At 63.5% G+C, this 54772-nt stretch carries 58 protein-coding genes (2 of these 58 running past the window's edge); 31 read left to right on the top strand and 27 right to left on the bottom strand.

Going from position 1 to position 54772, the window contains the following annotated elements; translation table 11 throughout:
• Together AC0GNR_RS02915 and AC0GNR_RS02910 are read right to left on the bottom strand one after the other, a co-directional pair.
• A protein-coding gene (locus tag AC0GNR_RS02915) for an SAM-dependent methyltransferase (protein WP_472899505.1) crosses the window boundary here: on the bottom strand, positions 1-225 show its beginning. It extends 576 nt beyond the left edge of the window; 225 of the gene's 801 nt are visible here — the first part of the coding sequence; the start codon lies at positions 223-225; its stop codon lies off the left edge, out of view.
• Positions 222-836, bottom strand: coding sequence for a Maf family nucleotide pyrophosphatase (locus AC0GNR_RS02910; RefSeq protein WP_472899504.1), 615 nt, complete (start codon positions 834-836; stop codon positions 222-224). Before AC0GNR_RS02910 ends, AC0GNR_RS02915 begins: the two co-directional genes overlap by 4 nt.
• 145 nt (positions 837-981) lie before the next feature.
• Between AC0GNR_RS02910 and AC0GNR_RS02905 the strand changes: the two genes are divergently transcribed.
• The 24 genes from AC0GNR_RS02905 (at position 982) to nagZ (ending at position 22448) form a co-directional block, all read left to right on the top strand.
• Entirely contained in the window at positions 982-1551 is a 570-nt protein-coding gene (locus AC0GNR_RS02905) for a YceD family protein (protein WP_472899503.1), read from the top strand.
• An 86-nt stretch (positions 1552-1637) separates the two neighbouring features.
• Entirely contained in the window at positions 1638-2021 is a 384-nt protein-coding gene (locus AC0GNR_RS02900) for a Rieske (2Fe-2S) protein (protein ID WP_472899502.1), read from the top strand.
• A gap of 12 nt (positions 2022-2033) precedes the next feature.
• The gene (locus AC0GNR_RS02895; RefSeq protein ID WP_472899501.1) at positions 2034-3005 is read left to right on the top strand and encodes a S49 family peptidase; all 972 of its coding nucleotides are present in this window, start codon (positions 2034-2036) and stop codon (positions 3003-3005) included.
• Between the two features lie 199 nt (positions 3006-3204).
• A complete protein-coding gene (gene rpmF, locus AC0GNR_RS02890) occupies positions 3205-3387 on the top strand; it encodes a 50S ribosomal protein L32 (protein WP_019575026.1) in 183 nt (60 codons plus the stop codon).
• 134 nt (positions 3388-3521) lie between these two features.
• Positions 3522-4583 carry a phosphate acyltransferase PlsX gene (plsX, locus tag AC0GNR_RS02885; protein WP_472899500.1) on the top strand — a complete coding sequence of 354 codons (1062 nt, stop codon included), beginning with the start codon at positions 3522-3524 and terminating at the stop codon, positions 4581-4583.
• Positions 4584-4601: 18 nt separating this feature from the next.
• Complete coding sequence (locus tag AC0GNR_RS02880; RefSeq protein ID WP_472899499.1) at positions 4602-5579, top strand: beta-ketoacyl-ACP synthase III; 978 nt, start codon at positions 4602-4604, stop codon at positions 5577-5579.
• Positions 5580-5638: 59 nt separating this feature from the next.
• Positions 5639-6589, top strand: a complete 951-nt coding sequence (gene fabD, locus AC0GNR_RS02875; RefSeq protein WP_472899498.1) for an ACP S-malonyltransferase — start codon at positions 5639-5641, stop codon at positions 6587-6589.
• 16 nt (positions 6590-6605) lie between these two features.
• On the top strand, positions 6606-7367 hold the full coding sequence (gene fabG, locus AC0GNR_RS02870; RefSeq protein ID WP_472899497.1) for a 3-oxoacyl-ACP reductase FabG: 762 nt from the start codon (positions 6606-6608) through the stop codon (positions 7365-7367).
• 120 nt (positions 7368-7487) lie between these two features.
• A complete protein-coding gene (gene acpP, locus AC0GNR_RS02865; RefSeq protein ID WP_304823557.1) occupies positions 7488-7727 on the top strand; it encodes an acyl carrier protein in 240 nt (79 codons plus the stop codon).
• Positions 7728-7820: 93 nt separating this feature from the next.
• Positions 7821-9065, top strand: coding sequence for a beta-ketoacyl-ACP synthase II (fabF, locus tag AC0GNR_RS02860; protein WP_472899496.1), 1245 nt, complete (start codon positions 7821-7823; stop codon positions 9063-9065).
• Positions 9066-9100: 35 nt separating this feature from the next.
• Complete coding sequence (locus AC0GNR_RS02855) at positions 9101-9598, top strand: hypothetical protein (protein WP_472899495.1); 498 nt, start codon at positions 9101-9103, stop codon at positions 9596-9598.
• Positions 9599-9679: 81 nt separating this feature from the next.
• Positions 9680-10321: an RNA polymerase sigma factor RpoE gene (gene rpoE, locus AC0GNR_RS02850; RefSeq protein ID WP_472899494.1), complete on the top strand. Its 642-nt coding sequence runs from the start codon at positions 9680-9682 to the stop codon at positions 10319-10321.
• 58 nt (positions 10322-10379) lie between these two features.
• Entirely contained in the window at positions 10380-11111 is a 732-nt protein-coding gene (locus AC0GNR_RS02845; protein ID WP_472899493.1) for a sigma-E factor negative regulatory protein, read from the top strand.
• A gap of 48 nt (positions 11112-11159) precedes the next feature.
• A complete protein-coding gene (locus AC0GNR_RS02840) occupies positions 11160-12197 on the top strand; it encodes a MucB/RseB C-terminal domain-containing protein (RefSeq protein WP_472899492.1) in 1038 nt (345 codons plus the stop codon).
• An 81-nt stretch (positions 12198-12278) separates the two neighbouring features.
• On the top strand, positions 12279-13781 hold the full coding sequence (locus AC0GNR_RS02835; protein ID WP_472899491.1) for a Do family serine endopeptidase: 1503 nt from the start codon (positions 12279-12281) through the stop codon (positions 13779-13781).
• A gap of 520 nt (positions 13782-14301) precedes the next feature.
• Positions 14302-16110 (top strand): translation elongation factor 4, encoded by a 1809-nt coding sequence (gene lepA / locus AC0GNR_RS02830; RefSeq protein WP_472899490.1) that lies wholly within the window; start codon positions 14302-14304, stop codon positions 16108-16110.
• Entirely contained in the window at positions 16110-17087 is a 978-nt protein-coding gene (gene lepB, locus AC0GNR_RS02825; RefSeq protein WP_472899489.1) for a signal peptidase I, read from the top strand. Before lepA ends, lepB begins: the two co-directional genes overlap by 1 nt.
• A gap of 38 nt (positions 17088-17125) precedes the next feature.
• Positions 17126-17473 carry a DUF4845 domain-containing protein gene (locus tag AC0GNR_RS02820; RefSeq protein ID WP_472899488.1) on the top strand — a complete coding sequence of 116 codons (348 nt, stop codon included), beginning with the start codon at positions 17126-17128 and terminating at the stop codon, positions 17471-17473.
• Positions 17474-17516: 43 nt separating this feature from the next.
• A complete protein-coding gene (gene rnc / locus AC0GNR_RS02815; RefSeq protein ID WP_472899487.1) occupies positions 17517-18197 on the top strand; it encodes a ribonuclease III in 681 nt (226 codons plus the stop codon).
• 89 nt (positions 18198-18286) lie between these two features.
• On the top strand, positions 18287-19345 hold the full coding sequence (gene era, locus AC0GNR_RS02810; RefSeq protein WP_472899486.1) for a GTPase Era: 1059 nt from the start codon (positions 18287-18289) through the stop codon (positions 19343-19345).
• On the top strand, positions 19345-20157 hold the full coding sequence (recO, locus tag AC0GNR_RS02805) for a DNA repair protein RecO (RefSeq protein WP_472899485.1): 813 nt from the start codon (positions 19345-19347) through the stop codon (positions 20155-20157). The genes era and recO overlap by 1 nt, the downstream gene beginning before the upstream one ends.
• Positions 20154-20924 (top strand): pyridoxine 5'-phosphate synthase, encoded by a 771-nt coding sequence (locus tag AC0GNR_RS02800; protein ID WP_472899484.1) that lies wholly within the window; start codon positions 20154-20156, stop codon positions 20922-20924. The genes recO and AC0GNR_RS02800 overlap by 4 nt, the downstream gene beginning before the upstream one ends.
• Positions 20925-20929: 5 nt before the next feature.
• Entirely contained in the window at positions 20930-21322 is a 393-nt protein-coding gene (gene acpS, locus AC0GNR_RS02795) for a holo-ACP synthase (protein WP_472899483.1), read from the top strand.
• Positions 21323-21356: 34 nt separating this feature from the next.
• Positions 21357-22448: a beta-N-acetylhexosaminidase gene (nagZ, locus tag AC0GNR_RS02790; RefSeq protein WP_472899482.1), complete on the top strand. Its 1092-nt coding sequence runs from the start codon at positions 21357-21359 to the stop codon at positions 22446-22448.
• Here nagZ and AC0GNR_RS02785 read toward each other — a convergent pair whose 3' ends face one another.
• The 19 genes from AC0GNR_RS02785 to AC0GNR_RS02695 form a co-directional block, all read right to left on the bottom strand.
• On the bottom strand, positions 22449-23105 hold the full coding sequence (locus AC0GNR_RS02785) for an LON peptidase substrate-binding domain-containing protein (RefSeq protein ID WP_472899624.1): 657 nt from the start codon (positions 23103-23105) through the stop codon (positions 22449-22451).
• Positions 23106-23125: 20 nt separating this feature from the next.
• Positions 23126-24004, bottom strand: coding sequence for an acetyl-CoA carboxylase, carboxyltransferase subunit beta (gene accD, locus AC0GNR_RS02780; protein ID WP_472899481.1), 879 nt, complete (start codon positions 24002-24004; stop codon positions 23126-23128).
• A gap of 162 nt (positions 24005-24166) precedes the next feature.
• On the bottom strand, positions 24167-24976 hold the full coding sequence (gene trpA, locus AC0GNR_RS02775) for a tryptophan synthase subunit alpha (RefSeq protein WP_472899480.1): 810 nt from the start codon (positions 24974-24976) through the stop codon (positions 24167-24169).
• Complete coding sequence (trpB, locus tag AC0GNR_RS02770; RefSeq protein WP_472899479.1) at positions 24973-26262, bottom strand: tryptophan synthase subunit beta; 1290 nt, start codon at positions 26260-26262, stop codon at positions 24973-24975. The genes trpA and trpB overlap by 4 nt, the downstream gene beginning before the upstream one ends.
• Before the next feature lie 47 nt (positions 26263-26309).
• The gene (locus AC0GNR_RS02765; protein ID WP_472899478.1) at positions 26310-27017 is read right to left on the bottom strand and encodes a phosphoribosylanthranilate isomerase; all 708 of its coding nucleotides are present in this window, start codon (positions 27015-27017) and stop codon (positions 26310-26312) included.
• Positions 27014-27796 carry a tRNA pseudouridine(38-40) synthase TruA gene (gene truA, locus AC0GNR_RS02760; RefSeq protein WP_472899623.1) on the bottom strand — a complete coding sequence of 261 codons (783 nt, stop codon included), beginning with the start codon at positions 27794-27796 and terminating at the stop codon, positions 27014-27016. The genes AC0GNR_RS02765 and truA overlap by 4 nt, the downstream gene beginning before the upstream one ends.
• A gap of 75 nt (positions 27797-27871) precedes the next feature.
• Positions 27872-30529 carry a FimV/HubP family polar landmark protein gene (locus AC0GNR_RS02755; RefSeq protein ID WP_472899477.1) on the bottom strand — a complete coding sequence of 886 codons (2658 nt, stop codon included), beginning with the start codon at positions 30527-30529 and terminating at the stop codon, positions 27872-27874.
• 286 nt (positions 30530-30815) lie between these two features.
• Positions 30816-31946, bottom strand: a complete 1131-nt coding sequence (gene asd / locus AC0GNR_RS02750) for an aspartate-semialdehyde dehydrogenase (protein WP_472899476.1) — start codon at positions 31944-31946, stop codon at positions 30816-30818.
• 83 nt (positions 31947-32029) lie between these two features.
• Positions 32030-33118 carry a 3-isopropylmalate dehydrogenase gene (gene leuB, locus AC0GNR_RS02745; RefSeq protein ID WP_439114434.1) on the bottom strand — a complete coding sequence of 363 codons (1089 nt, stop codon included), beginning with the start codon at positions 33116-33118 and terminating at the stop codon, positions 32030-32032.
• Positions 33119-33151: 33 nt separating this feature from the next.
• Positions 33152-33802, bottom strand: a complete 651-nt coding sequence (leuD, locus tag AC0GNR_RS02740) for a 3-isopropylmalate dehydratase small subunit (protein WP_472899475.1) — start codon at positions 33800-33802, stop codon at positions 33152-33154.
• Positions 33803-33934 (bottom strand): entericidin A/B family lipoprotein, encoded by a 132-nt coding sequence (locus AC0GNR_RS02735; protein WP_472899474.1) that lies wholly within the window; start codon positions 33932-33934, stop codon positions 33803-33805.
• Positions 33935-33945: 11 nt separating this feature from the next.
• Positions 33946-35367, bottom strand: a complete 1422-nt coding sequence (gene leuC / locus AC0GNR_RS02730; RefSeq protein WP_472899473.1) for a 3-isopropylmalate dehydratase large subunit — start codon at positions 35365-35367, stop codon at positions 33946-33948.
• A 125-nt stretch (positions 35368-35492) separates the two neighbouring features.
• Complete coding sequence (locus AC0GNR_RS02725; RefSeq protein ID WP_472899472.1) at positions 35493-36803, bottom strand: citrate synthase; 1311 nt, start codon at positions 36801-36803, stop codon at positions 35493-35495.
• Between the two features lie 22 nt (positions 36804-36825).
• Positions 36826-37134 carry an FAD assembly factor SdhE gene (locus tag AC0GNR_RS02720; protein WP_472899471.1) on the bottom strand — a complete coding sequence of 103 codons (309 nt, stop codon included), beginning with the start codon at positions 37132-37134 and terminating at the stop codon, positions 36826-36828.
• A gap of 19 nt (positions 37135-37153) precedes the next feature.
• On the bottom strand, positions 37154-37858 hold the full coding sequence (locus AC0GNR_RS02715) for a succinate dehydrogenase iron-sulfur subunit (protein ID WP_322304660.1): 705 nt from the start codon (positions 37856-37858) through the stop codon (positions 37154-37156).
• 39 nt (positions 37859-37897) lie between these two features.
• The gene (gene sdhA / locus AC0GNR_RS02710) at positions 37898-39703 is read right to left on the bottom strand and encodes a succinate dehydrogenase flavoprotein subunit (protein ID WP_472899470.1); all 1806 of its coding nucleotides are present in this window, start codon (positions 39701-39703) and stop codon (positions 37898-37900) included.
• Positions 39704-39707: 4 nt separating this feature from the next.
• The gene (gene sdhD / locus AC0GNR_RS02705; protein ID WP_472899469.1) at positions 39708-40073 is read right to left on the bottom strand and encodes a succinate dehydrogenase, hydrophobic membrane anchor protein; all 366 of its coding nucleotides are present in this window, start codon (positions 40071-40073) and stop codon (positions 39708-39710) included.
• A gap of 22 nt (positions 40074-40095) precedes the next feature.
• Complete coding sequence (gene sdhC / locus AC0GNR_RS02700) at positions 40096-40527, bottom strand: succinate dehydrogenase, cytochrome b556 subunit (protein WP_472899468.1); 432 nt, start codon at positions 40525-40527, stop codon at positions 40096-40098.
• Positions 40528-40687: 160 nt separating this feature from the next.
• The gene (locus AC0GNR_RS02695; protein ID WP_472899467.1) at positions 40688-41518 is read right to left on the bottom strand and encodes a GntR family transcriptional regulator; all 831 of its coding nucleotides are present in this window, start codon (positions 41516-41518) and stop codon (positions 40688-40690) included.
• Between the two features lie 213 nt (positions 41519-41731).
• On the opposite strand from AC0GNR_RS02695, the gene AC0GNR_RS02690 reads away from it, so the two are divergent.
• The 3 genes from AC0GNR_RS02690 (at position 41732) to acnB (ending at position 46425) form a co-directional block, all read left to right on the top strand.
• Positions 41732-42718 (top strand): malate dehydrogenase, encoded by a 987-nt coding sequence (locus AC0GNR_RS02690; RefSeq protein ID WP_472899466.1) that lies wholly within the window; start codon positions 41732-41734, stop codon positions 42716-42718.
• An 18-nt stretch (positions 42719-42736) separates the two neighbouring features.
• Complete coding sequence (locus AC0GNR_RS02685) at positions 42737-43750, top strand: HpcH/HpaI aldolase/citrate lyase family protein (RefSeq protein ID WP_472899465.1); 1014 nt, start codon at positions 42737-42739, stop codon at positions 43748-43750.
• Positions 43751-43821: 71 nt separating this feature from the next.
• Positions 43822-46425, top strand: coding sequence for a bifunctional aconitate hydratase 2/2-methylisocitrate dehydratase (gene acnB, locus AC0GNR_RS02680; RefSeq protein ID WP_472899464.1), 2604 nt, complete (start codon positions 43822-43824; stop codon positions 46423-46425).
• A 52-nt stretch (positions 46426-46477) separates the two neighbouring features.
• On the opposite strand, the gene AC0GNR_RS02675 is transcribed toward acnB, so the two are convergent.
• A complete protein-coding gene (locus AC0GNR_RS02675) occupies positions 46478-47338 on the bottom strand; it encodes a Rossmann-like domain-containing protein (RefSeq protein ID WP_472899463.1) in 861 nt (286 codons plus the stop codon).
• Positions 47339-47368: 30 nt separating this feature from the next.
• Positions 47369-48589 carry a hypothetical protein gene (locus AC0GNR_RS02670; RefSeq protein ID WP_472899462.1) on the bottom strand — a complete coding sequence of 407 codons (1221 nt, stop codon included), beginning with the start codon at positions 48587-48589 and terminating at the stop codon, positions 47369-47371.
• A 148-nt stretch (positions 48590-48737) separates the two neighbouring features.
• Between AC0GNR_RS02670 and AC0GNR_RS02665 the strand changes: the two genes are divergently transcribed.
• Positions 48738-49397, top strand: coding sequence for a DUF2238 domain-containing protein (locus AC0GNR_RS02665; protein ID WP_472899461.1), 660 nt, complete (start codon positions 48738-48740; stop codon positions 49395-49397).
• Positions 49398-49418: 21 nt separating this feature from the next.
• Here the strand turns inward: AC0GNR_RS02665 and AC0GNR_RS02660 are convergent, their stop codons facing one another.
• Entirely contained in the window at positions 49419-50669 is a 1251-nt protein-coding gene (locus AC0GNR_RS02660) for a methyltransferase (protein ID WP_472899460.1), read from the bottom strand.
• A gap of 178 nt (positions 50670-50847) precedes the next feature.
• Here AC0GNR_RS02660 and AC0GNR_RS02655 point away from each other — a divergent pair, with 178 nt between their 5' ends.
• Positions 50848-51597 carry a tRNA-uridine aminocarboxypropyltransferase gene (locus AC0GNR_RS02655; protein ID WP_472899459.1) on the top strand — a complete coding sequence of 250 codons (750 nt, stop codon included), beginning with the start codon at positions 50848-50850 and terminating at the stop codon, positions 51595-51597.
• A gap of 18 nt (positions 51598-51615) precedes the next feature.
• Here the strand turns inward: AC0GNR_RS02655 and AC0GNR_RS02650 are convergent, their stop codons facing one another.
• On the bottom strand, positions 51616-52062 hold the full coding sequence (locus AC0GNR_RS02650) for an SRPBCC family protein (RefSeq protein ID WP_472899458.1): 447 nt from the start codon (positions 52060-52062) through the stop codon (positions 51616-51618).
• 69 nt (positions 52063-52131) lie between these two features.
• On the bottom strand, positions 52132-52776 hold the full coding sequence (locus AC0GNR_RS02645; protein WP_472899457.1) for a hypothetical protein: 645 nt from the start codon (positions 52774-52776) through the stop codon (positions 52132-52134).
• Positions 52777-53004: 228 nt separating this feature from the next.
• Between AC0GNR_RS02645 and AC0GNR_RS02640 the strand changes: the two genes are divergently transcribed.
• Together AC0GNR_RS02640 and AC0GNR_RS02635 are read left to right on the top strand one after the other, a co-directional pair.
• Positions 53005-53940: a M14 family metallopeptidase gene (locus AC0GNR_RS02640; RefSeq protein ID WP_472899456.1), complete on the top strand. Its 936-nt coding sequence runs from the start codon at positions 53005-53007 to the stop codon at positions 53938-53940.
• Between the two features lie 27 nt (positions 53941-53967).
• The gene (locus tag AC0GNR_RS02635) at positions 53968-54690 is read left to right on the top strand and encodes an SOS response-associated peptidase (RefSeq protein ID WP_472899455.1); all 723 of its coding nucleotides are present in this window, start codon (positions 53968-53970) and stop codon (positions 54688-54690) included.
• A gap of 42 nt (positions 54691-54732) precedes the next feature.
• Here AC0GNR_RS02635 and AC0GNR_RS02630 read toward each other — a convergent pair whose 3' ends face one another.
• Positions 54733-54772 carry the end of a bile acid:sodium symporter family protein gene (locus AC0GNR_RS02630; RefSeq protein WP_472899454.1) on the bottom strand. It continues 872 nt past the right edge of the window, so only the last 40 of its 912 coding nucleotides appear in the window; its start codon lies off the right edge, out of view; its stop codon occupies positions 54733-54735.

Genomic DNA, 54772 nt, shown 5'->3' with positions numbered 1-54772 from the left:
GGCTTGCAAGGGCGCGGCCAGGCCGTGGGTGGCTTCCACCCGTTTTAAAAACGCGCGGGTGCTCTTGGCGTTTTCGGTGATCCAGTGGGTGAGCCGGCTGGCGGCGCCCAGGGTTTCGGCCGGCAGCCACTGGCCGGGAGCGGCGGCGGTTTCTTGGCTGACGCCAAAGTCCAGCGGGGTGGGCACGAGGTAGAGCGTGCCGCTCTGGGCGGTGCCGGCGTTCACAGCAGTTGCACGCCAGCGGCGCGGATCATGCGGCAGGTGCGAATGAGCGGCAGGCCCACCAGGGCGGTGGGGTCGTCGTTGTCAATGCGCTCCAGCAGCGCAATGCCCAGGCCTTCGCTTTTGGCGCTGCCCGCGCAGTCGTAAGGCTGCTCGGCGCGCAGGTGGTTTTCAATTTCAGCGTCGCTCAGGTCTCTGAACACCACGCGCACAGCGGCTATTTCGCTTTGCTCAAAACCGGTTTCCAGGCACACCACCGCCAGGGCGGTTTGAAAAATGACGGTTTGCCCGCGCATGCGCTGCAACTGGGCCACGGCGCGCTCGTGGGTGCCGGGCTTGCCCAGGGGTTCGCCGTGCAGGTCGGCCACCTGGTCGCTGCCAATCACCACCGCGTGCGGGTGGCGCTGGGCCACGTCGCGCGCTTTGGCCAGGGCCAGGCGCAGGGCCAGGGTGGCGGGGTTTTCGCCGGGCTGGGGGGTTTCGTCCACCTGCGGGCTGGCCACGTCAAACGGCATAGCCAGACGGGCGAGCAGTTCGCGCCGGTAGCGCGAGGTGGAGCCCAAGATGAGCGGGCGGGAAAGGGCGGGCGGGGTGGTGGGGCTGTGGGCGGGCATTCCGGTATTCTCCCCGCATTCTTTTACACACGGACTTGCGCAAAAGCGCCATGGCGTTTTTGCAAAGCCTTGCCGTACGGCTTGTAGTGCCCGCGGCTTTGCGCCCAGCCCTGACGGTTTTGCCCAAGTCCGATACACTTTTTCAATGAACCCGAACCCCAAAATGGCATGGAATGCCGACCGCCTGGACATACGGGCTTTTGCCCTGGCTGGCGCCAGCCTGCAGGCCGACGAGCCGCTGACCCGCTTTGCGCGGCTGCTGGAAGAAGCCCACCTGGACGACGACGCCCAGCCGGCCGCGCTGCAAGTGCACTGGCAGGCGCACGGCGAAATGCGCCCCAGCGCCAAAGGTGGCGCGCCCGCCGTGTGGCTGCACCTGGAGGCCCATGCGGCCGTGCCGCTGACGTGCCAGCGTTGCCTGGGCCCGGCCGACACGCCGCTGCTGGTGGACCGCTGGTTTCGTTTTGTGGCCGACGAAGCGGCGGCCGAAGCCGAAGACGACGACTGCGAAGAAGACCTGCTGGCGCTGGAGCCGCGCCCCAACCTGCACGAGCTGCTGGAAGACGAGTTGTTGATGGAGCTGCCGCTGGTGCCCATGCACGACGAGTGCCCGGTGCCCGTGGTGATGCACGCCGCCGACCCGGGGGTGGGCGCTGAAGGTGGCGAGCCTGAGCGCCGCAACCCGTTTGCCGAGCTGGCGCGTTTGAAAAAATAAGCGGTGATCGGTCTGGCCCGCCGTTGCGGCTTCGCCTTCTCCAGCTTGCGGCGTTTGTAGTCAAACAGTTCAGGTACCAAGCGCTCATGAAGCCAGCAACGCCCGCCGAACCCAGCCACCCCCTGTGCAACAGCCGCGACCTGGCCGATGGTGGCCGGGCGGTTTCTTTTGATGTGGTGTACGCCGGCCAGACCTGCCGCGCTTTTGCCGTGCGCTACCGCGGGCAGCCCCACGCCTACCTGAACCGCTGCAGCCATGTGGCGATGGAACTGGACTGGCAGCCCGACCGGTTTTTTGACGACACCGGCCGCTGGCTTTTGTGTGCCACCCACGGCGCCACCTACGAGCCCGACACCGGCGCCTGTGCAGGCGGGCCCTGCCGTGGCGGGCTGGTCAAAATTGAGCTGCTGGAGCACGGCGGCGTGGTGCACTGGCAGTCACAATACAACCTCAAACTTGTGGAATTCTGAGAGCCCATCAACATGAACGACGACAACGTGGGCTTGCCCGCCAACGCCAGCAACACCCCAGGCTGGGAGCGCGCCACCCTGGAAAAGCTGGTGTTCGCCACCATCAAGGAACAGCAGGCAGCGCGGCGCTGGAAAACGTTCATGCGGTTGGTCTGGCTGTGTATTTTTGGCGCCATCGCCTGGTTCATTTACAGCGCAGACAACGTCAGTTCGTCCGTCAGCACCCCCCACACCGCCGTGATCGAAATTCGCGGCGAAATTGCTTCGGGCGCAGAAGCCAGTGCCAGCAACGTGGTGAGTTCATTGATTGCCGCCTTTGAAGACAGCGGTGCCCAGGCTATCGTGCTGCTGATCGACTCCCCAGGCGGCAGCCCCGTGCAGGCCGGCATCATCAACGACGAAATCACCCGGCTCAAGGCGCTGCACAACAAAAAAGTGTATGCCGTGGTGGAAGAAACCTGTGCATCGGCTGCTTATTACATAGCCGCCGCCGCAGACGACATTTACGTGGACAAAGCCAGCCTGGTCGGCAGCATCGGCGTGCTGATGGACGGGTTTGGCTTTACCGGCCTGATGGAAAAGCTCGGCATTGAGCGCCGGCTGATGACCGCCGGCGAAAACAAAGCCATGCTCGACCCCTTCAGCCCCCAGGACGAAGAGCAGCGGGTTTATATCCAGACCATGCTCGGTGAAATTCACAACCAGTTCATCACCGTGGTGAAACAAGGCCGCGGGGACCGCTTGAAAGAAACCCCTGAGACCTTCACCGGCCTGGTGTGGAGCGGCCAGCAAGCCGTGACCCTGGGCCTGGCCGACGGCCTGGGCAGCCTTGACTTTGTGGCCCGCGAAATCGTGAAAGCGGAAACCATTGTGGATTACACCCAGCGCGAAAACCTGGGCCTGCGCCTGGCCAAGCGCTTCGGCGCCAGCGTAGGCGAGGGCGTGTTTTTGGCCGCCAAGGCCGCCGGTGTGCAGCTGAAGTAAGTTCTATTTTTGCTTGACCGCTGGCTTCGGGCTATAATGCTTGGCTTTGCGCTTGTACCCATTTGCACGGTGTGCGGTCGGGTCGGGCGCTTGATGGTTGCTACAGTTGGTTGATTGGGCGTTTTGGCATTTTGGCCACCCATGCATCCACCTTGTTTAGGCCACCCCGTTTCACCCCAACCGATTTCAGGAGCCCACCATGGCCGTTCAGCAAAACAAAAAGTCCCCATCGAAGCGCGGCATGCACCGTTCGCACAACGCGCTGAACGTGCCGGGCATCGCTGTGGAACCCACCACCGGCGAAATCCACCTGCGTCACCACATCAGCCCCAACGGTTTCTACCGTGGCCGCCAGGTGCTGAAAAACAAGTCAGAAGCCTAAGTGACGGGCTGCCACAGGCCTCGCCGCGGTGTCGCGCTCGGGGTTTGTAGCTCTATCCAGGCACAGGCCCGCATGATCCATGCGGGCTTTTTTCATTCTTGTGGTGCCCTGAGCGCCTGCACCGGGATGTTGTCATGATCACCATCGCTGTGGATTGCATGGGGGGAGACGTTGGCCCGTCGGTGACGTTGCCAGCCTGTGCGGCCTTTTTGACCAGTCACCCCAAAGCCCAGTTGTTGCTGGTGGGCCAGCCCGCGACTTTTGCGGCCTGGCCTCAGGTGCTCAACAACGTGCGTTGCTCGGTGGTGCCCGCGACCGAGGTCGTCACCATGGACGACCCGGTGGAGGTGGCGCTGCGCCGCAAAAAAGACTCGTCCATGCGGGTGGCCATCACCCAGGTGAAAGACGGCACGGCGCACGCCATGGTCTCGGCCGGCAACACCGGTGCGCTCATGGCGATTGCGCGCTATGTGCTGAAAACGCTGGACGGCATTGACCGCCCCGCCATTGCCACTCAGTTGCCCAACGCCCGCGGCGGTGCCACCACGGTGCTCGACCTGGGCGCCAACGTGGATTGCACGGCCGAACACCTGTTGCAGTTTGCGGTGATGGGCTCGGCGCTGGTGGCCGCTGCGACCGGGCGCAAAGAACCTACGGTGGGGTTGCTCAATGTGGGTGAAGAGGTCATCAAGGGCAGCGAAGTCATCAAGCAAGCGGGTGTTTTGCTGCGAAATGCAGCCAACACCGGCGATTTGAACTTTTTTGGCAACATCGAAGGTGACGATGTTTTTAAAGGTACGACCGACATCGTGGTGTGCGATGGCTTTGTGGGCAATGTGGCCCTGAAAGCCAGCGAGGGCTTGGCCACCATGATCAGCGGCTTCATTCGCGAAGAGTTTTCGCGCAACATTTTTACAAAAATGGCTGCGATTGTGGCCTATCCGGTGCTATCTGCCTTTAAAAAACGGGTTGACCACCGGCGTTACAACGGTGCAGCCTTGCTGGGGCTGCGTGGGCTGGTGTTCAAGAGCCACGGCTCGGCCGACGCGTTTGCATTTGAGCAGGCACTGTGCCGGGCTTATGATGCGGCCCACAACAACTTGCTGGACAACGTGCGGCAACGCATCGCCCATGCAGCCCCGCTGATTGCCGGGAGCGCAGCACCCAGTGAGTTCAAAAGCATTCCGACCATTTAATACAAGCCAGCCCTTCGCATGACACGCTACGCTCGCATAACCGGCACCGGCAGCAGCCTGCCCCCTCAGCGCCTGACCAATGCCGACATGGTGAACACGTTGGCCCAGCGCGGTGTGGAGACCAGCGACGAGTGGATCGTGGAGCGCACCGGCATCAAGGCGCGGCATTTTGCGGCCGATGGCGTGTTTGCCAGCGACCTGGCCGCCGAAGCCTGCCGCCAGGCGATGGCTGCGGCCGGTGTGGAGCCAGCAGACATTGACCTGATCATTGTGGCCACGTCCACGCCCGACATGGTGTTCCCGTCGACCGCCGCGATACTGCAGCACAAGCTGGGCATGGCCGGTTGCCCGGTGTTTGACGTGCAGGCGGTGTGCAGCGGTTTCATTTACGCGCTGACCGTGGCCAGCTCGCTGATCCAGACCGGCACCGCCACCAAGGCGCTGGTGGTGGGGGCTGAGGTGTTCAGTCGCATTCTGGACTTCACCGACCGCACCACCTGCGTGTTGTTTGGTGACGGCGCTGGTGCGGTGGTGCTGGAGGCCAGCGACACGCCGGGCATTTTGGCCACCGACATCCACGCCGACGGCAAGCACAGCGGTATTTTGTGCGTGCCCGGCCATGTGTCGGGTGGCAACGTGCTGGGCGACCCGCTGCTAAAAATGGACGGCCAGGCGGTGTTCAAGCTGGCGGTGGGCGTGCTGGAAGACACCGCGCGTGCAGCGCTGGCCAAGGCGGGCAAAACCGCGGCCGACATCGACTGGCTGATTCCCCACCAGGCCAATATCCGCATCATGCAAAGCACGGCCAAAAAGCTGAAGCTGCCCATGGACAAGGTGGTGGTGACAGTGGACCAGCACGGCAACACCTCGGCGGCCTCCATTCCGCTGGCGCTCGACCACGCGGTGCGCGCCGGGCAGGTGAAAAAAGGCGACACGCTCATGCTCGAAGGCGTGGGTGGCGGCTTCACCTGGGGCGCTGTGCTGCTGGACTTTTAAGTCCGGTGGGCCGGCTTTTTCAGCGCACGTGTTTCTGTCCATCAAAATTTCAGAACTTCATGAAGAATTTTGCTTTTGTCTTTCCCGGTCAGGGTTCGCAGTCGGTCGGCATGCTCGACGCCTGGGGCGACCACCCCGCGGTGCTGGAAACCTTGAAAGAAGCCTCTGATGCGCTGGGCGAAGACGTGGCCAAGCTGATCAAAGAGGGCCCCAAAGAAGCGCTGGCCCTGACCACCAACACCCAGCCAGTGATGCTGGTGGCGGGCGTGGCCGCCTGGCGGGTTTGGCGGTCCGAAGGCGGCGCGCTGCCAGCCGTGGTGGCGGGGCATTCGCTGGGTGAGTATTCGGCGCTGGTGGCTTCTGGCGTGCTCACGCTGGCGCAAGCGGCGCCTTTGGTGCGCTTTCGTGCCGCGGCCATGCAAGAAGCCGTGCCGGTGGGCACGGGCGCCATGGCCGCCATCTTGGGCATGGACGCGGCGCGTGTGATCGCCGGCTGCGCTGAAGCGCAGGCCACGTTTGGTGCTGGCAGTGCCGAGGTGGTGGAGGCCGTGAACTTCAACGATCCCGCCCAAACCGTGATTGCCGGCAGCAAGGCCGCGGTTGAAAAAGCCTGCGAAATGCTCAAGGCCAGCGGTGCCAAGCGCGCGTTGCCGCTGCCCGTATCGGCGCCGTTTCATTCCAGCCTGATGAAGCCAGCCGCTGAAAAGCTGAAAGAAAAGCTGGCCAATACCGTGTTGGCCGCGCCCCAGATTCCGGTGGTGAACAACATCGACGTGGCGGTGCAGACCGATGCGGACGCCATTCGTGACGCGCTGGTGCGCCAGGCGTTTGGTCCGGTGCGCTGGGTGGAGTGTGTGGCTGCCATCAAGGCGCGCGGCGTGACCACGCTGGTCGAATGCGGCCCGGGCAAGGTGCTGGCTGGCATGGTGAAACGCATCGACGCTGAGCTGACCGGCGCAGCCCTTTACGACCCGGCCACGCTGGCTGAAGCGAAGGCCTTGCTGGCCTGACCCACGGAGGACACACATGTCTGAAATCAAATTTGCAGGCCAGGTGGCCTTGGTGACTGGCGCTTCGCGCGGCATTGGCGCGGCCATCTCCCACGAACTGGTGGCGCGCGGCCTGACCGTGATTGGCACGGCCACCAGCGACGAAGGCGCCGCCAAAATTGGCGCGGTGTTGGCGGCGGTGCCCGGTGCGGCTGCGGGCTGCCGTGGCGCCCGGCTGGACGTGAACGACGCCCAGGCGGCCGAGGCGCTGATTGACGAGATTGTGAAAGCCCACGGTGGTTTGCAGGTGCTGGTGAACAACGCCGGCATTACCCGCGACATGCTGGCCATGCGCCTGAAAGACGACGACTGGGACGCCGTGCTCGACACCAACCTGAAAGCGGTGTTTCGCATGAGCCGCGCCGTGATCCGACCCATGATGAAGCAGCGCTACGGCCGCATCATCAGCATCACCAGCGTGGTGGGTGCGTCGGGCAACGCGGGCCAGGCCAACTACGCAGCCGCCAAAGCGGGCGTGGCGGGCATGACGCGGGCACTGGCCCGCGAGCTGGGTAGCCGCAACATCACCGTCAACTGCGTGGCGCCAGGTTTCATTGAAACCGACATGACCGCAGCGCTGCCCGAAGAGCAGCAAAAAGCGTTGCTGGGCCAGATTCCGCTGGGGCACCTGGGCAAGCCTGCCGACATTGCCCATGCGGTGGCCTATTTGGCCAGTCCGCAGGCTGCCTACGTGACGGGGCAAGAACTGCACGTCAACGGCGGCATGTTCATGGCCTGATCAGGCACTGCCACTTCTCGATTTCCAACGCCGCAAAAGCCGTCCGGCGGGCCGTCTAGAGATGCCTCTCTAGGCCGGCTAAAATGACGGTCTGTATTTCAACCACCCTCAGAGGGACTTATGAGCGATATCGAAGCACGTGTTAAGAAAATCATTGCCGAACAACTCGGCGTGGAAGAGGGTCAGGTCACCAGCGAAAAGGCTTTTGTGGCCGATCTGGGCGCCGACTCGCTGGACACGGTTGAACTGGTGATGGCCCTGGAAGACGAATTCGGTATCGAGATCCCGGACGAAGACGCAGAAAAGATCACCACCGTTCAAAACGCCATCGACTACGCGATGGCCCACCAGAAGGCTTAAGCCATCCATGAGCCAACGCATGGTCGCCCCGAGGGGTTTGTTTCCCTTGGGGTGTCTGTGCATTACACGCTGTAAAGAGCGTGGGGGACATCAATGAGCCGACGTCGCGTTGTCGTGACCGGTCTGGGCTGTGTCAGTCCCGTGGGTAACACGGTGTCTGAAGCCTGGGCCAATATTCTTGCCGGCAAGTCCGGCATTGACCTCATCACCCGGTTTGACGCGTCAAATTTCTCCTGCAAGATCGCAGGCGAGGTGAAGGGGTTTGATCTTGAGTCGTACATCACCGCCAAAGAAGCGCGGGCGATGGACTCATTCATTCACTACGGTATCGCCGCAGCCCACCAGGCTGTGGTGGACTCGGGCTTGCCTGTGGGCGATGCCCTGGACGAAGAAACAGCCAACCGCATCGGTTGCATCATCGGTTCGGGCATCGGCGGGTTGCCCATGATCGAAGAAACGCACGCCGAGTATGTGAGCCGCGGCCCGCGCCGCATTTCGCCATTCTTCGTGCCCGCTTCCATCATCAACATGATCGCGGGCCATGTGTCGATGCGGTTTGGCTTCAAGGGGCCCAACCTCGCGGTCGTCACGGCGTGCACCACCGGCCTGCATTGCATTGGCGAGGCTGCGCGCAAGATCGAGTACGGCGACGCCGACGTGATCGTGGCGGGCGGCTCCGAAGCCACCGTGTCGCCTCTGGGTGTGGGTGGCTTTGCGGCCATGCGCGCTTTGTCGACCCGCAACGACGACCCCACCACAGCTTCGCGGCCTTGGGACAAAGACCGCGACGGCTTTGTGTTGGGTGAGGGCGCTGGTGTGATGGTGCTGGAAGAGTACGAGCACGCCAAAGCCCGTGGTGCCAAAATTTATGCCGAGCTTTCGGGTTACGGCATGAGCGCCGACGCAGGCCATATGACGGCGCCCAGCATGGACGGCCCCCGCCGCGCCATGGTGAACGCCTTGCGCAACGCCGGCTTGAACGCCGACCAGGTGGATTACCTGAATGCGCATGGCACGTCCACGCCGCTGGGCGACGTGAACGAAACCCATGCCATCAAGGCCGCTTTGGGTGACCACGCTCAGAAGACCGTGGTGAACTCCACCAAGTCGATGACGGGTCATTTGCTGGGTGGCGCTGGCGGCATCGAGAGCGTGTTTACGGTGCTCGCGGTGCACCACCAAAAGAGCCCGCCGACCATCAACATCTTCAACCAGGACCCGGAATGCGACCTGGACTACTGCGCCAACACCGCGCGGGACATGAAGATTGACGTGGCGATGAAAAACAACTTCGGATTTGGCGGCACGAACGGCACACTGGTTTTCCGGCGCGTCTGACCTGCTCCTGAACAACGCTATTTTCAAAACAGCGCATGCGCAACGCCCCATCGGTGGTCTACCCGGTGGGGCGTTGTGCTTTTTACGCGGGTCTGCTGTGCGTGCTCGCCGGCCTGGGCCTGTTGGTGCTGCTGCGCTGGTGGTGGCCTTGGCTGGACGCAGCGGCCGAAGTGCCTTGGCTGAGCCATGTGGCCGGCGGGCTGGGGGCCGTGCTTTGGCTGGGTTGGGCCGGCTTTGCCTGGCGCAGCTGGTTGCACTCGCCTGTTGGGCAGCTGCAATGGGATGCCCTGGGGCCGCCGGTGAGCAGTGGGCTGCCCAACGGGCCAGCACGCCCCGGGGTGTGGCGCTGGCAACGCGATACCCTGGCCGATGGCGCACCGCTGCAGAAGGTGGAGCGCGTGCTCGACCTGCAAGACCGCATGTTGCTGCGGGTGCGCAATCCCGACGGGGCGCACCGCTGGCTTTGGGTAGAGCGCTCCAGCGATCCCGCCCGCTGGAACGACCTGCGCCGGGCGCTGGTGCGGGTGGCTTGAGGCATTCGGCATGAGCCGAAAAAAGCCCAGGGTGGCGCCTCAGCCATTGACATGGGTCCTGTGGGTTATATTTCCGCGCGCATGACAACTGAAGACCACACCGCCCCGCCGCCGCCCGACAGTGATGTCATGTTGGTTCAAAGAACCCTGGCTGGGGAGTCGCGCGCGTTCGACATGCTGGTCATCAAGTACCAGCGCCGGGTGGAGCGCCTCATTGGCCGGATGGTGCGCGACAGCGACCTGGTGCAGGACATTGCGCAGGAAACCTTCATTCGGGCATACCGGGCTCTGGCCCAGTTTCGGGGCGACGCGCAGTTTTATACCTGGCTGTACCGCATAGCGGTCAACACGGCCAAAAAGCAGCTTATGGAGCTCAAGCGCGACCCCCTGGTTTTTCAGTCGCAAATGAAATCTGCGGACGATGATGAAACTTCCTCGTCCGAACGCGAACTAAATTCCAACGTGGCCGACACCGAGACGCCCGAGGCGGTGTTGGCCAGCAAGGAAATTGCCCAGGCCGTGAATGCGGCCATGGACGCGTTGCCCGAAGAGCTGCGCATGGCGATCACCTTGCGGGAAATGGAGGGCTTGAGCTACGAAGAGATTGCTCAGGCGCTCGATTGCCCCATTGGCACGGTGCGGTCCCGGATTTTCCGGGCACGTGAAGCGATCTCCAGTCGCATCAAGCCGATGCTGGAACGCCAGACGGGAAAACGGTGGTAGTGCCTCGTGGTTCCACGAGCGTGCCCGTCATCGCAGTATCAGATATTTGGAAGTCAACATGAACGCCGCCAACACACACACCGACCTGCAGACAGACGCCTGGGCGGGTACATCTGCACCGGACCTGTCGCACGCCACTTTGCCAGGGCTTGAGCCGGCGAGCGCCTGGTCTGCCTTGGTGGACGGCGAGTTGTCAGATGCCGAGCTTGACCGTTTGCTGGCCGATACAGGGCCAGGCGCTGAGACCCTTGAAGCCTGGCACAGCTACCAGGTGATTGGTGATGTGCTGCGTGCTTCGGCACCCGCGGTGGCGGCCCAAACCCCGCAAGACTTTTTGGCCGGCCTGCATGCGCGGCTGCACGCCGAGAAGCCTTTGGTTCAGCCGTTGCCTGTGCAGCCCACCTTGCCCATGGCACCACCCAATGTGCTGGGCCATGTGCGTGCGCCAGCCGCCAACGACGCGGTGTTTCGCTGGAAAATGGTCGCCGGGCTGGCCTCGCTGGCCGCCGTGATGGCGGTCAGCTGGACGCTGCTGGGCTCTGCGCCGTCGGGTGCGGGTGGTGCTGGTGCGGGCGCTCAGTTGGCCTTGATGGATTCAACCCCGGGGACCATCGCACCGCGGTTGCCGGAAACCACGGCGGTGGTGGTCAACACCCCGCAAGGCGCGGTGATCCGGGATACCCAGCTCGAAGCCCTGATGGCTGAGCACCGCCAGCACGGCGGCATGTCTGCCCTGCAAATGCCTGCAGGTTTCCTGCGCAACGCCACCTACGACGCGACCGGACGCTGAACCGCCATGACGCTTGCCTTGCCTTTGCGTGTTGCTTTGATCGGACCTATGAACGCCTTGGCCCGCTGGCTGCCTGTGACGAAGCCGCAACCGTGGCGCACGGCTGCGCTGGTCGCACTGACGGCCAGCTTCTGGGCGCCGCTGCAGGCGCAAACCACTGCACCCGCCGCCAGCGAGCCGCGCAGTGTGAACGAGTGGCTGATGCGCATGCACGAAGCCTCGCGCCAGCGCGCTTACATGGGTACCTTGGTGGTGTCCGCGGGTTCGTCCATGTCGGCTTCCCGCATCTGGCATGTGTGCGATGGTGAGCAACAAATGGAACGCGTGGACACCCTCACGGGCGCGCCCCGAACCACCATCCGTCGCAACAACGAGGTGATCACGTTCGTGCCCGAAACGAAAAAAGCGTTCGTCGAGAAACGCGAGTCGTTGGGTTTGTTTCCCGAGCTGCTTCGTACGCCGAGCAACGTGATACCCGATTTTTATGCTGTGAGCGAAGCGGGTACCGAGCGTGTGGCGGGTTACCTGGCCGATGTGGTCGAGATTCAGCCCAAAGACGCTCTGCGCTTTGGCTTTCGCATCTGGTCCGAGAAAAAAACCGGCTTGGTGGTGAAGCTGCAAACGCTGGGCGAGCAGGGTGTGGTGCTTGAACAGGTGGCGTTCTCGGAACTGCAGTTGGACGCGCCTGTGAGCATGGGCAAGCTCACGCGCCTGATGAACGACACCAAGGGTTATGACGTGCAGCGACCCGTGCTAAAAAAGACCACCGCCGAGGCAGAGGGCTGGCGCTTGAAAGAGCCAGTGCCCGGTTTTCTGCCCATGAGTTGCCACACCCGCGAGTTGGGCGAGCTGGCTGCAGGTGGTGCCTCTGCACCGATGCAGTGGGTGTTTTCTGACGGGCTGGCCTCGGTGTCACTGTTCGTTGAGCCCTACGACGCGCAGCGCCATGGCAAGGAGAAGGCGGCAGTGTCAGGCGCCACGCATTCCCTGACCCGCCGTGTGGGCGCTTATTGGTTGACCGCCCTCGGTGAGGTGCCCACGGGCACACTGCGGCGTTTTGCCTACGCACTGGAACGAACGCGCTGAGCCCTGCCGGCCGCACTTGTTTCTTTTCGCGGCGGGCCCATCTCCCTATTTTTGTGTTGTCGCCCTTTTTGAAGGATCACCATGACGCTTCGCCATCTTGCCCGTAAGCCTGTTCTTGCCGTTGCGGCAGCAGCGGTGTTGGCCGCTGGCGGCACCGCCGCGCTGTTGTTGCCCCAGACCTTGTCTGCACAAACCCCGGTTGTGCCGGTCGCACCCAGTGTGCGTGGGTTGCCCGACTTCACCGACCTGGTGGATCTGGTGGGGCCTTCGGTGGTCAACATCCGTACTCTGGAGCGTGCCACTGCGCGGGCCGAACCCGGCTCAGGAGCCGACGAGCAGATGCTGGAATTTTTTCGGCGCTTTGGTATTCCGGTGCCACCCGGTGTGACGCCACGAGGCCCGCGCCCTGACCGGGGTCCGTCTGAGGAGGCTCAGCCGCGTGGCGTGGGTTCTGGTTTCATCCTCAGCGCCGACGGGCTGATCATGACCAACGCCCATGTGGTGGAAGGGGCTGACGAACTGATCGTGACCCTGCCTGACAAGCGCGAATTCAAAGCCACCGTGGTGGGTGCTGACAAGCGCACCGACGTGGCTGTGGTGAAGATTGACGCCACCGGACTGAGCGCTGTGAAGATTGGGGATGTGAACCGCCTGCGCGTGGGCGAATGGGTGATGGCCATTGGCTCGCCGTTCGGTCTGGAAAACACCGTGACCGCCGGCATCGTGAGCGCCAAGAAGCGCGACACCGGTGACTTTCTCCCGTTCATCCAGACCGATGTGGCGATCAACCCCGGTAACTCGGGCGGGCCTTTGATCAACATGCGCGGCGAAGTGGTGGGCATCAACAGCCAGATTTACTCGCGTTCTGGCGGTTTTCAGGGCATTTCGTTCGCCATTCCGATCGACGAGGCGGTGCGCGTGTCGGATCAGATCCGCACCTCAGGCCGCGTCACGCGGGGGCGCATCGGTGTGCAGATTGACCAGGTCAGCAAAGAGGTGGCCGAGTCGATCGGGCTGGGTCAGCCTAAAGGCGCGCTGGTGCGGGGCGTCGAGCCCAACTCGCCGGCGGCCAAGGCGGGCGTGGAGCCGGGCGACATCATTCTGAAATTCGACGGCAAAGAGATTGACAAGTCGGTGGACCTGCCGCGCCTGGTGGGCAACACCAAGCCTGGCAACAAAAGCTCTATGACGGTGTTTCGCCGGGGCAGCCAGCGCGAGTTGTCTGTGACCGTGGCCGAGCTGGAACCGGAACAGCCGCAAGTTCGCGCTGCTGCTCCAGAAGCACCCAAGCCCCAGGCAGCAGGCGCAGCCAAGGCACTGGGCCTGACGCTGGCCGACCTCAATGCGGCGCAGAAGAAGGAACTGGGCCTCAAAGGCGGCGTGCGGGTTGTGGCTACTGAAGGTCCCGCGGCGCGGGCCGGTCTTCGCGAGGGCGATGTGATTGTGGCCATCGCTAATGCCGACACTTCCGACGTCAAGGAGCTGGAAGCCGCCTTGACCAAGCTGGACAAAACCCGCCCGGTCAATGTGCTCTTTCGCCGTGGCGAGTGGGCGCAATATGCGGTGATCCGTCCCGGACGCTGAGGCGGTTGCACGTCTGCGGGGTATCTTAATAACCCCCCGTTTCTTCAGGAATGGGTGGTTCATTGCTGCGTTGGTGTTCGCGCCACAGTCAAGTTTCTACCCACTTTGGCGAACCCATAGTCCTCTGCGTTAGTGGACGCTAACATTGGTGGCGATGCTGTTGTCCGAATTCTATAAAATCAGGCCGGTACGGGCTGCATTGGTAGCCTGCGTTGGCTGTTTTGTTCACGATGTGGAAAGCGAGCGCTGTAGGTAGCGGTCTTCCACAAACGGCCCACAGCTTGTTCATCTTTCCTGTGAATGTGTTGTGGATAAGTTTCGTGTTGCTGCGCTGCAACAATCGGGTTCTCGGGTGTCGGGGGTGTGCATTCCAGGCTTTTTGCCTACAATGAAACCCCAACTATCGCAGTTGCCCTTGATTGTTGGTTATGGGCGCGTCAACAGCTGACGCGCCCTTTTTTATGGCCTCCCAGCACCCGATGGTGCGGGGAGGTTTTTCTGTGTTTGAGCTGGTTTCTTGATGAATCACATCCGCAATTTTTCGATCATCGCGCACATCGATCATGGCAAGTCCACCTTGGCCGATCGCATCATTTCACTCTGCGGCGGGCTGTCAGACCGTGAGATGAGCGAGCAGGTGCTCGACTCCATGGACATCGAGAAAGAGCGGGGCATCACCATCAAGGCACAGACCGCTGCGCTCAAATACAAGGCCCGCGATGGCCAGGTTTACAACCTGAACCTGATCGACACCCCCGGTCACGTGGACTTCTCTTACGAGGTGAGCCGTTCGCTGTCGGCCTGCGAAGGCGCGCTGCTGGTGGTGGACGCCAGCCAAGGCGTGGAGGCACAGACCGTGGCCAACTGCTACACCGCGCTCGACCTTGGTGTGGAGGTGGTGCCGGTGCTCAACAAGATGGATCTGCCCAACGCGGATCCAGACAATGCGAAGGCCGAGATCGAAGATGTCATCGGCATTGACGCGACCGATGCGATTCCGTGTTCAGCCAAGAGCGGCATGGGCGTGGAAGACATTCTGGAAGCTGTGGTGGCCCGCATTCCGGCGCCCAAAGGCAACCCCGATGCACCGTTGCGCGCCATGATCGTGGACAGCTGGTACGACGCCTACGTGGGCGTGGTGATGCTGGTGCGTGTGGTCGACGGGCGCCTGCTCAAGGGCGAGCGCTTCAAGATGATGGCCACGAACACGGTCTACAACGCGGACAACCTGGGTGTGTTCACGCCAGGCAATGAGCCACGCGACTCGTTGAATGCGGGTGAGGTGGGCTACATCATCGCGGGCATCAAGGAACTGCAGGCGGCCAAGGTGGGTGACACCATCACGCTGGAAAAAAAGCTGCCCAACAACCTCGGCCCCGCCACTGAGGCGCTGCCCGGCTTCAAGGAAGTGCAGCCGCAGGTGTTTGCCGGGCTGTACCCCACCGAAGCCAACCAGTACGACGGCTTGCGCGATGCGCTGGAGAAACTCAAGCTCAACGACGCCGCGCTGATGTACGAACCCGAAGTGTCGCAAGCACTGGGTTTTGGGTTCCGCTGCGGTTTCCTGGGCTTGCTGCACATGGAGATCGTGCAGGAACGTCTGGAGCGCGAGTTTGATCAGGACCTCATCACGACCGCGCCCAGCGTGGTTTACCAGGTGGTCAAACCCGACGGCGAAGTGGTCATGGTGGAGAACCCGTCCAAGATGCCGGACCAAGGCCGCATGGAAGAGATCCGTGAGCCCATCGTGACCGTGCATCTGTACATGCCGCAGGAATATGTGGGTGCCGTCATGACGCTGGCCAACCAGAAGCGCGGCATGCAGCTCAACATGTCGTACCACGGCAAGCAGGTGATGCTCACCTACGACATGCCGCTGGGCGAGATCGTGCTGGACTTCTTCGACAAGCTCAAGTCGGTCAGCCGTGGCTATGCGTCCATGGACTACGAGTTCAAGGAATACCGCCCAGCCGATGTGGTGAAGGTCGACATTCTGCTCAACGGCGAAAAGGTGGACGCTTTATCGATCATCGTGCACCGTTCGCAGTCGCAATACCGTGGGCGTGCGGTCGTGGCCAAGATGCGCGAGATCATCAGCCGGCAGATGTTTGACGTGGCGATTCAGGCGGCCATTGGTGGCAATGTGATCGCGCGTGAAACCATCAAGGCGCTGCGCAAAAACGTGCTGGCAAAATGCTACGGCGGCGACATCAGCCGCAAGCGCAAGCTCCTTGAGAAACAAAAAGCAGGCAAGAAACGCATGAAACAAATCGGTTCAGTGGAAGTGCCCCAGGAAGCCTTTCTGGCCATTTTGCAGGTGCAAGACTGATGCAGGCGGTGATGAGCACGATCACGGCAGTGGTGCTGGCGGCCATCGCAGGCTACGCGGGTGCCTGGTACATGGGCGTGGTGGAGAGCAGCTTTGCGGTGTTGCTGATGCTCGCCACCGTGGTGACGGGCATTTATTGGTTTCTGGAAAAACTGGTGTTTTGGCCCCAGCGCAAACGCGCCGCCCAAACGCTGCTGGACGAGCACAACACGCGCAAGGCGGCGTTGCTCAAACAGGGTTTCAGCAACATCGAAGGTGATGTGGAGCCCGCACGCCAAAAGCTGCTGATGCAGCCCTGGTGGCTGGACTGGACTGCGGGCCTGTTCCCGGTGATCTTGGCGGTGTTTGTGCTGCGCTCGTTCATGTTCGAGCCGTTCAAGATTCCGTCGGGCTCCATGATCCCGACCCTGCGCGTGGGCGACCTGATTTTGGTCAACAAATACCACTACGGCATTCGCCTGCCGGTGTTTCACACGAAACTGGTGGCCAACAACGATCCGCAACGCGGTGACGTGATGGTGTTCCGTTACCCGCCGCAACCGAGCCTGGACTACATCAAGCGCGTCATTGGCGTGCCGGGTGACGAAGTGGCTTACTTGAACAAGGAGCTCTCGGTCAACGGCAAACCCGTGCCCCGCGCTGCGCAGCCCGAGTTCTTTGATGGCGATTCCATGCGCTACGCGCGCCAATTCCGCGAAACGCTGGACGCCCGAAGCTACAACACGCTCAACGACGACGATCGTCCGGCGTTCATTCCCGGCACCACCGATTTTCCGAACAAGGACGCGTGCCGCTACACCGTCGAGGGCGTGGTGTGCAAGGTGCCTGAAGGCCACTATTTCATGATGGGCGACAATCGGGACAACTCGCTGGACTCGCGGTACTGGGGCTTTGTGCCCGAAGCCAATATCGTTGGCAAGGCTTTTTTTGTCTGGATGAATTTTGGTGATCTGGGGCGCATTGGCTCGTTCGAATGAACCGCTGTTGTACCCCGTCTTTCTGGAGCGAATAAAACATGAAACTGAAACAGCAACAACGCGGCCTGACCTTCATGGGCTTGCTCATTGTGGGTATCTTGCTGGCATTCACGGGCGTGATCGTGGCGCAGGTGGTTCCCACCTACATCGAGTACACCGCTGTGCAAAAAGCCGTGCAAAAAGCCTCCGCTGGCACCACGGTCACCGAGGTGCGCAGCATTTTTGACAAAGCAGCCCAGATCGACGACATCAACACCATTTCGGGCAAAGACCTGGAAGTGGGCAAAGAGGGCGACCGCGTGGTGGTTTCGTTTGCCTACAGCCGTGAAATTCACCTGGCTGGTCCGGCTTACCTCACCATGAAATACGAAGGCCGCTCCAAGTGATGGGCAAGCGCGCTTGCGTGTGCCTGCACGGAGACCAGTTGCCTTGAATCCGGAATTGCTGACGCTGCAACAGCGTTTGAAACACAGTTTTGCCAATCCGCGTCTGCTTGAACGGGCCGTCACGCACCGCAGTTTCACCTCGGACCACAACGAGCGCTTGGAGTTTCTGGGGGATTCGGTGCTCAACCTGGCCGTTTCAGGCTTGCTGTTTGAGAAATTGAGCCAGTTGCCTGAGGGCGATTTGTCGCGTGTGCGGGCCAACCTGGTGAAGCAAGAAACGCTGTTCCAGATCGCCAGCACGCTGGGCCTGGCCAACTGCTTGCGCCTGGGTGACGGCGAGAAGCGCTCGGGTGGCCACAAGCGGCCATCCATATTGGCGGATGCGCTTGAAGCGATCATCGGTGCCGTGTATCTGGATGCCGGCTTTGAGGTGGCTGCCGCGCTGGTGCACCGTTTGTACAGCGGCGTCGAACTCAACGCGCAGATGAGCGCCATGGGCAAAGACCCCAAAACCGAATTGCAGGAGTGGCTGCAGGGGCGCAAAATGAAGCTGCCGGTGTACCGGGTGGTGGCCACGTTGGGTGAAGCGCACAAGCAAACTTTCGATGTCGAGTGCACGATCTCTGAAACCGGCCGCAGCGAGCGAGGCATCGGCGCCTCGCGCCGTGCCGGTGAACAGGCCGCAGCCGCCGCGATGTTGCAGCACCTGATGGCAGGCGCTTAGTTAGCACCGCCCAATAGGCGCACGGTCGGTGCGCCAACGTCAACGCCAAGTTTTTTTATTTACTCGCCCCGTCCCGCACACAAGAACCCATGTCCCGAAAACCTGCTTCCCCGAACCCCGCTTCTTCGCCCGCTGCTCCTGTGGCCAATCCCGAGCTGGATGCCATGCTGGCGCGGGCGCTGCGCAAGGCAGACGTCGCTGCGCCAGCGGACATGGAACCCGACGCCCAAACGGACGAAGTGCCCGAGGTGGAAGTGATTGATCCGGCGGCGCAGCACTGTGGCTATGTGGCCATTGTGGGCAAGCCCAACGTGGGCAAGTCCACGCTTCTGAACGCCCTGGTGGGGCAAAAGGTCAGCATCACGTCGCGCAAGGCGCAAACCACGCGCCACCGCATCACCGGATACCGCACGGTGGGGCCCAACCAGTTTGTGTTTGTGGACACCCCAGGCTTTCAGACCCGCCACGGCAACGCCCTGAATCGGGCTTTGAACAAAACGGTGTTGGGCGCCGTGGCCGATGTGGACCTGATCTTGTTTGTGGTGGAGGCCGGCAACTTCAACCTGGCCGACGCCAAGGTGCTCGACCTGCTGCCGCGCAACATCCCGGTGGTGCTGCTGGCGAACAAGTTTGACCTGGTGCACCGCCGCGGCGATTTGGCGCCCTGGTTGCGTTCCATGCAGGAGCGCCACCCGTTTGCCGAATTTGTGCCGATGACGGCCAAGAACGCCCGGGACATTCAGCGTCTGTTTGGCATTTGTGCGCCTTACCTGCCACAGCAACCGTGGATGCACGACCCCGAAGAGCTCACCGACCGCAGCGAGCGCTTCATGGCCAGCGAAATGGTGCGCGAAAAGCTGTTTCGCCTGACCGGTGACGAACTGCCCTACACCTCGACCGTCATCATCGACAAGTTCGAGCAAGAAGGCCAACTCAAGCGCATCGCAGCCACCATCGTGGTGGAGCGTGAGGGCCACAAAGGCATGGTCATTGGTGACAAGGGCGAAAAACTCAAGCGCATCGGCACCGAAGCCCGCCAGGAGCTGGAGAAACTTTGGGACTGCAAGGTGTTTCTGGAGCTTTGGGTAAAGGTGCGTTCGGGTTGGGCGGACGACGATGCACGTGTGCGCTCGTTTGGTTATGAGTGATGGCCACGCGCCGGTTTTCTGACGAGCCTGCGTTTGTCCTGCACCGCTACGACTGGAGCGAGTCGAGCCTGATTCTGGAGGTTTTCACACGCAACCAGGGTCGCACTGCGCTGGTGGCCAAGGGTGTGAAGCGGCCCACGTCGCAGTTTCGCCCGGTGCTCTTGCCGCTGCAGCCGCTGCAGCTCAGTTGGGGCGGCGACGCTGAAGTGCGCACCCTCAAGGCAGCCCAATGGCAGGGCGGGCATGTGATGCCCACCGGCGAAGCCTTGTTGTCGGGTAGCTACCTGAACGAATTGCTCATGCGCCTGCTGGCGCGAGACGACGCGCACCCGGCCTTGTTTGAGCATTACCGGTTTGCCGTGCAATTGCTGGCAGAGCGCGCTGACGCGCAACAGCTGATTTTGCGCACCTTTGAATTGCTGCTGCTGCGCGACGTGGGCTTGCTGCCCGACCTGGCCCGCGAGGGCGGCACCCTGGCTCAACTGGACCCGCAGGGCCTGTATGTGCTGGTGCCCGAGCATGGCCTGCGCCGGGCCCATGGCGACGACAGCCACCCGATCACCGGTGCGCAGTGCCTGGACCTGCAAACCGCGCTGGACGACCCGGCGCCGTTCATGAGCACGCTGCGCGCCTGCGCGCCCAGCCTGCAAGCCCTGCGGCCGCAACTGCGCCACCTGCTGCACTACCATAGCGGTGTGCGGGTGTTCAAAACCCGCCAGTTGATGCTGGATGTGCAGGCCATGTCCCGGCCGCGTTACCCAGACGTATCGCCAGCACCACCCGCCACCGCAACCCAACCCACCACACCATGACCGCGGTTTCCGACCCCCACACCCTGCACACGGCGCTGTCCGTCAACCTCAACAAGGTGGCGCTGGTGCGCAACACGCGCCACCTGGGCATTCCATCTGTGACGCGCGCGGCCACGCTGTGCCTGCAGGCCGGTGCAGCGGGCATCACAGTGCACCCGCGTCCGGATGAGCGCCACATTCGTGGCCACGACGTGTATGAGCTGGCCGAGTTGCTCAAGGCCTGGCCCGACCGCGAATACAACATTGAAGGCAACCCTTTTCACAACCTCATGGGGTTTGTGGCCGCCGTGCGGCCCCACCAGGTGACCTTTGTGCCCGATTCCGAAGGCCAGTTCACCAGCGACCATGGCTGGAACTTCCCCGCCGATGCCGACCGTTTGCGCCCCTTGATTGCACAAGCCCAGGCCCTGGGTGCGCGGGTGAGCTTGTTCATGGACGCGGACCCCGACGCCATGGCGGCTGCCAAGGCGGTGGGTGCCGACAGGGTGGAGCTTTACACCGAGCCTTACGCGGCGTCCTGGAGCACCCCCCAACGCGCTGAACAACTGAAGCGTTTTCGCGCGGCGGCCCAGGCTGCGCTGGACGCTGGACTGGGCGTCAACGCGGGTCACGACCTGAACCGCGACAACCTCAAAGCGTTTCTGCGCACGGTGCCCGGTGTGCGCGAGGTGTCTATTGGCCACGCGCTGATTGCCGATGCGCTGGAGATGGGCTACGGCGCCACCGTGGCCGCTTACAAGCACTGCATCGCCGACGCCTTCGCCTGAACCGCATGATCTACGGCATTGGCACCGACATTTGTGACATCCGCCGCATCGAAGCCACCTGGCAGCGCCAGGGCGAGCGCTTTGTGCGCAAGGTGCTGACCGATTCCGAGTTCGCCGTCTGGCAAACCCGCAGTGCCCGCTGGCCGCAGCGGGGCTTGCGCTACCTGGCCACCCGGTTTTCTGCCAAGGAAGCCTTCTCCAAAGCCATTGGCCTGGGCATGCGCATGCCGATGACGTGGCGGCGCTGCGAAATCGTCAACCAGCCCAGCGGCCAGCCCGTGGTTGTGTTGCACGGTGAGTTGAAAACCTGGTTTGAAGCCCAAGGCTTGCGCGCCCATGTGACCGTGACCGACGAGACCGACTACGCCGCCAGCTTCGTGGTGGTCGAGCGCGGTTGACGGACTTTCTCCCCCTGCGAAACTTTCATTGACCATGCACCCACACGCACCCCTCATCATCGACGTGGCTGGCCACAGCCTCACAACCCCTGAACGCCAGCGCCTGGCGCACCCGCTGGTGGGGGGCGTGATTTTGTTTGGCCGCAACTGGAAAGACCGTGCCCAGCTGACCCGGCTGTGTCGTCAGATCAAGGCGGTGCGGCCCGACCTGCTGATCGCGGTGGACCACGAAGGTGGACGCGTGCAGCGGTTTCGCACCGATGGTTTCACCCATCTGCCACCCATGGCCGCATTGGGTGCGCTCTGGATGGCGCCTGAACGCAAGGGCGACGTGGCGGGTGCGTCTGCACTGCGCGCCACCAACGCGGCCGTCGCCACGGGCTTTGTGCTGGGTGCTGAGCTGCGTGCCTGTGGCGTTGACTTGAGCTTTGCCCCGGTGCTGGACCTGGACTACGGTGAAAGCTCGGTCATTGGCGACCGTTCCCTGGGGCGCGACCCGCGCATGGTGACGCTGTTGGCGCAGGCCCTGATGCTGGGTTTGCAGCAAAGCGCCATGGCCAACTGCGGAAAACACTTTCCCGGGCACGGCTTCGTGCGCGCCGACTCCCACCTGGCGATACCGGTGGACAAGCGCAGTCTGAAGGCCATCTTGGCCGAGGATGCCGCGCCCTATGGCTGGTTGTCCGCCAGCCTGCAGGCGGTGATGCCGGCCCATGTGATTTACCCGAAAGTAGACAGCCGACCCGCAGGCTTTTCACCGCGCTGGCTGCAAGAGGTGCTGCGTCATCAGCTGGGCTTCACGGGCGCCATCTTCAGCGACGACCTGAGCATGGAAGCCGCCCGCCAGATGGACGGGCGAGACCTGAGCTTTGCCGAGGCCGCACTGGCCGCGCTGGGCGCAGGTGGTGACATGGTGGTCCTGTGCAACCAGTCGGTGGTGGACGGCGGTGCGCCGATAGACGCCGCGATCAACGACTTGTCGCGCGCGGTGATTCAGGGCCAGTGGCAACCCAACCCCGCGAGCGAAGAGCGCCGCCTGGCGCTGTTGCCGCGCGGCGCAGCCATGGATTGGGATGCCCTGATGGTCAGCGAACGCTACATGCAGGCGCTCGCACTGTTGCCCTGATCAGCGCTCCACACCCATCCGGTCGAGCAGGTCGGAGATGAGTTCCAGCCGCACCAGCGGGTTGTCCAGCGTCATCAAGCGGTGTTTGAGTTCGGCCGGTGCGGGCAGCAGCTCGGCCCAGCGGTTGGCCACCCAGCCGCAGTCGTCCCATTGGTAGGGCGGCTGCAGAGGCAGCTCGTTCATGGCCTCGGGTTCGCGCTCCAGCAGGTTGTTCAACAAGCGTTGCAGCGCATCACGTGTGCTGGCCAGGTCAGCAGGCACCGGTACCACGGGCTCTGCCTCGTCCAGCTGCACATCGCCCACCCACAGGCCGTGGGGTAACTGCTGGCTGGCCGTGACGTGAAAGCGCTGCAGTCCCCGGCAATGGATCATCAGCAGCCCGGGCTGCGGCCGTTCCAGCCGCTCAATGTGGGCGAGGGTACCCACCGGATAAAAAACTTCTTTTGCAAAGGCATCGCCGCTGGGCGGCGCGTTGGGGTCGATACGCCGCACCTCGCTGCCTTCGCGCAGACACACCACGCCAAACGGCGCGCCTGCCTTGTGGCAGCGGCTGATCATGTCCAGGTAGCGCACCTCGAAGATGCGCAGTGGCATCCAGCCGCCCGGGAACAACACCGTTTGCAGCGGAAACAGCGGCAGCTGTGACAGCGTGAGCATCCCGGCGTCGGATTCGGAGGTCAATCGCTGACCACCGCGTCGGCGCTCTGGCGCTGCAGCATGGCCAGGGTGTTGGCCACGGTGGAGCGCAGTTCGCGCCGGTCGCAAATGAAGTCCACCGCGCCCTTGGTTTGCAGAAATTCAGCGCGCTGAAAGCCCTCGGGCAGCTTCACACGCACGGTGTTTTCAATCACACGCGGGCCGGCAAAACCGATCAGCGCCTTGGGCTCGGCGATCACCACGTCGCCCACGAAAGCGAAACCGGCCGACACGCCGCCCATGGTCGGGTCGGTCAGCACGCTGATGTAGGGCAGGCCTTTTTTGGCCAGGCGCGTGAGTGCCGCGTTGGTCTTGGCCATTTGCATCAGCGACAGCAAGCCTTCTTGCATGCGTGCGCCGCCGGTGGCGGTGAAGCACAGAAAGGGCACTTTCTGGGCGATGGCTTCTTCGACACCGCGCACAAAGCGCTCGCCGACCACCGAGCCCATGGAGCCGCCCATGAAGTCAAATTCAAAGCAGGCCACCACCAGGCTGATGCCCTGCACAGCGCCACCCATGACGACCAGCGCATCGGTCTCGCCGGTGTTTTCCAGCGCCTCTTTCAAGCGCTCGGGGTACTTGCGGCTGTCCTTGAACTTCAGCGCATCCACCGGCAGCACTTCCTGACCGAGTTCGTAGCGGCCTTCGGCGTCCATGAAGGCGTTGAGGCGCGCACGGGCACCGATGCGGTGGTGGTGGCTGCAATGTGGACACACGTTCTGGTTTTTCTCCAGATCGTTTTTGTACAGCACGGCTTCGCAGCTGGGGCATTTGATCCACAAGCCTTCGGGCACGCTGCGGCGCTCGGTCGGGTCGGTGTGCGTGATCTTGGGTGGCAGCAGTTTTTCTAGCCAGGACATGGTGTGTTCTCCAAATATGAACGCGCTTGCAGCGCTTGGCGCAGCCCCATGAAGGGTTGGCCAGCAGCAGCCCGGCAAAGCCGGTGCCGCAAGGGCTGAGCCCGTTTCGGCGCGGCGCGGTGTGCGTCTTTTGCTTGTCTGGGCGAATTAAAACACGGTCGGTCAGGCGTCCAAAGCCTTGCGGATGCCGCGCAGGAAATTGGACGCCACGGCCACCACCTTTTCGTGCGGCTCGTTTTCGATCAGCTGGATGATCTTGCTGCCAATCACCACGGCGTCGGCGCTGCGGCCGATGGCGCGGGCGGTTTCGGCATCCCGAATGCCAAAACCCACGCCCACCGGCACATTCACATGGGCACGGATGCGCGGCAGCATGGCTTCCACCTGGCCCACGTCCAGCGTGCCCGCGCCCGTCACGCCCTTGAGCGACACGTAGTACACATAGCCGCTGGCCACGCGCGCCACCTGCGCCATGCGCTCGTCGGTGGACGTGGGGGCCAGCAAGAAGATCAGGTCCATGTTGTTCGCGCGCAGCGCGGCGGCGAAGGCTTCGCATTCTTCCGGCGGGTAGTCCACGATCAGCATGCCGTCCACGCCCGAGGCACTGGCGTCGCGCACAAAGCTGCCCTCGCCGTGCTTCTGGTCGTAGCGTTCCACGGGGTTGGCGTAACCCATCAGCACCACCGGCGTGGTGTTGTTCCGTTCGCGGAAGGTTTTCACCATGGCCAGCACCTGCACCAGGCCAATGCCCAGAGCCAGGGCGCGGTCGCCAGCTTTTTGTATCACCGGGCCATCGGCCGACGGGTCGGAAAACGGTACGCCGAGTTCGATCACATCGGCACCGGCTTCCACCATGCCGTGCATCAGGTCGGGGGTGATGTTGGCAAAAGGGAAACCTGCGGTGACGAACGGAATCAGGGCCTTGCGGTTCTGGGCTTTCAGCGCGCCCAGCGCTTGATCAATGCGGCTCATTTGGCGAATGCGATAGGAGAGGTTTCGGTACCGCCCTTGACCGACTGGCCACGGCAGCTGGGACGGCAATAGAAGTCGGCCTTGGACAGGTCGGCCACGGTGCCAATGTCCTTGTCGCCCCGGCCCGAGAGGTTGACCAGAATCGACTGGTCAGCGCGCATGGTTTTGGCCAGCTTCATGGCGTAGGCCACGGCATGGCTCGATTCGAGCGCCGGGATGATGCCTTCGGTGCGGCACAGGTAGTGGAAGGCTTCCAGCGCCTCGGTGTCGGTGATGCCCACGTATTCGGCACGGCCGATGTCTTTCAGGAACGCGTGTTCGGGACCCACACCAGGGTAGTCCAGACCGGCGCTCACGCTGTGCGTTTCGGTGACCTGGCCGTTGTCGTCCTGCAGCACATAGGTGCGGTTGCCATGCAGCACGCCAGGGCTGCCTTTTTGCAGCGAGGCCGAGTGCTTGCCGCTTTCCATGCCTTCACCGGCGGCTTCCACGCCGATCAGGCGCGTGGCCGCGTGGTTGATGTAGGGGTAGAAAATGCCCATGGCATTACTGCCGCCGCCCACGCAGGCCACCACGGCGTCGGGTTGCTCGCTGGTGCAGCCGGCGGCTTTGAGCATCTCGGGCATCTGCACCAGGCACTCTTCACCGATCACGCTTTGAAAGTCGCGCACCATCATCGGGTAGGGGTGCGGGCCGGCCACGGTGCCGATGATGTAGAAGGTGTTGTCCACGTTGGCCACCCAGTCGCGCATGGCTTCGTTGAGCGCGTCTTTCAGGGTGCGGCTGCCGCTCTCTACGGGCACCACGGTGGCGCCCAGCAGTTTCATGCGGTACACGTTGGGGCTCTGGCGCTTCACGTCTTCGCTGCCCATGTAAACCACGCATTCCAGGCCGTAGCGGGCACAAATGGTGGCGGTGGCCACGCCGTGCTGGCCGGCGCCGGTTTCGGCAATGATGCGCGGCTTGCCCATGCGCTTGGCGAGCATGGCCTGGCCGATGGTGTTGTTGATCTTGTGCGCGCCGGTGTGGTTGAGGTCTTCGCGCTTCAAGAAAATTTGCGCACCGCCTTGCTCACGGCTCATGCGCGCCGCATGGTACACGGGCGAAGGACGGCCGACGAAATGGGCCAGCTCGCTTTGGAATTCGGCCAGAAACTCGGGGTCGTTCTGGTACTTGGCGTAGGCCGCCTTGAGCTCGTTGATGGCGTGCGTGAGCGTTTCGCTCACAAAACTGCCACCGTAGATGCCGAAATGGCCGCGCGCGTCGGGTTGCTGGTAGGTTTGCATGGGGTGTCTCGGGTCAGAGTGCCCGGCCAGGCCCCAGGGTAGTGGGCTCAGGCGGGGCGGCGGTGAATGGCTGCGTCGGCCGTTCGGACGGCAGCCACAAAGGCTTGCATCTTGTCCGGGTCCTTGACGCCTTTGCTGGCCTCAACCCCGGAACTCACGTCAACGGCCCAGGGCCGTACGCGGTTGATGCCATCGATCACGTTTGCAGGCGTGAGTCCACCAGACAAAACGAGGCGAGAGCTGGCGTTTAGAAGCGGATGTGACCAATTGAAAGCTGTCCAGTCGAAGGATTGACCGCCGCCGCCATACCCCTCGACATGTGCGTCGAGCAGCACGGCCTGTGAGGCTGCGAAGTCTTGCGCGTATTTTAGAAGATCAAAGCCCGCACCTGCGGCGCCTGCGGGAATACGGGCGGCGCGGATGTAAGGGCGTCCGGCTGCGGCGCAGTCGGCGGGCGTTTCGTCGCCATGAAACTGCACCAAGGCGTTGGGTACGGCCTCCAGCCCCAGGCGGATGTGCTCGGGGCTGGCGTTCACGAACAGCAGCACCGGTGTGACAAACGGCGGCAGGCGCCGGGCCAGCTCGCCCGCCCGCTCGGGCGTGACGTGGCGCGCGCTTTTGGCATAGAGCACAAAGCCCACGGCATCGGCTCCGGCGTGTGCGGCGGCGTCCACGTCGGTCTCGCGGGTGAGGCCACAAATTTTGATGCGTGTGTGGTGCACGGGGTTGGCGGTGTGCAGGGGTGTCGAGGTCATCCGGGTAACCAGTCGAAAGCGGCGGTTTGGGTGGGGATGCCCAGCGACTCGTCGTACAGCGGACCCAGGAAGTACAGGCCGTCGGGCGAAAACGTGGGTGCTGCGGCATCGCGGCTGCGGGCGTGTAGCACCTCGGTCATCCAGCTTGCCGGGTGGTTGCCGTTCCCGATGGCGATCAGGCAGCCCATGATGTTGCGGATCATGTGGTGCAGAAACGCTGACGCTTCAAATTCAAAGCGCCAGTAGGCGCCGCGGCGGGTGATGCTGATGCGCCGAAGTTGCTTCACAGGCGAGTGGGCTTGGCACTGGGCTGCGCGAAAGGATGAAAAGTCGTGCTCACCCAACAAGGCTTGGGCGGCTTCCTGCATGGGCTCCAGCGCCATGGGGCGAAACACCCAGCCCACCCGGCCGGCGTCGACGCTGGGGCGCACCGGTGATTCGAGCAGCACATAGGCATAGCGGCGGGCCACGGCGTTGGCGCGTGCGTGAAAATGGGGGGGCACCTGGCGGGCCCAGTGCACGGCAATGTCGTGCGGCAAAAAACGGTTGGTGCCGCGCATCCAGGCATGGTCTGGGCGGGTCACCGGGCTGTCAAAGTGGACCACCTGCATCAGCCCATGCACACCCGCATCGGTGCGGCCAGCGCACAGGGTTCTGATGGGGCCATGCGCGATGAACTGCGTCAGGGCGCGTTCCAGTTCGTCCTGCACCGTGCGCCCGCTGAGCTGGCTCTGCCAGCCATCGTAGGCACTGCCGTTGTAGCTCACGCCCAGCGCCATGCGCGCGGTGGCCACTTCCTGGGCGCTGTCGCGCGCTGATGCTTGCAAGAGACTTGTCCGCTCGGGCTCGCTGCTTCAGCTGAGATCGGCCAGGAACGTGCGGGCCTTGGTCTTGAGCGCGCCTGTGGCTTCGGCCAAGACTTCTTCAGCCAGTGAGCGAGCGCCTTCCAAGTCGCCAATGGCACGAAACTCTTCGGCCAGCGACAGCTTGGTGTCCAGCGGGTTCTCTTCGGTCAATTGGTCGCCTGGCTCGTCATCGGCCTCGCCGCCGCGGTGTTCCAGGTCCAGACTGATGTCGTTCAGGTCGAAGGACAACAGCTCGGCTTCTGCCGGACTTGCTTCAGCGGTCAGCGGCAATGGCTGGGGCTCATCGGCATCTTCGGCGGGGAGGTCAAACGCTTGTGGTTCGTCCAGGGCGAAGTCAGGTAAGACCTCACTGTCGTCAAACGTGGGATTGGACTCGACTGCAAGGCTTGGCGCGTCGCTGGTCTCGGCCTTGTCTCCCGCATTCAGCGCGGCGGGCTCGGAAGGGAAGTCCAGGTCGAAGTCCATCGACATGGAGGGCGGACCCGATTTGCTGTCGGCCGCGCTGGTGAGGGCGTCGGTGCTGTTGAGGTCGTCCATGCCTGACATGGCTGCGTCGCTGGGTGCCTGCAGGCTGGCTGGCATGGACGGTTCGTCCATGTTGAAGTCCAGGTCCAGATCCAGGTCGGTGTTGTCCACACCGGTGCCTGGGCCACTGTTTTGGGCCAGCGTGCTGCTGCCAAAGGGCATCGTGTTCATGGCGCCACCGGCCATAGCACCCGCCACAGCGCCAGCTTTGGCTGGCGGCGCGCCACCGGGCTGGTACAGCGCGTTGGTGGCATCGAGTTCCCGGCCCAACTCGCAGGCCTGTTCCCATTCCAAGCCCTGGCCCTGGGTCAGCCCATAAGCCTCCGTGGCCACGACTTCAAAGGCCTTTGCATCGCGCCGCTTGGCATAAATTTCGAGCAGCTTGTTGTGGATGGCCACCCGCTGTGGCGTGCTGCGCATGGCTTCTTTGAGAATCTCCTCGGCCTGCAGGTCACGGCCATAGGCCAGGTACACGTCGGCTTCTGCCACCGGGTCCACGTCGCCGGCCGCGTCGAGCTGGCTGGGGGAATAGACCATGGACGAGCCCGAGGCGCTGGCCTCGGCTGTGTCGATACGCTGACCACCGCTGGACCCAAAGAAAGAATCGGGCTGCAGTCGACTTTCCAGGAATGAGCTGTCAACGCCATTACCTTTTTTGCGCTGACGGAACCGGTAAAACGCAAAGCCGCCCAACAAAGCCAGCAGGCCACCCGCAGCGGGCAACACCAAGGGGTTGTCACGCAGCCCATCGATCAGGGAGGGCTCGTCGGGCAGCGGTGCCGGCATGGGCACAGGTGCTGCGACCGGTGGAACAGCCGGGGTCACGGCGGTGGTTTCTGTGGCCGCAGTCGGTGCGGTCTCGGTGTTGGAGGTCACGCTGTCGGTCGCACTTGCGAGCGCAGTCGAGGTGCTGGTGGTCACTTCGGTGGCCGTGGCCAACGGGGCTGTGGTGGGCACCGTCAGCGCTGGTGCAGGCAGCGCGGTGCTGGGGGTTGCGGTGGCGGGCGCTGTGGGCGCAACCGCGGCGGTACTGGTGCCGAGCTTGGCCAGCTCCTCGATGTTTTTGGACAGTTCAGCCACCCGGGTGGCGGCTTCTTTGGCTTGACGCTCCTGCGCAATTTTCTCTTCTGCGGCGGTCTGCGCAGGCGTGGCGCCTTTGGACAATGTCAGCTTGTCCTGGGCTGGCGCGACGGGTTTCTTGTCTTCCACCTCGGTCTGGATCCGGCCAGTGGCTTGGCGGTCAGCGGCGGCGACCGAGGCGGCGGGCACGGTGCCGGCGAGGCGCCGACGGAACTCGTTGAAGTCCCGGCTTTGCGCCGCAATGATCTGGCGCGCTTCCCCGGGTGCCACGGTGCCTGCGTCGTTTTCGCCGGGCAGGTCAATCACCGAACCGGCTTTGATGCGGTTCACGTTGCCAGCGATGAAGGCGTTGGGGTTGGCGCGCAGCATGGCCACCAACATTTGGTCCAGCGATACGTTGGCCGGCCGGTTGGCTGCCGCAATGCGGCCAGCGGTGTCGCCAGCACGGACACGAACCTGACCACCAGGGGCTTCCTGTCGAGGTGCAGGTGCCGGTGCAGGACGAGCAGCGGGTGGTGCCGTGGGGCGTTCACGCACAACGGGCGGTGCCTGGGTGGCGGGGGCCACTGGGGCCAGTGGCGGCGTAGGCCTGGCCACGGGTGGCTGTGCCGGGGGCGCGGGCTGTGTGGCAACCGCTGCCGGCAAGGGGGCCACTGGCGTTGCGGTGCGCAAGTTGGGTGGGTCCAGCAGCAGTGTGTAGTCGCGCACGATGCGGCCCGAAGCCCAGTTGGCCTCCACGATCATGTCCACAAAGGGTTCGTTGACTGGGCGGCTGCTGGTGAGCCGCAAAAAGGCCGTGCCGTTGGCGCGGCGCTGCAGGCTGATTTGCAGGCTGCTGAGCGCGGGGTTGAAGTCCATGCCGGCAGCTCGGAAGGCCTCGCCCGAGGCCAGGCCAACGCGCAAGCTGGCCGCTTCGTCTGCATTGATGTCCGGCACATCGATTTCGGCCCGCAGCGGCTCACCCAGAGCCGACTGCACCACGATGCGACCGAGCGCAAGCGCTTGCGCTTCGCCAACCTGCGCCAGTCCGGTGCACAGCACCACCGCAGCAGCGATGGCATGTAACCGCGCAAAACCGCGTGAACCGGCTCCCCCGGAGTGGGTTGGAGCCTGGTGAGATGGGGTATGGCGGGAGTTGGATGGCACGTGGACCTCGACGTAAAAAACCGAGAATTGACCTTAACATCAACGGATTACAGTGACAAGCTGAGACTCCGCTTGAGTTTCAATGCCTACCTTCTGTCGCCGCAGGCCCGGTGTTCACGTTGCGATCTTGCAACGTGAACAAATGGGCACTTTGGAAGCCGCGCTGACGCGACGTTGGCTGTCAGGCGTCCAGCAAGATGCGCAGCATGCGGCGCAGCGGTTCGGCAGCGCCCCAGAGCAACTGGTCGCCAATGGTGAAGGCGCCCACATACTCTGGACCCATCGCCAGCTTGCGCACACGGCCCACAGGGATGGTCATGGTGCCGGTCACGGCCACTGGCGTGAGATCCTTGATGGTGGCTTCACGCGTGTTGGGCACCACTTTCACCCAGGCGTTGTCGGCCGCGATCATGGCTTCGATGTCGGCCACGGGCACATCCTTCTTGAGCTTGAAGGTCAGGGCCTGGCTGTGGCAGCGCATGGCGCCCACGCGCACGCAAAAACCGTCTACCGGAATGGCGGTTGAGCCAAAGCCCTCACCCATGCCGAGGATCTTGTTGGTTTCGGCCATGCCCTTCCACTCTTCTTTGGACATGCCGTTGCCCAGGTCCTTGTCGATCCAAGGAATCAGCGAGCCACCCAGCGGTACACCGAAGTTGGCCGTCTCGGCGCTGCTCAGACTGCGCTGCTTGGCGATCACTTTGCGGTCGATTTCCAGGATGGCGCTCTTGGGGTCGTCCAGCAGCGACTTCACCTCGGCGTTGAGCGTGCCGTATTGCGTGAGCAATTCGCGCATGTGCTGGGCGCCACCACCCGAAGCGGCCTGGTAGGTCTGGGTGCTCATCCACTCGACCAGACCGGCTTTGTACAGTGCGCCTACGCCCATGAGCATGCAGCTCACGGTGCAGTTGCCACCCACCCAGTTCTTGCCACCGTTGGCCAGCGCGTCTTTGATGACAGGCATGTTGACCGGGTCGAGAATGATGACGGCGTCCTGCTCCATGCGCAGGGTGGAGGCAGCATCGATCCAGTGTCCGTTCCAGCCCGCGGCGCGCAGTTTGGGGAAAACCTCGCTGGTGTAGTCGCCACCCTGGGCGGTGATGACAATGTCGCAGCGCTTGAGCGCGTCGATGTTGTACGCGTCTTGCAGCGTGGTTTCGTTTTTCGCCATCGCCGGGGCTTTGCCGCCGGCGTTGGAGGTGGAGAAAAACAGCGGTTCGATCAGGTCGAAGTCTTTTTCTTCAACCATGCGGTCCATCAGCACGGAGCCGACCATGCCGCGCCAGCCCACCAGTCCTACGAGTTTCGTCATTGCATTGCCCTTTCGAAGATAAAAAATCTCTGTATCCGCCCGGCTCGTCGTGCCGGGGGAGGGCGTGACGAACCGGAGCTGATTCAGCCCTTGGTAATGGTTTTGGTGATGGCCGCCACGACGGCGTCACCCATTTCCCGGGTGCCTACCTTGGTGGTGCCTTCAGACCAGATGTCCACCGTGCGCAAACCGGACGCGAGCACATCCTGCACCGCAGATTCAATGCGATCAGCGGCTTGCGGCTGGTTGAGTGAGAAGCGGAGCATCATGGCAGCGGACAGTATTGTAGCCAGCGGGTTTGCAATACCCTTACCAGCGATGTCCGGCGCGCTGCCGTGGCTGGGCTCATACAGACCCTGGTTTTTCGCGTTCAGCGATGCCGAGGGCAGCATGCCGATGGAGCCGGTGAGCATGGACGCCTCGTCGCTCAGGATGTCGCCAAACATGTTGCCGGTGACCACCACGTCAAATTTCTTGGGCGCACGCACCAGCTGCATGGCGGCGTTGTCCACATACATGTGCTCCAGCTCCACGTCGGGGTACTCGGCATGCACTTCGGTGACCACGTCTTTCCAGAACTGGAAGGTTTCCAGCACGTTGGCCTTGTCCACGCTGGTGACCTTTTTGCTCCGCTTGCGCGCCGCTTGGAACGCCACATGGGCAATGCGCTCGATCTCTGGACGGCTGTAGCGCATGGTGTCAAACGCTTCTTCCGCGCCGGGGAAGTGGCCGTCGGTGGCCACGCGGCGGCCGCGCGGCTGGCCAAAGTAGATGTCGCCGGTGAGCTCGCGGATGATCAGAATGTCCAGGCCCGAAATGATTTCGGGCTTGAGGCTGGAGGCACCCACCAGCTGTTCGTAGCAAATGGCCGGCCGGAAGTTGGCAAACAGGCCGAGGTTTTTGCGCAGGCCCAGAATGGCTTGCTCAGGACGCAGCGGACGGTCCAGCGTGTCGTATTTCCAGTCACCCACGGCGCCAAACAAAATGGCGTCGGCAGCCTTGGCCAGGTTCAGCGTGGATTCGGGCAATGGGTGACCGTGGGCCTCAAAGGCGGCACCGCCGACCAGAGCGGACTCCATCTCGAACGGCAAGTCGAGCACGTTGAGGACTTTGACCGCTTCGGCGACGATTTCGGTGCCGATGCCGTCACCTGGAAGAACTGCGATTTTCATGGGTTGTCTGTCTGGGTTTGAGTGGGTGTCCGATCAGGACACCATCGTGTGGGCGAGCCACGGTTTCGTGGCAAGGCGCGCCGCTTCGAACGCAGCAATCTTGTCTTTGTGGCGCAGCGTCAGGCCGATATCGTCCAGCCCGTTGAGCAGGCAGTATTTGCGAAACGCCTGGACATCAAAGGGAATTTCATCACCCTGCGGTTTCACGATCACCTGGCGTTCCAGATCGATCGTGAGGCTGTAGCCGGGGAACGCAAACACCTCGTCAAACAACTGCGCCACCGTGGCTTCGGGCAACACGATCGGCAACAGGCCGTTCTTGAAGCAGTTGTTGAAAAAAATGTCGGCGTAGCTGGGCGCGATGATGGCGCGAAAGCCGTACTGGTCGATGGCCCAGGGGGCGTGTTCCCGGCTGGAACCACAACCAAAATTTTTGCGCGTCAGCAGCACCGATGCACCAGCGTAGCGTGGCTGGTTCAGCACGAAATCGGGGTTGGCTTTGCGGCTGGCCGGGTCTTGGCCGGGTTCTCCCTTGTCCAGGTAGCGCGACTCGTCAAACAGGTTCGGGCCAAAGCCCGTCTTGCGAATCGACTTCAGGAACTGCTTGGGAATGATCGCGTCGGTGTCGACGTTTTCGCGGTCCATCGGGGCCACCAGGCCCTTGTGTACGGTGAATTTGTTCATTTACTTCTTCTTGGCGGCGTCTTCAAGCACCTGACCGGCTTTTTGCACGTCTTGGCCAACGCCTTGCACGGTGTTGCAGCCGGCCAGCGCCAGCGCAAAGGTCACGGACAACAGGGTTGCAATCAATTTCATGGTGTTTCCTTTCAGGCGAATTGACGAACATCGACGAAATGGCCATGCACGGCCGCAGCAGCGGCCATGGCGGGTGACACCAGGTGGGTGCGCCCACCGTTGCCCTGGCGGCCTTCAAAGTTGCGGTTGCTGGTGGACGCGCAACGCTCGCCGGGCTCCAGCCGGTCGGCGTTCATGGCCAGGCACATCGAGCAACCGGGCTCGCGCCATTCAAAACCCGCTGCCTTGAAGATCTCGTGCAGGCCCTCGCGCTCGGCCTGCTCTTTCACCAAGCCAGAGCCCGGCACCACCATGGCCAGCTTGATGTTTTTGGCCACTTTTTGGCCGAGCTTCTTCACCACCGCAGCCGCCTCGCGCATGTCTTCAATGCGGCTGTTGGTGCAGGAGCCGATAAACACCTTGTCCACAAAAATGTCGTTCAGCGCTTTGCCAGGCTGCAGGTCCATGTAGACCAGCGCGCGCTCAATGGCGCCGCGTTTGTTGGCGTCTTTTTCCTTTTCAGGATCGGGCACCGAACCGTCAATGCCCAGCACCATCTCGGGCGAGGTGCCCCAGGTGACCTGCGGCAGGATCTGGGTGGCGTCGAGCTCGACCACGGTGTCAAACACCGCGTCGGCGTCGGATTGCAAGGTCTTCCAATAGGCCACGGCCAGGTCCCATTCCAAGCCGGTGGGCGAGAGCGGGCGGCCCTTGACGTACTCAATGGTTTTTTCGTCCACCGCCACCAGGCCTGCGCGCGCGCCGCCTTCAATGGCCATGTTGCACAACGTCATGCGGCCTTCAATCGACAGGGCGCGAATGGCCGAGCCGCCGAATTCGATGGTGTAGCCCGTGCCACCGGCGGTGCCGATTTTTCCAATGATGGCCAGCACGATGTCCTTGGCGGTCACGCCTTTGGTGAGCGCGCCTTCCACCTTCATCAGCATGTTTTTGGCTTTCTTGGCCAGCAGCGTCTGCGTTGCCATGACGTGCTCGACCTCGCTGGTGCCGATGCCGTGCGCCAGCGCGCCGAAAGCACCGTGCGTGGAGGTGTGGCTGTCGCCACACACCACCGTCATGCCGGGCAGGGTGGCGCCGTTTTCAGGGCCAATCACATGCACGATGCCCTGGCGCTTGGACATGAAAGGGAAGAAGGCCGCAGCGCCGAATTCAGCAATGTTGCTGTTCAGCGTGGTGATCTGCTCTTTGCTGATCGGGTCGGTGATGCCGTCGTAACCCAGCTCCCAGCCCGTGGTGGGGGTGTTGTGGTCGGCGGTGGCGACGATGGAACTCACGCGCCAGACCTTGCGACCGGCCTGGCGCAGGCCTTCAAAGGCCTGCGGGCTGGTGACTTCGTGCACCAGATGGCGGTCAATGTAGAGCACGGCGGTGCCGTCTTCTTCGGTATGGACGACGTGTTCGTCCCAGATTTTGTCGTAGAGCGTGCGTCCCATGAATGTCCTGTGAGGGTCTTCGGAACCCATTATTTTAAGTGTTGCGCAAACAAAACGCCCGCAGCGCTGTCAGCGTGCGGGCGTGCGGTCGATGCCAGCGGCCCAAGGGCCACGGCATGGGTGAATCAACGCTCGTTGACGGGCTTCACGTTGCGCGTGGTCGAGCCGGTGAACAGCTGGCGGGGACGGCCGATTTTGTACTCGGGGTCGCTGATCATTTCGTTCAACTGGGCGATCCAGCCCACGGTGCGGGCCAGGGCAAAAATACCGGTGAACAGGTTCACAGGAATACCAATGGCGCGCTGCACGATGCCAGAGTAGAAGTCCACGTTGGGGTAGAGCTTGCGGCTGACAAAGTACTCGTCTTCCAGCGCGATCTTTTCCAGCTCTTTGGCCAGCTTGAACAGCGGGTCGTTTTCCAGGCCCAGCTCGGCCAGCACTTCATTGCAGGTTTCCTGCATCAGCTTGGCGCGTGGGTCGTAGTTTTTGTACACGCGGTGGCCAAAACCCATCAGCTTGACGCCGGAGTTTTTGTCCTTGACCTTCTCCATGAACTCGCCGACCTTGCTCACGCCGCCCTGGCGCTGGATATCTTCCAGCATGTTCAGGCAGGCTTCGTTGGCGCCGCCGTGGGCGGGACCCCACAGGCAAGCCACGCCAGCGGCAATGGCTGCGAACGGGTTGGTGCCCGACGAGCCGCACAGGCGCACGGTGGAGGTGGAGGCGTTTTGCTCGTGGTCGGCGTGCAAGATGAAGATGCGGTCGAGCGCGCGTTCCAGCACAGGGTTGACCACGTACTCTTCGCAAGGCGTGCCAAACATCATGCGCAAGAAGTTGCCCGAGTAGCTCAGGTCGTTGCGCGGGTACATGTAAGGCTGGCCGATGCCGTACTTGTAGGCCATGGCCACCAGCGTGGGCATCTTGGCGATCAGGCGGATCGCGGCGATCTCGCGGTGCTTCGGGTTGTTGATGTCCGTGCTGTCGTGGTAGAAGGCCGAGAGACCGCCCACCAGACCGGTGAGCACCGCCATGGGGTGCGCGTCACGGCGGAAACCGCGCATGAAGAACTGCATCTGCTCGTTCACCATGGTGTGGTTGATCACGAGCTTGTGAAAGTCGCTGCGTTGCGTTTCGTTGGGCAGTTCGCCGTTGAGCAGCAGGTAGCAGGTGTCGAGGTAATCGCACTGCGTGGCGAGCTGCTCGATGGGGTAGCCGCGGTACAGCAACTCGCCTTTGTCGCCGTCGATGTAGGTGATGGCCGACTGGCAGGACGCGGTGGACAGAAAGCCGGGATCGTAGGTGAACATGCCGGTCTGGCCGTACAGCTTGCGGATGTCGATCACGTCCGGGCCAACCGTGCCGGCATAGACCGGCAGTTCGACGCTGGGGCTGCCGTTGGAGAACGACAAGGTGGCTTTGTTGTCTACGAGTTTCATGCGGTTTCCTTTTAAGGGAGTCTTAAACGGGTTGCCGGGCTGCGCGAAGCATGCCCAGTACAAGGAGGACATCGCCGTGGCTGACGGTGTCACTGGCCAAATCGCCCTGGGGAGGTTTGCGGCCGAGCAACAGATCGAGGAGATCGTTGTCGGACAAATCCATTAGAACCCCCAGAGCTTCAGCCTGCCTGACAGTCAAGCCAGAAGCGTGCCTGGCGAAGAACTTTTCGATGAACAGGTCGTTCTCAAGCAGGCCGCGCCGGCAGCGCCAGCGCAGTTTGCTCAATCCGCGTTCGTCGAGCAGCGCGTCGCTGGTGGTACTGGCGTCCATGGTGTGTCGGATGATGTGCTCAGATCGAGCGCATCACCATCATTTCCTTGATCTTGCCAATGGCCTTGGTGGGGTTCAGGCCCTTCGGGCACACGTCCACGCAGTTCATGATGGTGTGGCAACGGAACAGGCGGTACGGATCTTCCAGATTGTCCAGCCGCTCGGCAGTGGCCTGGTCGCGGCTGTCCGCGATGAAGCGGTAGGCCTGCAGCAAACCGGCAGGGCCCACGAACTTGTCGGGGTTCCACCAGAAGCTGGGGCAGCTGGTGGAGCAGCTGGCGCACAAAATGCACTCATACAAACCGTTCAGCTCGTCGCGCTCTTCAGGGCTCTGCAGGCGCTCGGTCTGGGGTGGTGGCGTGTCGTTGATCAGGTAAGGCTTGATGCTGTTGTACTGCTTGAAGAACAGCGTCATGTCGACGATCAGGTCTCGCACCACAGGCAGGCCAGGCAGCGGCTTCAACGTGATCACACCGGGCAGCGTGTTCATGTTGGTGAGGCAGGCCAGACCATTTTTGCCGTTGATGTTCATGGCGTCCGAGCCGCAAACACCTTCGCGGCAAGAGCGGCGGAAGGAGATCGTGGGATCGACCTTCTTGAGTTTCATCAGCGCGTCGAGCAGCATGCGCTCGTGGCCGTCGAGTTCGACCTCGATGGTCTGCATGTACGGCTTGGCGTCCTTTTCCGGGTCGTAGCGGTAGATCTTGAATGTGCGAAGTGCCATGGTGTTTTTCTCCGGGCTTTTTCAGTTCGGGACGCGCGCTTAGAAGGTCCGCACTTTGGGCGGGACCGAGGCCACGGTCAGCGGCTTCAAGTTGACGGGTTTGTACGACAGGCCGTTCGTGGCGCTGTCCCACAGCGTGTGCTTCATCCACTCTACGTCGTTGCGGCCGAGCGGGAACTCAGCGTCGTCGGCGGGGCGCTCGTAGTCGTTCACGGTGTGGGCACCACGGCATTCGTGGCGGGCGGCGGCAGACGTCATGGTGGCCTGTGCGGCTTCCATCAGGTTGTCCACTTCCAGCGCTTCGATGCGCGCGGTGTTGAACACCTTGGACTTGTCGCCCAGGGTAATGTTGGCCACGCGCGAACGCAGGGCGTTGATCTTGGCCACGCCTTCGTCCATGGACGCCTGGGTGCGGAACACGCCGGCGTGCTGCTGCATGATGGCGCGCATGTCGTTGGCCACGTCCTGCGCGTATTCACCGCTGGTCGTGTTGTCCAGGCGCGCCAGGCGGGCCAGGGTTTTGTCGGCAGCGTCGGCTGGCAACGGCTTGTGGGTCTTGTTCTTGTCGTTGAACTCGACAATGTGGTTGCCAGCGGCGCGCCCAAACACCAGCAGGTCCAGCAGCGAGTTGGTACCCAGGCGGTTGGCGCCGTGCACCGAAACGCAAGCGCATTCGCCCACGGCATACAGACCGTTGACGATTTTCTGCGAGCCGTCGTCGGCGGGTGCGACCACCTGGCCGTGGATGTTGGTCGGGATGCCGCCCATCTGGTAGTGGATGGTGGGCACGACCGGGATTGGTTCGCGGGTGATGTCCACGTTGGCAAAGTTCACGCCAATTTCGTACACCGAAGGCAGGCGCTTGTGGATGGTCTCTGCACCCAGGTGGTCGAGCTTCATCAGCACGTAGTCTTTGTTGGGACCACAGCCACGGCCTTCCTTGATTTCCTGGTCCATGCAGCGCGACACAAAGTCGCGCGGTGCCAGGTCTTTCAAGGTGGGCGCATAGCGCTCCATGAAGCGCTCGCCTTCGCTGTTCAACAAAATGGCGCCTTCACCACGGCAACCTTCGGTCAGCAGCACGCCCGCGCCGGCCACGCCGGTGGGGTGGAACTGCCAAAACTCCATGTCTTGCAGTGGCACGCCCGCACGAGCGGCCATGCCCAGACCGTCGCCGGTGTTGATGAACGCGTTGGTGGAAGCCGCAAAGATGCGACCAGCACCGCCGGTCGCCAGCAAGGTGGTTTTGGCTTCGAGAATATAGGTCTCGCCAGTTTCCATTTCCAGCGCGGTCACGCCCACCACGTCGCCGTCGGCATCGCGGATCAGGTCCAGCGCCATCCATTCGACAAAGAAAGTGGTCCGGGCGGCGACGTTTTGCTGGTACAGCGTGTGCAGCATGGCGTGGCCAGTGCGGTCGGCCGCGGCACAGGCGCGCTGCACCGGCTTTTCGCCGTAGTTGGCGGTGTGGCCGCCAAACGGGCGCTGATAAATGGTGCCGTCGGGGTTGCGGTCGAATGGCATGCCGAAGTGTTCGAGCTCGTAAACCACTTTCGGGGCTTCGCGGCACATGAACTCGATGGCGTCCTGGTCGCCCAGCCAGTCGGAGCCCTTGATGGTGTCGTAGAAGTGGTAGTGCCAGTTGTCTTCGCTCATGTTGCCCAGCGAGGCCGACACGCCACCCTGCGCGGCCACGGTGTGCGAGCGGGTGGGGAACACTTTGGACAGCACGGCCACTTTCAGGCCGGCGCGCGCGAGTTGCAGCGAGGCGCGCATGCCGGAGCCGCCGGCTCCAACAATCACGACGTCAAATTGGCGCTTGGGAAGATTTGCAGTTGCGGTCATGGCTTTAGAGCCTCCAGAGAACTTGAACAGCCCAGCCCAGACAGGCCACGAGCCAGACGATGGTGAAGACGTGCAGCACGAGGCGAACGCCTGCGGGCTTGACATAGTCCATCCAGATGTCGCGCATGCCGATCCACACGTGGTAGGCCAGGGCGACGAAGATCACGAAGGTGAGGGCTTTCATCCACTGAGCAGCAAAAATGCCCGCCCAGGTTTCGTAGCCGATGGGGCCACTGGTGAAGACCACCTGCGCCAGCACCAGCAGGGTGAACAGCGCCATGAGGGCGGCGGTAACGCGCTGCGCTAGCCAGTCGCGCAGGCCGTAGTGGGCGCCGGTGACGACGCGGTGAGAACCGAAATTGACAGACATGTTGTTATTTCCTCGCGGTGGATCAGTACAGGCCAAACAGCTTGGCACCCAGCACCACCGTCAAGCCGATGCTCAGCACCAGGGTGACGATGGCCGACGACTTGCCAAATTCTTTGCTCACCGCATGGCGCGCGTCCATGTAGAGGTGGCGCACACCGGCAATCAGGTGGTGCAGATAAGCCCAGATGATGGCGAGAACCACCAGCTTGAAGAACCAGCCCGGCACGAAGCCCAGACCCACCGAGAAAGCAGCGCTGAAACGCTCGAACGACAGTTCGGACGACACCGAGGTGTCAAACAGCCAGACGATCAGCGGCAGCAGAATGAACATCAGGCCTCCGCTGGCGCGGTGCAGGATCGACACCCAGCCTGCCGGGGGCAAGCGGTACGTGGTGAGGTCCTTGAATGCGTTGATGTTGCGGAACTCGGGCCGCTTCTTGGTCAACTCGGTCATGGTGGGGGCTTTCTTCCGGGGAGGACAGGGGGTTTGGAAGGGGGATGTAACTCGTTGGTAACTTAAACCACGGGCTTGCAAATTCTATTGCAACGCAGCATACCGGAGGCTGACACTCGGATGTTCGCTCTGTTTTTCATGGCACTGGTGCGCGCGTGGCTTAGCTCAATTCGTTGCGGTAGTGGCGCGATTCGGTGCGGTACAGACCGCGGCGCAGTTCCATGGGCACGTCGTTGTAGGTGTAAGCCAGGCGCTCCACGCTCAGCAGCGGGTGGCCTTCGGGCACGCCCAGCAGTTGCGCGGCGTCGGCGTCGGCACTCACCGCCTTGATCTTTTCGGTGGCGCGCACCATGCGCACGCCAAACTGCGTTTCAAACAACGCATACATCGGCCCTTTGTCCTCAGACAAGGTTTCCAGCGTCAGCCCTTTGAAGGGGCCGCCGGGCAACCACAGGTCTTCCAGGATGGCGGGCGAGCCGGCAAAGGCCAGCACGCGCTTCACTTGCAAGATCGGGTCGCCTGTGCGCAGCGCGAGCTGGCGCGCCACCTCGGCGCTGACGCGCAGGCGGCGGCATTCGATGATGCGGCGCTCGGCCGGGCCCTGGCCAGCAAGGTCACCGGTGTCGGGCAGCAGGCGCAAAAAGCGGTATTGGGTGTGCTGCTCGGCATGGGTGGCCACATAAGTGCCCTTGCCCTGGCGGCGCACCAGCAGGTTGTCTGTGGCCAGCTCGTCGATGGCCTTGCGCACCGTGCCCTGGCTGACACGAAAGCGCGCTGCCAGGTCGAACTCGCTAGGGATCATGTCGCCCGGCTTCCATTCACCCGCCTGCAAGCTGCGCAGGATCAGCGTTTTGATTTGCTGGTACAGCGGGCTGAAGGCCGGTGCACTGTGGCTCACCGGGCCCGCGCCATCGGCTGGCGCGCCGCCTTCGGCCGCAGGGCGGCTGTCTTGCGGGGGCTGATCAGGGGAGGATGCGGGTAGGGTGGCCATGGGTTCTGTGGACTCTGCGGTACCGCTGGGTCTGTGCAATCATATCTTATATAAGACATAAGACAAATTGACGTATCAGGGTTTGCGAGGGTACACTCTGCGCCAGGCCTTGGTGCTGGAGCTGCGGGTTTACCCCATGGTTTTCGGTGTTTCAGGGATCGCACCGCGCCCCTCATTTTTATTTTTCCAACGTCCTTTTCTGGAGTTTTCACCATGAGCAAGAAGCCCGTTCGTGTTGCCGTTACCGGTGCCGCTGGTCAGATTGGTTACGCCCTGCTGTTCCGTATCGCTTCCGGCGAGATGCTGGGCAAAGACCAGCCCGTGATCCTGCAATTGCTGGAAATCCCCGACGAGCGCGCCCAGAAGGCGCTCAAGGGCGTGATGATGGAAATTGAAGACTGCGCTTTCCCGCTGCTGGCCGGCATGGAAGCCCACAGCGATCCGATGACCGCCTTCAAGGACACCGACTACGCACTGCTGGTTGGCTCGCGTCCGCGCGGCCCCGGCATGGAGCGCGCTGAATTGCTCGCCATCAACGGCGCCATCTTCACGACCCAGGGCAAGGCCCTGAACGCCGTGGCCAGCCGCAACGTCAAGGTGCTGGTGGTCGGCAACCCCGCCAACACCAACGCCTACATCGCCATGAAGGCAGCCCCCGACCTCAAGCCCGGCAATTTCACCGCCATGCTGCGCCTGGACCACAACCGCGCTGCCAGCCAGCTGGCTGCCAAGACCGGCAAGGCCGTGTCCTCCATCAAGAAGCTGGCCGTGTGGGGCAACCACTCGCCCACCATGTACGCCGACTACCGCTTCGCCACCATCGACGGCGCTTCGGTCAAGGACATGATCAACGACCAGGAATGGAACGCCAACGTGTTCCTGCCCACCGTGGGCAAGCGTGGCGCCGCCATCATTGAAGCGCGCGGCCTGTCCAGCGCTGCCTCGGCCGCCAACGCCGCCATCGACCACATGCGCGACTGGGCGCTGGGCACCAACGGCGAGTGGGTCACCATGGGCATCCCTTCGCAGGGCTGGTACGGCATTCCGAAGGAAGTCATGTTCGGCTTCCCCGTCACCTGCGCCAACGGTGAATACACCGTGGTTGAAGGCCTGGAGATCGATGCTTTCTCGCAAGAGTGCATCAACAAGACCCTGGCCGAGCTGGAAGGCGAAAAAGACGGCGTGAAGCACCTGCTGTAACCGCTTGGTAACTCCGCTGTGAATGCCCATCCGCGCGACATCCTTGCAGGGGCTCAGGCCGGCGCGTTTGCGCTGCCGGTCTGTGACCACTACAGCGGGGTGGAAGCGCGCATGCGCAAGAGCCTGCACCTGCAGGCCGAGATGACCGACGAGTTTGGTGCGTGCGTTTTTGACGTCACGCTCGACTGCGAAGACGGCGCTCCAGTGGGTGGCGAAGCCGAGCATGCCGCGCTGGTGACCGAGTTGGTCCTGGCGGCCAGCCCGCAAGCCCGCGTGGCAGTGCGCGTGCACCCGGTAGACCATTCGCATTTTGGTGCCGACGTGGCCGCGATTGCCGGCCTGGCAGCCGCGCGCCTCACGCACCTTATGGTGCCCAAAGTCGAGTCGGTGGCTGATGTGCAACGCGCTGTGGCCGCTCTGGACGCAGCGGGCGCCAGCGCGCTGCCGCTGCATGTGCTCATCGAATCGCCCGCAGCGGTGCACCGGGCGTTTGACATTGCGGCCCATCCCCGGGTGCAAAGCCTGAGTTTTGGTTTGATGGACTTTGTCTCGGCCCACGGCGGCGCCATTCCGGCGAGCGCCATGGGTGTGGCGGGCCAGTTCAGCCACCCGCTGGTGCTGCGCGCCAAGCTGGACATGGCTTCTGCGTGTCACGCCCACGGCAAAGTGCCCTCGCACTGCGTGGTCACCGAGTTCAAAGACCTGGCGGCGCTACAAGCTGCGGCGCGCAAGGCCGCGAACGAGCTGGGCTACACCCGCATGTGGAGCATCCACCCCGACCAGATCCGCACCATCGTGGCGGCTTTTGCGCCAGATGAGGGCGAGGTACAGGACGCCGCTGCCATCATTGAACGCGCAGCCACCGCCGGCTGGGCGCCGGTGCAGTTTGAAGGGCGCCTGCACGACCGCGCCAGCTACCGCTATTACTGGCAGTTGCTGGAACGCGCGCACCACACCGGGGTGCGGCTCCCCGAACCGGTGCAACGCTATTTCGTTTCGACCGCCGCCGGGGCCCGCCCTGGGCGGCACTGAGCTTGCTTGCAGCCTGACGATTGCTTTTTTCAAGACCCACGAACACTTCCCCTTTATTCCTGGAGAACGCCATGTCCGCAACCTTCCTGACCGACTACCGCGCCCACGCTGCCGAACGCGCTGCGCTGGGCATTCCCCCGCTGGCGCTTGACGCCAAGCAGGTCGCCGCCCTGATTGAGCTGATCAAGGCCCCGCCCGCTGGCGAAGACGCCTTCTTGATGGACCTGCTCACGCACCGCGTGCCCCCGGGCGTGGACGACGCGGCCAAGGTCAAGGCCAGTTTCCTGGCCGCTGTGGCTCACGGTGAAGTGCAGGTGGGCCTGATTTCCAAGGCCAAAGCCACCGAGCTGCTGGGCACCATGGTGGGCGGCTACAACGTGCATCCGCTGATTGAGCTGCTGGACGACGCCGACGTGGCTGCCGTGGCCGGTGCCGCGCTGAAGAAAACGTTGCTGATGTTCGACTTCTTCAACGACGTGGCCGAAAAAGCCAAGGCCGGCAACGCTGTGGCCAAAGAAGTCATGCAAAGCTGGGCCGACGGTGAGTGGTTCACCAGCCGCCCCGAAGTCGAGAAAAAGATCACCGTCACCGTGTTCAAGGTGCCCGGCGAAACCAACACCGACGACCTGTCGCCCGCGCCCGACGCCACCACGCGCCCGGACATCCCCATGCACTACCTCGCGATGTTGAAGAACACCCGCCCGGACGCAGCGTTCAAGCCCGAAGAAGATGGCAAGCGCGGCCCGATGCAGTTCATTGAAGACCTGAAGAAAAAAGGCAACCTCGTGGCCTACGTGGGCGACGTGGTCGGCACCGGTTCCAGCCGCAAGTCGGCCACCAACTCGGTCGTCTGGGCCACCGGCCAGGACATTCCGTTTGTGCCCAACAAGCGCTTTGGCGGCGTCACCCTGGGCGGCAAGATCGCTCCCATCTTCTTCAACACGCAAGAAGATTCTGGCTCGCTGCCTATCGAAGTGGACGTGTCCAAGCTCGAAATGGGCGACGTGGTGGACGTATTGCCCTACGACGGCAAGCTGGTGAAGAACGGCGAAACCGTGGCCGAGTTCAAGCTCAAGAGCGACGTGCTGTTTGACGAAGTGCGCGCCGGTGGCCGTATCAACCTGATCATTGGCCGCAGCCTGACCGCCAAGGCCCGCGAATTCCTGGGCCTGCCAGCGTCCACGCTGTTCCGCCTGCCCACCACCCCGGTGGCCACCAACGCCGGCTTCACGCTGGCGCAAAAAATGGTCGGCCGCGCCGTTGGTCTGCCAGAAGGCCAGGGCGTGCGCCCCGGTACCTACTGCGAGCCCAAGATGACCACCGTGGGCAGCCAGGACACCACCGGCCCCATGACCCGCGACGAGCTGAAAGACCTGGCTTGTCTGGGCTTCAGCGCCGACCTGGTGATGCAGTCTTTCTGCCACACCGCCGCCTACCCCAAGCCGGTGGACGTGAAGACCCACCGCGAACTGCCCGCCTTCATCAGCAGCCGCGGCGGCGTGGCCCTGCGTCCAGGTGACGGCGTGATCCACAGCTGGCTCAACCGCCTGCTGCTGCCCGACACCGTGGGCACCGGTGGCGACAGCCACACCCGCTTCCCCATCGGCATCAGCTTCCCCGCCGGCTCCGGTCTGGTGGCCTTCGGTGCCGCCACCGGCGTGATGCCGTTGGACATGCCCGAGTCGGTGCTGGTGCGCTTCAAAGGCGAAATGCAGCCTGGCGTGACCCTGCGCGATCTGGTGCACGCGATTCCGCTGTACGCCATCAAGCAAGGTTTGCTGACCGTGGCCAAGGCCGGCAAGATCAACGAATTCTCCGGTCGCATTCTGGAAATTGAAGGCCTGCCCAACCTCAAGGTCGAGCAAGCGTTTGAACTGTCTGACGCGTCCGCCGAGCGCTCGGCTGCCGGCTGCACCATCAAGCTCAACCCCGAGCCGATCAAGGAATACCTCACCAGCAACATCGTGCTGATGAAGAACATGATCGCCGACGGCTACGAAGACAAACGCACCCTGCAGCGCCGCATCGAAAAGGTGGAAGCCTGGTTGGCCAACCCCAACCTGCTCGAAGCCGACAAAGACGCCGAATACGCGCACGTCATCGAGATCGACCTGGCCGACATCAAGGAACCCATCCTGTGCTGCCCGAACGATCCGGACGACGCCAAGTTCCTGTCTGACGTGGCCGGCACCAAGATCGACGAAGCCTTCATCGGCTCGTGCATGACCAACATTGGCCACTTCCGCGCCGCCGCCAAGTTGCTGGGTGGCCAGCGCGACATCCCCGTCAAGCTGTGGGTGGCTCCGCCCACCAAGATGGACGAGAGCGAGCTGATCAAGGAAGGCCACTACGCCAGCTTCGGCGCAGCCGGTGCCCGCACCGAAATGCCGGGCTGCTCGCTGTGCATGGGCAACCAGGCGCAGGTGCGCGAAGGCGCTACCGTGGTGTCCACCAGCACCCGCAACTTCCCCAACCGTCTGGGTAAGAACACCAACGTGTACCTGGCCTCGGCTGAGCTGGCGGCCATTGCGTCCAAGCTGGGTCACATCCCCACCGTGGCCGAGTACCACGAAGCCATGGGCATCGTGAACAAGGACGGCGCGGCTATCTACAAGTACCTGAACTTCGATCAGATCGAAGAATACGCAGAGACCGCCAAAGGCGTGACGGCGTAAGCCTTTTGCAAAAAAAAAATGCGGCCTTCGGGCCGCTTTTTTTTATGGGTCGCTAAAGTCCGGTCAACCGACGCCAGCCTGGCCAGGTGTCTCGCGCAATGGCGAACTTGCGGGTGCTGGCGCTGAAGCTCTCGCCGTTGGCCATGGCGTCAGCGAAGGCGATCGGATTCGTCACGCGTGTGCCACCGAGCAGCGTCACGCCGCGCTCGAACAGCGCGTCGGGCCAGAGCCCTGCCGAAGGGCCGATGACGGCGAAGCGTGTCGCCCGTGGCGCAGACGCCAGCATCTCGTCCAGCGTGTCGTTGAGCAGCATGGTGGAGGTGCCGACCACCAGGTTGCAGGTGCCCAGCAGTGTGCGGTCCAGGCCAATGTTCACGTCCGGGTAGCGCCCGCGCTGGAGCGCGACCATCTCCGCGTTCATTTCCACCACAGTCAGGCGGCCACCGGCCTCGGCCACACGCCTGACCAGGGGCGGAAAGAACCCGATCATGCCCAGGTGGTCCTGGGGCGTGAGCTCAATATCGCCCAGCGAGTTGCCGGCCGGCGGTGGCTCGTAGCCCACTTGGCGCCAGACCGAATCGGTGAGGGCATTGATCGCGGCCAGCGCGATGGCGCGTTCGGCTGCACGGCCATGCTGAAGCGCCTGGGCCAGTGCCAACGGGTCGGCACCTGCCAGCGGCCGGGAGCCACCGCCATGGCTGGCCAGGAGTGCATTCAGCGTGTCGCCCAGCAGCACGTAAGACAGACCAAAGGCGCCGTCCTCCAGCTCGATGGCGCAGAACTCGGCATCGTGTTCGCCGGTTGCTTCCGGGCGCCGCGGCACATGCAGTTGCGCCACGCGGGGCGGTGCAAAGTGGTGCCCCAACAGGGTGAGCTGATCGAGCAACGACTGGGCAATGGGGTGTGTTGTCATGGCGGTGCCATTGTCCCGCAGGCTGGTCTTTCAGCTCAGGGCCATGGGTTCGGTTGTCTTGCCATGTTCTGTGTCTTCATGGTGCTCGTTCACCAGCGCCATGGCCTGGCGCTCGGCGCCGTTCAACACGTCCATGGCAACGGCGCTGCCCGGGTTGACGGTGATCACGCCCAGGCCCACCTGAGGCACAAACGCCTGGTAAGTCTCTGCCTCATCCACCACGGCCACGGGTTGGGTGGCCATGGACTTCAGGCGGTCCACCGTTTCGCCGGCCGGCGCGGCGTGTTTGTCGGTGGACAGCACCACCACAAAACAGCGCGGGTGGTAGAGCCCCACCACGCAGCGAAACCCGGCCGCGCGGCGAATGCGGGCGGCCATGGTGGCCAGAATCTGGTGCTCGGCGCCGTGGCCGGAAGGTTCGGCCATTTCGTACAGGTTGCTCAGGTAGAGGCACACCACCGTGCACTCGCCCTGGCGGCGTGCCGTGCGCCAAAACACATGTTCCACTTGCGACAGCAATGCCGAACCCGTGACCAGGCCGGTGGCTGGCTCGGCCCCAGCTTGCAGCCGAGAGAGGCGGGCAAGCTGCCGGTTTTGCTGGTTGCGTATGAACACCAGCACCGTGGAAACGATAAAAAACGCCACCGTGAACACAGCGGTCAGCACCCAGGTGAACAGGCCGAAGCCCGGTACCTGTAAGCCGCGCAGGTAAATGCCGAACACCGTGGCCGCCAGGCAGGCCACCGCCAGGCCCATCCAGCGCGCCAGTGGGTCGCCCAACCGGGCCGCTCGCCACACCGCCAGCGCGGCCAGCAGCACCGGTACCATGTTGACCGCCGCAGCCACCAGCAGCAGCGAAGTGAAATGGGCCGCTTCCGTCTGGCTGCCCACCACCGCCAGCACCAACGCAGCCAGCAACACCAGCGCACCACCCCAGGCCGTGAGCCGGTGCACCAGGGTGTCTTCACGCACACCGCCCAGCCAGTTGCCCAGAAAGTACAGGGCCATGGCGCCCGCCAAGGGTCCCAGGCTGGCTTTCAGCATCATCAGCAAGCGCGCTGGCAGGTGGGGGAAAAACACCTCGGGCAGACCTGTAACCAGCACACAGCTGGCCCCCGTGATCACCACAAACACCAGGTTGCGTACCGAACCGACCGTGCGGTTTCCAAGGGCGTCCACCAGCGACAGGGCCAGCAGTGTCAGCAAGCCGCCCAGCATGGCCGACCAGACCGCAATTTCAGAAATAAGCATGCGGCGATTATGGTGGTGCGTCCACAACGTTCTTGAGGCTTAAATCACATTCGTGGTGGGCAGGTTGCATCCAAATGTTGCAAGTAGGTTGTGGGTTCCGACGAAGTCACCCGCGCAAAACAACAGCCTGTCGGCCTATCATGGCCAGATGTGGACTCAACGCCCCTGGCAAGTACTGCGCAGCCAACCGATCGCGGTTCAGGTGATCTGGGCGGTGCTGCTGGTCGAATGTTGCGTGGCGCTGTGGGAACGCCAGTGGCCTCTGGCCGGCGTGGCCGCCGCCACTTTTTTGCTCACGCTGCTGCCTCTGCTGCTGGTCAACCGCATGGGCATACGCCTGCCCACGGCTTTTCTGGTGGGCATCACCTTCTTTGTGTTCGCCACCATTTTTCTGGGCGAGGCGTTTGACTTTTACAACCGCTACTGGTGGTGGGACATGGTGCTGCACGGCGGCTCGGCCATGGCGTTTGGCCTGCTCGGTTTCCTGTTTGTGTTCATGCTGTTTGAGGGCGACCGCTACGCTGCACCCGCCTGGGCTTTGGCGCTCATCGCATTCAGCTTTGCCGTCACCATCGGCGCGCTGTGGGAGATTTTTGAATTCGGCATGGACCAGCTCTTTGGCATGAACATGCAGAAGTCGGGCCTGATGGACACCATGTTTGACCTGATCGTGGATGTGATCGGCGCCAGCGTGGGCGCGCTGGCCGGCTACCTGTACTTGACGGGGCGCAACATGGGCGGTTTCACCGGTGTGCTGCACGACTTTGTGGACCGCAACCGCAAGCACTTTGGCAAGCGCGACCGCTGACGCGCGCTTGGGCTGTCAGGCTTATGGCGCAGCCACGCCTAGGCGCCACAGCGAGGTCACTTCGGCCGAGCGCGCGCTGTGCAGCGGGTCGCTGGCGTTGCTGGCTTTGCTGTGGCGGGGCTTGGCGTCCAGACGGCCCAGCACCTGCAGGCCGGCTTGTGCGATCCAGCCCATGAGCTCGGTGCGGCTGCGCAGGCCCAGGTGCTCGGCCAGGTCGGACAAGATGAGCCAGCCTTCGCCCCCGGGCGCCAGGTGTGCGGCCAGGCCGTTCAAATAGCCCTGCAGCATGCGGCTGCCTTCGTCGTACACCGCATGTTCCACCGGCGAGCTGGCGCGGGCTGGCAGCCACGGCGGGTTGCACACCACCAGCGAGGCCTGGCCGGGCGGAAACAAATCGGTTTGTAATAAGGTCACGCGTTCGCTCACGCCCAGTTGCGTCAGGTTGTCTTGTGCGCAGGCCAGGGCGCGCGGGTCCATGTCGGTGGCGGTGATGGGTCCCACGCCACGGCGCGCCAGCACGGCCGACAACACGCCCGTGCCGGTGCCAATGTCAAATACGGCTTGCGCAGCACCTTCGGCCCCTCGCGGCAGCGGTGCCTGGGCCACCAGGTCGATGTATTCGCCCCGTGCCGGTGAAAAAACGCCGTAATGCGGAAACACCCGGTTGAGGGGTGGCGCGCCCAGCGCGGGAATTTCCACTCCCACGCGGCGCCATTCTTCGGCGCTGGTGAAGCCCAGCAGTTCGCGCAAAGAAGCCACCGAGTCCATGGCGCCCGGCTCGGCGGCGCCCCAGGCGTGGGTGCAGGCCTGTTGCACGTCGGGCGCGCGGCGCAGTTTCAGGGTGTGGTCGGGCTCAAAGCGCAGCAGCACCATGCCGAGCGTGCGGGCCCGCTGTGCTTGCGCTTGGCGGTGTTTGTGAAAGGCTTCCGCGCCAGCGGGACTGGCGCTGTCAGCAGCCGCAGGCTTGGCGGCCTTGCGTTGTTTGCGGGCCGGCGTGGCGTCGCAGCGGCGCGCCATGGCCTGCAGCAGCTGGCGGGCGTTGTGAAAGTCGCCACACCACAGCAGGGCGGTGCCGGCGCAGGCCAGCCGGTAGGCGGCGTCGGCGGTGGTGGTGTCGTCGGCCATCACCACCCGCTGCGGCGCCGGTGCACCCCGTTCGGAGCGCCAACGCGCTGACGCGGCCACGCCGTCGGGCGTGGTCCAGTGAATCAGGGGGTGAGAGGCGGGCAGGCTGGGCGATTCAGCGCACGCAGGAGCGGAAAGCAGCGGCATGGTGAGCGGCCAGAGTGGAAACCGAGATTGTCCACCAAACCCTGGTGGACCCGCCTGAGCCGTTCAGTCACAAAACGCTTGCGTCAGGCTCCTGGCCCAGGGGCTGCCCGCGCTGCGCATACATTCGACGCATGCGCCCTTGCTCCTCACGTTGTTTCGTCCTCACCGGCCTGGCCGCATGAGCCACGCTGTTTCGCGTTTGCGCACTGTGCGCCTGGCCGCCAGCACCAAGCCCTTTGTGGCCCGGGGCTCGGGCGGCGGGCGCTGCGCCGGTTGCCGCCTGGCAGCCAGCCACTGTGTGTGCGCGCTGCGCCCGCAGGTGGCTGTGCTGGCCGGTGTGTGCCTCATCATGGGCGACATCGAAGCGCTCAAGCCCAGCAACACCGGCTGGCTGATTGCCGATCTGGTGGCCGACACCTTTGCCTTTGGCTGGTCTCGCACCGCGGTGGACCCCGCTCTTCTGGCTTTGCTGGCCGACCCGCAGTGGCAGCCCTACCTGGTGTTTCCGGGGGAGTACGTTGAAGCGCAGCGCGTGGTGACCGGGCTCGCACCCTGCAGCCACCCCGCCACTGGCGATGCGCCGGGCGGCAAGCGACCGCTGTTTGTGTTGCTGGACGGCACCTGGTCTGAAGCGCGCAAGATGTTTCGCAAAAGCCCTTACCTGGACGCCTTGCCCGTGCTCAGCCTGCACCCGGGCCAGGCGTCCAGCTACCGGCTGCGCCGGTCGTCACGCGAAGACCAGTTTTGCACCGCCGAAGTGGCCGCCCTGTGTCTGGCCATGGCCGGTGAAATGCATGCAGCACACACGCTCACCGCCTGGCTCGACGTGTTCAGCGCCCACTACCTCAGCGCCAAGCGCAACCTGCCACTGGACCGTACCTGTGAAGCGCACCAGCGCCTGCATGCCCTGGCAGTGGGGCCGGCCTGAGCGCCTGCGCGCGAACGCTCAGCCCGGTATGTCAGCTTCCACCAGCAGCGCCAGCAGTTGTAGCGACTGCTGCCAGCCCAGGTAACAAGCTTCCACCGGAATCATGGCCGGAATGCCTTCTTGAACCGCCGTCAGCTCGGTGCCCACAGACACCGCCTTGAATGTGACTGTGGTGCGCATTTCCCCAGGCAGGTTGGTGTCGTCAAACACGTCGGTGTTCACAATGCGCTCGTTGGGCACCAGCTCCAGGTACATACCGCCAAACGCGTGGCTTTGGCCGTTGCCCAGGTTGGTGAACTGCATGCGGTAACGCCCGCCCACGCGGGCGTCGATCTCCAGCACCTTGCCGGTAAAACCATGTGGCGGTAGCCACTTGGCCATGGCGTCGGGATCCAGAAAGGCGCGGTAAACCCGCTCGGGCGGGGCGGTGAAAACGCGGTGCAGGGTGACGGTGCCGGTGGTCATGTCGGGACCTTTCAGAGGGTGTCAACGGGCAACCATGATGGAGCAGGCGGTGGGCCCGTGTCCACTGGTTCAGCGCACATGCTCCGCTGCATCGGCCACCTCAACGCACTCGACCTCGATCACGCCCTCAAACAAGTCCATGGCGGTGGCCGCCACCTTCGCTGTGTCGATGTAAGCATAGGCACCCACGCCCACCGCACCCACAATTGGCAGCCAGCGCGCCATGCCTTTGCCCACGGTGCGCCGGGCCAGCTGGGTACCAATGCGCCGGGTGATCGCGCCCACCAGGCGGGGCGACGCTCGGCGCACCAGCGTGCGCTGGCCCACCCGCACCACCAGGTCGCGCACGCCTTGCCCAGCCGAATGCTGGAACAGGCAATAGACAACCTGCTCTGGCGTCAGCGTCGATTGTTTGCCGTACAGAGCGGCGATGTCGGCCACCAGCTGGCGCTGCATCTTCCACACACCCACCATTTCGGGCAGCAGCGTGAGCCAGCCCAGCGCACCCGGCGGCAGGGCCAGCGCGCCGGCAGCCAGCGCCGCCTGGGCCGCCGCCGAGTTGGCGTGGCGGCGAGCGTCTTCCTGGGGTTTTTCGCTTTTGCGAAGTTTCGATGTGGGCACCTTGCCAAACAGCGGCAGCACGGCGCGGGCAAACACCGACGTGTCCTGGTCGTCGGTGGGTGTCTTGGCAGAGGGCTTGGCTTCGGTGGGCATGGAGACTCCTGGTTCGATGGCCGTGGCTGCAATGTCTCTCAGCGCTGCGCCACCGTGAACGTGGCCCGCAAGAACGGTTGGTGGTGTGGGGTGCCGAAAGCTTGGCCCTGGAACCGCCACCCTCACCCTCAGCAGCATCACACGCATGGCTGTTTCAGCTTGGGGCGACCCCGGCGGGGCCCGCACCATAATCTATCCGCATATCCACCCATGCCTTGTTGGTTACCCGTGACGCAACCTTTTTTTTACCCCATCGGCACCCCCGGCCAGCCTTGGAACCCTGCAGACGTGGCCGCCTGGCGCGCGCAGCAAGTGCGCCGGCGCAGCTACGCCGACGACGTGCTCTGCGCCCTGCAGCCCCTGCGCGCGCGCTTTGAGGTGTTTCCCTACGGCGAGGTGGTCTACAGCGAAACGCCTGCCACACCTGAGCGCTACCCGCTGTACGCCGTCAGCCCCGGTGCGTGGCAGCCGGGCTTGTCTGGGGTGCTGGTCACCGGCGGTGTGCACGGCTATGAAACCAGTGGCGTGCACGGCGCGCTGCAGTTTTTAGAGCAGCACGCCCAGGCCTACGTGGGCCGGGTCAACCTGCTGGTGGTGCCTTGTGTCAGCCCGTGGGCCTATGAGCGCATTCACCGCTGGAACTTTGACGCCGTGGACCCCAACCGCTCGTTCAAGGCAACCGGCCTTGCACAGGAGGCCGACGCGCTCATGCGCCTGGTGGCGCCGCTGCAAGGGCAGTTTGCAGCCCACATTGACCTGCACGAAACCACCGACACCGACGAGTCCGAGTACCGCCCCGCCAAGGCCGCGCGCGACGGTGAGCCCTTCGAGCCCGGCACCATTCCCGACGGCTTTTACCTGGTGGACGACACCGACAACCCCCAGCCCGCGTTTCAGCGCGCCATCATCAACGCGGTGGAGCGCGTCACGCACATTGCGCCCACCGACGACAAGGGCGAAATCATCGGCTCGCCTGCCGTGGACCGGGGCGTGATCCGCTACGCGCTGCGCGAGCTGGGCCTGTGCGCCGGCATCACCGGCGCGCGCTACACCACCACCACCGAGGTCTACCCCGACAGCCCGCGCGCCACGCCCGAGCAGTGCAACACCGCCCAGGCCACCGCGGTGTGCGCGGCGCTCGACTTCGTGCTCGCGCTGGGCTGAGCCGCACCTCACAACGCCCCGGCGCGCATGTGCACCAACTACAACCCGCCCAACTCGCGCACCGTGCGCGACATGCCCGGCCTGGGCGGCGTGCAGATGCCCACGCAAGACTGGCCACCCGAGACCTTTCCCGGCTACGGCGCGCCCATCATCACCCGGGCTGAGCCAGGGCTGGGGCAGGGCGGCGCGGGCCTGGTGTGCGCGGTGGCGCGTTTTGGGCTGGTGCCGCGCTGGAGCCGCAACACCCAGCACGGCAACGAGCTGAGCCGCCGCACCTACAACGCACGCAGCGAAACCGTGGCAGACAAGCCCAGTTACCGCAGCCCCTGGCGCGAACGGCGTTTTGCGCTCGTGCCCATGCTCAACTACTTCGAACCCTGCTGGGAAAGTGGGCGCGCGCTGCGCTGGCGCATTGCCCAGGCCAGCGGCGAACCCTTTGCTGTGGCCGGCCTGCACGAGCGATACACCGACCGCGAAACGGGTGAAACCCTGCACAGCTTCACCCTGCTCACCGTCAACGCCGATCACCACCCGCTCATGGGCCGCATGCACCGCCCGGGTGACGAAAAACGCATGCTCGTGATCGTGCCGCCCACGCACTACGCCCACTGGCTCAACGCCACGCCCGAGCAAGCTGCGCAACACCTGCAACAACCGTGGGACGTTGCGCTGGCCGGTGAGCCTGCGCCCCGCACCGTGCGGGCCACCAGCGCCCCGCCCGCACCGGCGCAGGGTGCTCTGGACTTTTAATCATCTGCCCGCGCCCGCAGGGCCCGTGCCTGCAGCGCTTGTTCAGCTGGCCAGCACCGTACCGTCTTTGGCGCGGTCGCGG

This window comes from Hydrogenophaga sp. LT287 (assembly GCF_055702805.1).
Note: the sequence above shows the minus strand (reverse complement) of the source record. Positions and strands in the feature narration are given on the sequence as shown.

What these genes read in the sequence shown, in the direction of transcription:
- AC0GNR_RS02910 (WP_472899504.1), bottom strand. Translation starts at nt 836, where the DNA reads ATGCCCGCCCACAGCCCCACCACCCCGCCCGCCCTTTCCCGCCCGCTC.
- AC0GNR_RS02905 (WP_472899503.1), top strand. Translation starts at nt 982, where the DNA reads ATGAACCCGAACCCCAAAATGGCATGGAATGCCGACCGCCTGGACATA.
- AC0GNR_RS02900 (WP_472899502.1), top strand. Translation starts at nt 1,638, where the DNA reads ATGAAGCCAGCAACGCCCGCCGAACCCAGCCACCCCCTGTGCAACAGC.
- AC0GNR_RS02895 (WP_472899501.1), top strand. Translation starts at nt 2,034, where the DNA reads ATGAACGACGACAACGTGGGCTTGCCCGCCAACGCCAGCAACACCCCA.
- rpmF (WP_019575026.1), top strand. Translation starts at nt 3,205, where the DNA reads ATGGCCGTTCAGCAAAACAAAAAGTCCCCATCGAAGCGCGGCATGCAC.
- plsX (WP_472899500.1), top strand. Translation starts at nt 3,522, where the DNA reads ATGATCACCATCGCTGTGGATTGCATGGGGGGAGACGTTGGCCCGTCG.
- AC0GNR_RS02880 (WP_472899499.1), top strand. Translation starts at nt 4,602, where the DNA reads ATGACACGCTACGCTCGCATAACCGGCACCGGCAGCAGCCTGCCCCCT.
- fabD (WP_472899498.1), top strand. Translation starts at nt 5,639, where the DNA reads ATGAAGAATTTTGCTTTTGTCTTTCCCGGTCAGGGTTCGCAGTCGGTC.
- fabG (WP_472899497.1), top strand. Translation starts at nt 6,606, where the DNA reads ATGTCTGAAATCAAATTTGCAGGCCAGGTGGCCTTGGTGACTGGCGCT.
- acpP (WP_304823557.1), top strand. Translation starts at nt 7,488, where the DNA reads ATGAGCGATATCGAAGCACGTGTTAAGAAAATCATTGCCGAACAACTC.
- fabF (WP_472899496.1), top strand. Translation starts at nt 7,821, where the DNA reads ATGAGCCGACGTCGCGTTGTCGTGACCGGTCTGGGCTGTGTCAGTCCC.
- AC0GNR_RS02855 (WP_472899495.1), top strand. Translation starts at nt 9,101, where the DNA reads ATGCGCAACGCCCCATCGGTGGTCTACCCGGTGGGGCGTTGTGCTTTT.
- rpoE (WP_472899494.1), top strand. Translation starts at nt 9,680, where the DNA reads ATGACAACTGAAGACCACACCGCCCCGCCGCCGCCCGACAGTGATGTC.
- AC0GNR_RS02845 (WP_472899493.1), top strand. Translation starts at nt 10,380, where the DNA reads ATGAACGCCGCCAACACACACACCGACCTGCAGACAGACGCCTGGGCG.
- AC0GNR_RS02840 (WP_472899492.1), top strand. Translation starts at nt 11,160, where the DNA reads ATGAACGCCTTGGCCCGCTGGCTGCCTGTGACGAAGCCGCAACCGTGG.
- AC0GNR_RS02835 (WP_472899491.1), top strand. Translation starts at nt 12,279, where the DNA reads ATGACGCTTCGCCATCTTGCCCGTAAGCCTGTTCTTGCCGTTGCGGCA.
- lepA (WP_472899490.1), top strand. Translation starts at nt 14,302, where the DNA reads ATGAATCACATCCGCAATTTTTCGATCATCGCGCACATCGATCATGGC.
- lepB (WP_472899489.1), top strand. Translation starts at nt 16,110, where the DNA reads ATGCAGGCGGTGATGAGCACGATCACGGCAGTGGTGCTGGCGGCCATC.
- AC0GNR_RS02820 (WP_472899488.1), top strand. Translation starts at nt 17,126, where the DNA reads ATGAAACTGAAACAGCAACAACGCGGCCTGACCTTCATGGGCTTGCTC.
- era (WP_472899486.1), top strand. Translation starts at nt 18,287, where the DNA reads ATGTCCCGAAAACCTGCTTCCCCGAACCCCGCTTCTTCGCCCGCTGCT.
- recO (WP_472899485.1), top strand. Translation starts at nt 19,345, where the DNA reads ATGGCCACGCGCCGGTTTTCTGACGAGCCTGCGTTTGTCCTGCACCGC.
- AC0GNR_RS02800 (WP_472899484.1), top strand. Translation starts at nt 20,154, where the DNA reads ATGACCGCGGTTTCCGACCCCCACACCCTGCACACGGCGCTGTCCGTC.
- acpS (WP_472899483.1), top strand. Translation starts at nt 20,930, where the DNA reads ATGATCTACGGCATTGGCACCGACATTTGTGACATCCGCCGCATCGAA.
- nagZ (WP_472899482.1), top strand. Translation starts at nt 21,357, where the DNA reads ATGCACCCACACGCACCCCTCATCATCGACGTGGCTGGCCACAGCCTC.
- AC0GNR_RS02785 (WP_472899624.1), bottom strand. Translation starts at nt 23,105, where the DNA reads ATGCTCACGCTGTCACAGCTGCCGCTGTTTCCGCTGCAAACGGTGTTG.
- accD (WP_472899481.1), bottom strand. Translation starts at nt 24,004, where the DNA reads ATGTCCTGGCTAGAAAAACTGCTGCCACCCAAGATCACGCACACCGAC.
- trpA (WP_472899480.1), bottom strand. Translation starts at nt 24,976, where the DNA reads ATGAGCCGCATTGATCAAGCGCTGGGCGCGCTGAAAGCCCAGAACCGC.
- trpB (WP_472899479.1), bottom strand. Translation starts at nt 26,262, where the DNA reads ATGCAAACCTACCAGCAACCCGACGCGCGCGGCCATTTCGGCATCTAC.
- AC0GNR_RS02765 (WP_472899478.1), bottom strand. Translation starts at nt 27,017, where the DNA reads ATGACCTCGACACCCCTGCACACCGCCAACCCCGTGCACCACACACGC.
- truA (WP_472899623.1), bottom strand. Translation starts at nt 27,796, where the DNA reads ATGGCGCTGGGCGTGAGCTACAACGGCAGTGCCTACGATGGCTGGCAG.
- asd (WP_472899476.1), bottom strand. Translation starts at nt 31,946, where the DNA reads ATGACGAAACTCGTAGGACTGGTGGGCTGGCGCGGCATGGTCGGCTCC.
- leuB (WP_439114434.1), bottom strand. Translation starts at nt 33,118, where the DNA reads ATGAAAATCGCAGTTCTTCCAGGTGACGGCATCGGCACCGAAATCGTC.
- leuD (WP_472899475.1), bottom strand. Translation starts at nt 33,802, where the DNA reads ATGAACAAATTCACCGTACACAAGGGCCTGGTGGCCCCGATGGACCGC.
- AC0GNR_RS02735 (WP_472899474.1), bottom strand. Translation starts at nt 33,934, where the DNA reads ATGAAATTGATTGCAACCCTGTTGTCCGTGACCTTTGCGCTGGCGCTG.
- leuC (WP_472899473.1), bottom strand. Translation starts at nt 35,367, where the DNA reads ATGGGACGCACGCTCTACGACAAAATCTGGGACGAACACGTCGTCCAT.
- AC0GNR_RS02725 (WP_472899472.1), bottom strand. Translation starts at nt 36,803, where the DNA reads ATGAAACTCGTAGACAACAAAGCCACCTTGTCGTTCTCCAACGGCAGC.
- AC0GNR_RS02720 (WP_472899471.1), bottom strand. Translation starts at nt 37,134, where the DNA reads ATGGACGCCAGTACCACCAGCGACGCGCTGCTCGACGAACGCGGATTG.
- AC0GNR_RS02715 (WP_322304660.1), bottom strand. Translation starts at nt 37,858, where the DNA reads ATGGCACTTCGCACATTCAAGATCTACCGCTACGACCCGGAAAAGGAC.
- sdhA (WP_472899470.1), bottom strand. Translation starts at nt 39,703, where the DNA reads ATGACCGCAACTGCAAATCTTCCCAAGCGCCAATTTGACGTCGTGATT.
- sdhD (WP_472899469.1), bottom strand. Translation starts at nt 40,073, where the DNA reads ATGTCTGTCAATTTCGGTTCTCACCGCGTCGTCACCGGCGCCCACTAC.
- sdhC (WP_472899468.1), bottom strand. Translation starts at nt 40,527, where the DNA reads ATGACCGAGTTGACCAAGAAGCGGCCCGAGTTCCGCAACATCAACGCA.
- AC0GNR_RS02695 (WP_472899467.1), bottom strand. Translation starts at nt 41,518, where the DNA reads ATGGCCACCCTACCCGCATCCTCCCCTGATCAGCCCCCGCAAGACAGC.
- AC0GNR_RS02690 (WP_472899466.1), top strand. Translation starts at nt 41,732, where the DNA reads ATGAGCAAGAAGCCCGTTCGTGTTGCCGTTACCGGTGCCGCTGGTCAG.
- acnB (WP_472899464.1), top strand. Translation starts at nt 43,822, where the DNA reads ATGTCCGCAACCTTCCTGACCGACTACCGCGCCCACGCTGCCGAACGC.
- AC0GNR_RS02675 (WP_472899463.1), bottom strand. Translation starts at nt 47,338, where the DNA reads ATGACAACACACCCCATTGCCCAGTCGTTGCTCGATCAGCTCACCCTG.
- AC0GNR_RS02670 (WP_472899462.1), bottom strand. Translation starts at nt 48,589, where the DNA reads ATGCTTATTTCTGAAATTGCGGTCTGGTCGGCCATGCTGGGCGGCTTG.
- AC0GNR_RS02665 (WP_472899461.1), top strand. Translation starts at nt 48,738, where the DNA reads ATGTGGACTCAACGCCCCTGGCAAGTACTGCGCAGCCAACCGATCGCG.
- AC0GNR_RS02660 (WP_472899460.1), bottom strand. Translation starts at nt 50,669, where the DNA reads ATGCCGCTGCTTTCCGCTCCTGCGTGCGCTGAATCGCCCAGCCTGCCC.
- AC0GNR_RS02655 (WP_472899459.1), top strand. Translation starts at nt 50,848, where the DNA reads ATGAGCCACGCTGTTTCGCGTTTGCGCACTGTGCGCCTGGCCGCCAGC.
- AC0GNR_RS02650 (WP_472899458.1), bottom strand. Translation starts at nt 52,062, where the DNA reads ATGACCACCGGCACCGTCACCCTGCACCGCGTTTTCACCGCCCCGCCC.
- AC0GNR_RS02645 (WP_472899457.1), bottom strand. Translation starts at nt 52,776, where the DNA reads ATGCCCACCGAAGCCAAGCCCTCTGCCAAGACACCCACCGACGACCAG.
- AC0GNR_RS02635 (WP_472899455.1), top strand. Translation starts at nt 53,968, where the DNA reads ATGTGCACCAACTACAACCCGCCCAACTCGCGCACCGTGCGCGACATG.